Source organism: Azospirillum sp. OGB3 (genome assembly GCF_014192915.1).
Lineage (GTDB): Bacteria > Pseudomonadota > Alphaproteobacteria > Azospirillales > Azospirillaceae > Azospirillum.
Genome location: NZ_JACHYN010000003.1, coordinates 57,553 through 111,575 on the forward strand (window position 1 = coordinate 57,553; position 54,023 = coordinate 111,575).

At 69.6% G+C, this 54,023-nt stretch carries 60 protein-coding genes (2 of these 60 only partly in view); 24 read left to right on the top strand and 36 right to left on the bottom strand.

Going from position 1 to position 54,023, the window contains the following annotated elements:
- Together FHW79_RS07680 and FHW79_RS07685 are read left to right on the top strand one after the other, a co-directional pair.
- Positions 1–154, top strand: the final stretch of a protein-coding gene (locus FHW79_RS07680; RefSeq protein WP_183178373.1) for an ABC transporter ATP-binding protein. The gene continues 785 nt to the left of window position 1, outside the view; only the last 154 of its 939 coding nucleotides appear in the window; its start codon lies off the left edge, out of view; its stop codon occupies positions 152–154.
- Positions 151–903, top strand: a complete 753-nt coding sequence (locus FHW79_RS07685; protein ID WP_348984079.1) for an ABC transporter permease — start codon at positions 151–153, stop codon at positions 901–903. The genes FHW79_RS07680 and FHW79_RS07685 overlap by 4 nt, the downstream gene beginning before the upstream one ends.
- Positions 904–918: 15 nt before the next feature.
- Here FHW79_RS07685 and FHW79_RS07690 read toward each other — a convergent pair whose 3' ends face one another.
- Both FHW79_RS07690 and lysM read right to left on the bottom strand, forming a co-directional pair.
- Positions 919–1,800, bottom strand: coding sequence for a hypothetical protein (locus tag FHW79_RS07690; protein ID WP_183178374.1), 882 nt, complete (start codon positions 1,798–1,800; stop codon positions 919–921).
- 160 nt (positions 1,801–1,960) lie between these two features.
- Positions 1,961–2,449 (bottom strand): peptidoglycan-binding protein LysM, encoded by a 489-nt coding sequence (lysM, locus tag FHW79_RS07695; protein ID WP_282183982.1) that lies wholly within the window; start codon positions 2,447–2,449, stop codon positions 1,961–1,963.
- A gap of 191 nt (positions 2,450–2,640) precedes the next feature.
- On the opposite strand from lysM, the gene FHW79_RS07700 reads away from it, so the two are divergent.
- The 3 genes from FHW79_RS07700 to FHW79_RS07710 all read left to right on the top strand — a co-directional run bounded on the left by FHW79_RS07700 (position 2,641) and on the right by FHW79_RS07710 (position 4,902).
- Positions 2,641–3,621: a S1C family serine protease gene (locus tag FHW79_RS07700; protein ID WP_183178375.1), complete on the top strand. Its 981-nt coding sequence runs from the start codon at positions 2,641–2,643 to the stop codon at positions 3,619–3,621.
- A gap of 61 nt (positions 3,622–3,682) precedes the next feature.
- Positions 3,683–4,114, top strand: a complete 432-nt coding sequence (locus FHW79_RS07705) for a PaaI family thioesterase (protein ID WP_183178376.1) — start codon at positions 3,683–3,685, stop codon at positions 4,112–4,114.
- On the top strand, positions 4,111–4,902 hold the full coding sequence (locus FHW79_RS07710; RefSeq protein ID WP_183178377.1) for an enoyl-CoA hydratase family protein: 792 nt from the start codon (positions 4,111–4,113) through the stop codon (positions 4,900–4,902). Before FHW79_RS07705 ends, FHW79_RS07710 begins: the two co-directional genes overlap by 4 nt.
- Positions 4,903–5,012: 110 nt before the next feature.
- Here the strand turns inward: FHW79_RS07710 and gndA are convergent, their stop codons facing one another.
- Both gndA and FHW79_RS07720 read right to left on the bottom strand, forming a co-directional pair.
- Complete coding sequence (gene gndA / locus FHW79_RS07715; RefSeq protein WP_211108165.1) at positions 5,013–6,455, bottom strand: NADP-dependent phosphogluconate dehydrogenase; 1,443 nt, start codon at positions 6,453–6,455, stop codon at positions 5,013–5,015.
- A 65-nt stretch (positions 6,456–6,520) separates the two neighbouring features.
- The gene (locus FHW79_RS07720) at positions 6,521–7,597 is read right to left on the bottom strand and encodes a LacI family DNA-binding transcriptional regulator (RefSeq protein WP_247884227.1); all 1,077 of its coding nucleotides are present in this window, start codon (positions 7,595–7,597) and stop codon (positions 6,521–6,523) included.
- Positions 7,598–7,763: 166 nt separating this feature from the next.
- On the opposite strand from FHW79_RS07720, the gene FHW79_RS07725 reads away from it, so the two are divergent.
- Both FHW79_RS07725 and edd read left to right on the top strand, forming a co-directional pair.
- On the top strand, positions 7,764–8,267 hold the full coding sequence (locus FHW79_RS07725; RefSeq protein WP_348984080.1) for a gluconokinase: 504 nt from the start codon (positions 7,764–7,766) through the stop codon (positions 8,265–8,267).
- A gap of 31 nt (positions 8,268–8,298) precedes the next feature.
- Positions 8,299–10,098, top strand: a complete 1,800-nt coding sequence (gene edd, locus FHW79_RS07730; protein WP_183178824.1) for a phosphogluconate dehydratase — start codon at positions 8,299–8,301, stop codon at positions 10,096–10,098.
- 39 nt (positions 10,099–10,137) lie between these two features.
- Here edd and FHW79_RS07735 read toward each other — a convergent pair whose 3' ends face one another.
- Genes FHW79_RS07735 through FHW79_RS07765 form a run of 7 tightly spaced genes read right to left on the bottom strand, consistent with a single transcriptional unit; the run spans position 10,138 to position 15,985 of the window.
- Positions 10,138–10,890 (bottom strand): fumarylacetoacetate hydrolase family protein, encoded by a 753-nt coding sequence (locus tag FHW79_RS07735; protein ID WP_247884228.1) that lies wholly within the window; start codon positions 10,888–10,890, stop codon positions 10,138–10,140.
- A gap of 39 nt (positions 10,891–10,929) precedes the next feature.
- The gene (locus FHW79_RS07740; protein ID WP_183178381.1) at positions 10,930–11,982 is read right to left on the bottom strand and encodes a LacI family DNA-binding transcriptional regulator; all 1,053 of its coding nucleotides are present in this window, start codon (positions 11,980–11,982) and stop codon (positions 10,930–10,932) included.
- 12 nt (positions 11,983–11,994) lie between these two features.
- The gene (locus FHW79_RS07745; protein WP_183178382.1) at positions 11,995–12,933 is read right to left on the bottom strand and encodes a 2-hydroxyacid dehydrogenase; all 939 of its coding nucleotides are present in this window, start codon (positions 12,931–12,933) and stop codon (positions 11,995–11,997) included.
- 26 nt (positions 12,934–12,959) lie between these two features.
- Complete coding sequence (locus tag FHW79_RS07750; RefSeq protein ID WP_183178383.1) at positions 12,960–13,748, bottom strand: amino acid ABC transporter ATP-binding protein; 789 nt, start codon at positions 13,746–13,748, stop codon at positions 12,960–12,962.
- A gap of 57 nt (positions 13,749–13,805) precedes the next feature.
- Complete coding sequence (locus FHW79_RS07755; RefSeq protein WP_183178384.1) at positions 13,806–14,606, bottom strand: transporter substrate-binding domain-containing protein; 801 nt, start codon at positions 14,604–14,606, stop codon at positions 13,806–13,808.
- Between the two features lie 36 nt (positions 14,607–14,642).
- On the bottom strand, positions 14,643–15,296 hold the full coding sequence (locus FHW79_RS07760) for an amino acid ABC transporter permease (protein ID WP_014197338.1): 654 nt from the start codon (positions 15,294–15,296) through the stop codon (positions 14,643–14,645).
- A 14-nt stretch (positions 15,297–15,310) separates the two neighbouring features.
- Complete coding sequence (locus FHW79_RS07765; RefSeq protein ID WP_183178385.1) at positions 15,311–15,985, bottom strand: amino acid ABC transporter permease; 675 nt, start codon at positions 15,983–15,985, stop codon at positions 15,311–15,313.
- Positions 15,986–16,371: 386 nt separating this feature from the next.
- Between FHW79_RS07765 and glp the strand changes: the two genes are divergently transcribed.
- On the top strand, positions 16,372–17,622 hold the full coding sequence (gene glp, locus FHW79_RS07770; protein WP_183178386.1) for a gephyrin-like molybdotransferase Glp: 1,251 nt from the start codon (positions 16,372–16,374) through the stop codon (positions 17,620–17,622).
- Between the two features lie 63 nt (positions 17,623–17,685).
- On the opposite strand, the gene FHW79_RS07775 is transcribed toward glp, so the two are convergent.
- The 3 genes from FHW79_RS07775 to FHW79_RS07785 are packed head-to-tail and all read right to left on the bottom strand — an operon-like array spanning position 17,686 to position 19,531.
- On the bottom strand, positions 17,686–18,012 hold the full coding sequence (locus FHW79_RS07775) for a DUF1244 domain-containing protein (protein WP_014197334.1): 327 nt from the start codon (positions 18,010–18,012) through the stop codon (positions 17,686–17,688).
- Between the two features lie 11 nt (positions 18,013–18,023).
- Positions 18,024–19,262: a DUF2478 domain-containing protein gene (locus tag FHW79_RS07780; RefSeq protein ID WP_183178387.1), complete on the bottom strand. Its 1,239-nt coding sequence runs from the start codon at positions 19,260–19,262 to the stop codon at positions 18,024–18,026.
- Positions 19,263–19,294: 32 nt separating this feature from the next.
- Complete coding sequence (locus FHW79_RS07785) at positions 19,295–19,531, bottom strand: sulfurtransferase TusA family protein (RefSeq protein ID WP_183178388.1); 237 nt, start codon at positions 19,529–19,531, stop codon at positions 19,295–19,297.
- A gap of 172 nt (positions 19,532–19,703) precedes the next feature.
- Between FHW79_RS07785 and FHW79_RS07790 the strand changes: the two genes are divergently transcribed.
- Positions 19,704–20,753, top strand: a complete 1,050-nt coding sequence (locus FHW79_RS07790; RefSeq protein WP_183178389.1) for an SDR family oxidoreductase — start codon at positions 19,704–19,706, stop codon at positions 20,751–20,753.
- Here the strand turns inward: FHW79_RS07790 and FHW79_RS07795 are convergent.
- Positions 20,734–21,483, bottom strand: coding sequence for a sulfite exporter TauE/SafE family protein (locus FHW79_RS07795; RefSeq protein ID WP_183178390.1), 750 nt, complete (start codon positions 21,481–21,483; stop codon positions 20,734–20,736). The two genes, FHW79_RS07790 and FHW79_RS07795, sit on opposite strands and share 20 nt — an antisense overlap.
- Before the next feature lie 153 nt (positions 21,484–21,636).
- Here FHW79_RS07795 and FHW79_RS07800 point away from each other — a divergent pair, with 153 nt between their 5' ends.
- Positions 21,637–22,041: a four-helix bundle copper-binding protein gene (locus FHW79_RS07800; RefSeq protein ID WP_183178391.1), complete on the top strand. Its 405-nt coding sequence runs from the start codon at positions 21,637–21,639 to the stop codon at positions 22,039–22,041.
- Positions 22,042–22,054: 13 nt separating this feature from the next.
- Here the strand turns inward: FHW79_RS07800 and FHW79_RS07805 are convergent, their stop codons facing one another.
- Positions 22,055–22,945, bottom strand: coding sequence for a hypothetical protein (locus tag FHW79_RS07805; protein WP_183178392.1), 891 nt, complete (start codon positions 22,943–22,945; stop codon positions 22,055–22,057).
- Positions 22,946–23,084: 139 nt separating this feature from the next.
- Here FHW79_RS07805 and dcd point away from each other — a divergent pair, with 139 nt between their 5' ends.
- Positions 23,085–23,669 (top strand): dCTP deaminase, encoded by a 585-nt coding sequence (gene dcd, locus FHW79_RS07810; protein WP_014197327.1) that lies wholly within the window; start codon positions 23,085–23,087, stop codon positions 23,667–23,669.
- Positions 23,670–23,752: 83 nt separating this feature from the next.
- Here dcd and FHW79_RS07815 read toward each other — a convergent pair whose 3' ends face one another.
- From FHW79_RS07815 to gloB, 3 genes are all read right to left on the bottom strand, one after another.
- Positions 23,753–24,181: a cupin domain-containing protein gene (locus FHW79_RS07815; RefSeq protein WP_183178393.1), complete on the bottom strand. Its 429-nt coding sequence runs from the start codon at positions 24,179–24,181 to the stop codon at positions 23,753–23,755.
- A 26-nt stretch (positions 24,182–24,207) separates the two neighbouring features.
- Positions 24,208–24,813 (bottom strand): glutathione S-transferase N-terminal domain-containing protein, encoded by a 606-nt coding sequence (locus FHW79_RS07820; RefSeq protein ID WP_183178394.1) that lies wholly within the window; start codon positions 24,811–24,813, stop codon positions 24,208–24,210.
- Between the two features lie 70 nt (positions 24,814–24,883).
- Positions 24,884–25,645 carry a hydroxyacylglutathione hydrolase gene (gene gloB / locus FHW79_RS07825; RefSeq protein ID WP_183178395.1) on the bottom strand — a complete coding sequence of 254 codons (762 nt, stop codon included), beginning with the start codon at positions 25,643–25,645 and terminating at the stop codon, positions 24,884–24,886.
- 54 nt (positions 25,646–25,699) lie between these two features.
- Between gloB and FHW79_RS07830 the strand changes: the two genes are divergently transcribed.
- On the top strand, positions 25,700–26,482 hold the full coding sequence (locus FHW79_RS07830) for a methyltransferase domain-containing protein (RefSeq protein WP_014198390.1): 783 nt from the start codon (positions 25,700–25,702) through the stop codon (positions 26,480–26,482).
- A gap of 61 nt (positions 26,483–26,543) precedes the next feature.
- Positions 26,544–27,107: an alpha/beta hydrolase gene (locus tag FHW79_RS07835; protein ID WP_183178396.1), complete on the top strand. Its 564-nt coding sequence runs from the start codon at positions 26,544–26,546 to the stop codon at positions 27,105–27,107.
- 4 nt (positions 27,108–27,111) lie between these two features.
- Here FHW79_RS07835 and FHW79_RS07840 read toward each other — a convergent pair whose 3' ends face one another.
- The 3 genes from FHW79_RS07840 to FHW79_RS07850 all read right to left on the bottom strand — a co-directional run bounded on the left by FHW79_RS07840 (position 27,112) and on the right by FHW79_RS07850 (position 29,612).
- A complete protein-coding gene (locus FHW79_RS07840; RefSeq protein ID WP_183178397.1) occupies positions 27,112–27,681 on the bottom strand; it encodes a PRC-barrel domain-containing protein in 570 nt (189 codons plus the stop codon).
- A gap of 97 nt (positions 27,682–27,778) precedes the next feature.
- Positions 27,779–28,429, bottom strand: a complete 651-nt coding sequence (metW, locus tag FHW79_RS07845; RefSeq protein WP_183178398.1) for a methionine biosynthesis protein MetW — start codon at positions 28,427–28,429, stop codon at positions 27,779–27,781.
- Between the two features lie 10 nt (positions 28,430–28,439).
- Positions 28,440–29,612: a homoserine O-acetyltransferase gene (locus FHW79_RS07850; protein WP_183178399.1), complete on the bottom strand. Its 1,173-nt coding sequence runs from the start codon at positions 29,610–29,612 to the stop codon at positions 28,440–28,442.
- A gap of 184 nt (positions 29,613–29,796) precedes the next feature.
- Here FHW79_RS07850 and FHW79_RS07855 point away from each other — a divergent pair, with 184 nt between their 5' ends.
- From FHW79_RS07855 to FHW79_RS07875, 5 genes are all read left to right on the top strand, one after another.
- Positions 29,797–30,708, top strand: coding sequence for a chorismate mutase (locus FHW79_RS07855; protein ID WP_183178400.1), 912 nt, complete (start codon positions 29,797–29,799; stop codon positions 30,706–30,708).
- A gap of 24 nt (positions 30,709–30,732) precedes the next feature.
- Positions 30,733–31,827, top strand: coding sequence for a histidinol-phosphate transaminase (hisC, locus tag FHW79_RS07860; RefSeq protein ID WP_137140740.1), 1,095 nt, complete (start codon positions 30,733–30,735; stop codon positions 31,825–31,827).
- Positions 31,828–31,991: 164 nt separating this feature from the next.
- A complete protein-coding gene (locus tag FHW79_RS07865) occupies positions 31,992–32,885 on the top strand; it encodes a prephenate/arogenate dehydrogenase family protein (protein ID WP_183178401.1) in 894 nt (297 codons plus the stop codon).
- 193 nt (positions 32,886–33,078) lie between these two features.
- Positions 33,079–34,095 (top strand): sulfate ABC transporter substrate-binding protein, encoded by a 1,017-nt coding sequence (locus FHW79_RS07870; RefSeq protein ID WP_183178402.1) that lies wholly within the window; start codon positions 33,079–33,081, stop codon positions 34,093–34,095.
- 47 nt (positions 34,096–34,142) lie between these two features.
- Complete coding sequence (locus tag FHW79_RS07875) at positions 34,143–34,754, top strand: cupin domain-containing protein (protein WP_183178403.1); 612 nt, start codon at positions 34,143–34,145, stop codon at positions 34,752–34,754.
- 23 nt (positions 34,755–34,777) lie between these two features.
- Here the strand turns inward: FHW79_RS07875 and FHW79_RS07880 are convergent, their stop codons facing one another.
- Entirely contained in the window at positions 34,778–35,734 is a 957-nt protein-coding gene (locus tag FHW79_RS07880; protein ID WP_183178404.1) for a hydrogen peroxide-inducible genes activator, read from the bottom strand.
- A 222-nt stretch (positions 35,735–35,956) separates the two neighbouring features.
- Here FHW79_RS07880 and ahpC point away from each other — a divergent pair, with 222 nt between their 5' ends.
- On the top strand, positions 35,957–36,520 hold the full coding sequence (gene ahpC / locus FHW79_RS07885; protein WP_014198402.1) for an alkyl hydroperoxide reductase subunit C: 564 nt from the start codon (positions 35,957–35,959) through the stop codon (positions 36,518–36,520).
- A 232-nt stretch (positions 36,521–36,752) separates the two neighbouring features.
- Complete coding sequence (gene ahpF, locus FHW79_RS07890) at positions 36,753–38,333, top strand: alkyl hydroperoxide reductase subunit F (protein WP_183178405.1); 1,581 nt, start codon at positions 36,753–36,755, stop codon at positions 38,331–38,333.
- Positions 38,334–38,458: 125 nt separating this feature from the next.
- On the opposite strand, the gene FHW79_RS07895 is transcribed toward ahpF, so the two are convergent.
- From FHW79_RS07895 to FHW79_RS07925, 7 genes are all read right to left on the bottom strand, one after another.
- Positions 38,459–40,735, bottom strand: coding sequence for a xanthine dehydrogenase family protein molybdopterin-binding subunit (locus FHW79_RS07895; RefSeq protein ID WP_183178406.1), 2,277 nt, complete (start codon positions 40,733–40,735; stop codon positions 38,459–38,461).
- Positions 40,732–41,730: a xanthine dehydrogenase family protein subunit M gene (locus FHW79_RS07900; protein WP_183178407.1), complete on the bottom strand. Its 999-nt coding sequence runs from the start codon at positions 41,728–41,730 to the stop codon at positions 40,732–40,734. Before FHW79_RS07900 ends, FHW79_RS07895 begins: the two co-directional genes overlap by 4 nt.
- Positions 41,727–42,263, bottom strand: a complete 537-nt coding sequence (locus tag FHW79_RS07905; protein ID WP_183178408.1) for a (2Fe-2S)-binding protein — start codon at positions 42,261–42,263, stop codon at positions 41,727–41,729. The genes FHW79_RS07900 and FHW79_RS07905 overlap by 4 nt, the downstream gene beginning before the upstream one ends.
- Positions 42,264–42,442: 179 nt before the next feature.
- Positions 42,443–44,056 carry a hypothetical protein gene (locus FHW79_RS07910; protein WP_183178409.1) on the bottom strand — a complete coding sequence of 538 codons (1,614 nt, stop codon included), beginning with the start codon at positions 44,054–44,056 and terminating at the stop codon, positions 42,443–42,445.
- A 216-nt stretch (positions 44,057–44,272) separates the two neighbouring features.
- Positions 44,273–44,926 (bottom strand): metal-dependent hydrolase, encoded by a 654-nt coding sequence (locus tag FHW79_RS07915; RefSeq protein WP_183178410.1) that lies wholly within the window; start codon positions 44,924–44,926, stop codon positions 44,273–44,275.
- A 215-nt stretch (positions 44,927–45,141) separates the two neighbouring features.
- Positions 45,142–45,561: a hypothetical protein gene (locus FHW79_RS07920; protein ID WP_114857400.1), complete on the bottom strand. Its 420-nt coding sequence runs from the start codon at positions 45,559–45,561 to the stop codon at positions 45,142–45,144.
- A gap of 53 nt (positions 45,562–45,614) precedes the next feature.
- Positions 45,615–45,914, bottom strand: coding sequence for a cupin domain-containing protein (locus FHW79_RS07925; protein ID WP_183178411.1), 300 nt, complete (start codon positions 45,912–45,914; stop codon positions 45,615–45,617).
- 244 nt (positions 45,915–46,158) lie between these two features.
- Between FHW79_RS07925 and FHW79_RS07930 the strand changes: the two genes are divergently transcribed.
- Together FHW79_RS07930 and FHW79_RS07935 are read left to right on the top strand one after the other, a co-directional pair.
- Positions 46,159–48,042 carry a DEAD/DEAH box helicase family protein gene (locus tag FHW79_RS07930; protein WP_183178412.1) on the top strand — a complete coding sequence of 628 codons (1,884 nt, stop codon included), beginning with the start codon at positions 46,159–46,161 and terminating at the stop codon, positions 48,040–48,042.
- Positions 48,043–48,132: 90 nt separating this feature from the next.
- Positions 48,133–48,516 carry a response regulator gene (locus FHW79_RS07935; protein ID WP_183178413.1) on the top strand — a complete coding sequence of 128 codons (384 nt, stop codon included), beginning with the start codon at positions 48,133–48,135 and terminating at the stop codon, positions 48,514–48,516.
- Positions 48,517–48,527: 11 nt separating this feature from the next.
- On the opposite strand, the gene plsY is transcribed toward FHW79_RS07935, so the two are convergent.
- From plsY to FHW79_RS07965, 6 genes are read right to left on the bottom strand one after another with little or no spacing between them, the layout of a single operon-like run.
- On the bottom strand, positions 48,528–49,121 hold the full coding sequence (plsY, locus tag FHW79_RS07940) for a glycerol-3-phosphate 1-O-acyltransferase PlsY (RefSeq protein ID WP_183178414.1): 594 nt from the start codon (positions 49,119–49,121) through the stop codon (positions 48,528–48,530).
- A gap of 4 nt (positions 49,122–49,125) precedes the next feature.
- Positions 49,126–50,433 carry a dihydroorotase gene (gene pyrC, locus FHW79_RS07945; RefSeq protein ID WP_183178415.1) on the bottom strand — a complete coding sequence of 436 codons (1,308 nt, stop codon included), beginning with the start codon at positions 50,431–50,433 and terminating at the stop codon, positions 49,126–49,128.
- Positions 50,426–51,388: an aspartate carbamoyltransferase catalytic subunit gene (locus FHW79_RS07950; protein ID WP_183178416.1), complete on the bottom strand. Its 963-nt coding sequence runs from the start codon at positions 51,386–51,388 to the stop codon at positions 50,426–50,428. Before FHW79_RS07950 ends, pyrC begins: the two co-directional genes overlap by 8 nt.
- Positions 51,389–51,443: 55 nt before the next feature.
- On the bottom strand, positions 51,444–51,977 hold the full coding sequence (locus tag FHW79_RS07955) for a hypothetical protein (protein ID WP_247884229.1): 534 nt from the start codon (positions 51,975–51,977) through the stop codon (positions 51,444–51,446).
- The gene (locus FHW79_RS07960) at positions 51,977–52,333 is read right to left on the bottom strand and encodes a DUF6152 family protein (RefSeq protein WP_183178417.1); all 357 of its coding nucleotides are present in this window, start codon (positions 52,331–52,333) and stop codon (positions 51,977–51,979) included. The genes FHW79_RS07955 and FHW79_RS07960 overlap by 1 nt, the downstream gene beginning before the upstream one ends.
- Before the next feature lie 30 nt (positions 52,334–52,363).
- Positions 52,364–53,329, bottom strand: a complete 966-nt coding sequence (locus FHW79_RS07965; RefSeq protein WP_183178418.1) for a transcriptional regulator GcvA — start codon at positions 53,327–53,329, stop codon at positions 52,364–52,366.
- A gap of 167 nt (positions 53,330–53,496) precedes the next feature.
- Here FHW79_RS07965 and FHW79_RS07970 point away from each other — a divergent pair, with 167 nt between their 5' ends.
- Together FHW79_RS07970 and FHW79_RS07975 are read left to right on the top strand one after the other, a co-directional pair.
- On the top strand, positions 53,497–53,739 hold the full coding sequence (locus FHW79_RS07970) for a DUF1127 domain-containing protein (protein ID WP_183178419.1): 243 nt from the start codon (positions 53,497–53,499) through the stop codon (positions 53,737–53,739).
- Positions 53,740–53,875: 136 nt separating this feature from the next.
- Positions 53,876–54,023, top strand: partial view of a GFA family protein gene (locus FHW79_RS07975; protein ID WP_183178420.1) — the beginning only. It continues 269 nt past the right edge of the window; the window shows 148 of its 417 coding nt (coding positions 1–148); its start codon is at positions 53,876–53,878; its stop codon lies off the right edge, out of view.

Genomic DNA, 54,023 nt, shown 5'->3' on the forward strand with positions numbered 1-54,023 from the left:
GGGCGAGCCGCTGGCGGCGGGGGCGTCGCTGCGTCAGGCGCTGGCCGCGATGGTGGCGCGCGGCACCGACCGGCTTCCCGTGGCGGACGGGCAGGGGCGCCCGGTGGGTACGCTGCACCTTGCCGACCTGCTGCGCGGGCCGGACCGGTCGTGAGCCGCCTGCGGAGTCTGCTGACCGACCGGCTGGTCCTGGGCCTGCTCGTCCTGGCGGCCCTGGTGTTGGGGATGCCGGCGCTGAAACCGCTGTTCGCCGCCGCCTTCCCGGCGCTCGACCGGCCTTTGTACGAGGCGGACGGCTTCCTGGCGCTGACGCTGGACCATCTGGCGCTGGCCGGCGGGGCGAGCCTGATCGCGGTGCTGCTCGGCGGGGCGGCGGGCATCGCGGTGACCCGGCCCTTCGGACGGGAGTTCCGTGGCATCCTCGACGCGGTGGCGGCGATGGGCCAGACCTTCCCACCGGTGGCGGTGCTGGCCGTCTCGGTCCCCGTTCTCGGCTTCGGCCCGGCCCCGGCGCTGATCGCGCTGACGCTCTATGGGCTGTTGCCCATCGTCGAGAACACCGTGGCCGGCCTGGAATCGGTGCCGGAGCCGGTGCGCGAGGCGGCGCGCGGCATGGGCATGGGGCCGGGCGCGCTGCTGTGGCGGGTGGAGCTGCCGCTGGCCGCTCCGGTGATCCTGGCCGGGGTGCGGACGGCGGCGGTCGTCAACCTCGGCACGGCGGCCATCGCCTCCACAGTCGGGGCGAAGACGCTCGGCCTGCCGATCATCGTCGGGCTGAACGGCTCCAACCCCGCCTACGTCATCCAGGGCGCTGTGATCGTGGCCGCCCTGGCGGTGGTGCTGGACGCCGGCTTCGACCGGCTGGCGGCGCGCCTGACCCGCTGGCGGCCCGGCACCGATTGAGGCGCGGCCTGACGGTCACTTGTAGCCGAGCTTGCGCAAGGCCGTCTCGTCGAGCTTTCTGGCGCGCGGCAGCGTGTCCTCGTTCACGACTTTCAGCACATGCGTCCGGATGCTCTTCAGAGCGTCCGTGTAGGCGCCGCTGTCGATCCCGTTGAGAAAATCATTCCGCAGATGGTCGTCGATGTTCAGGCCCTTGGCGCTGTTCTGGTTGATGAACACCTTGTAGAGCTTGGGAGCGTTCTTCTGATCAACGCCCTTGCGGGTGATCGAGAGGAACTCGATGTTCTCGCCGGTTTTCCCCTGCTCGGCGACGGCGTGCAACAGCAGCGTCAGCTTGTTGCTTTTCAGGATTTCCTCGATTCCCTTCCTTTCGAAGGGATTCACGAACGGACTGTCCTTGGTCTGCGCCTTCTGGTCCGCCTTCCGTTGCTTTTCATAGGCCGCTTCATCCTTCGCCAGCCGGGCGCTGATGTCCTTGCGGTCCTTGGCGATGGCCTCCTCGAAGACCTTGACGAGCTTGGTCGTGAAGCCCGGCACCGATTTGGCGAAGGTCAGGGCCTTCTTCGCCACCGTGGCCTTCGGGTGAGCCTTCGTCAGAACGTCCAGATCCTTCGCGGCCTCCGCGGCCAGCGTGCCGGCGCTCTTCAGCTTCCGGAACATGGGGGTGATGACCTTGGCCACCTCGGCTTCGTAGGTGCTGATGACGTCGTCGTCCAGCGGCTCCGGCTTGGCGAGGGCGTGCAGCATCACCCGGTTCCAGGTGATCGACTCGAACGCCTTTTCCGCGGCGGCAAGCCCTTCCAGGAGCTTCACACAGGCCGGGCGGTCCTGGCAGGTGCCAAGGCTGGCCGCCGCGACGCGCGGAATGAGGTCGTCCGGGTATCCGATGATCTTCATGGCCTGCTCCTCCCTGCCGGTTGTGGGGAGAGCCTGCCGAACGGGCTTGGCCGGAGCAATTCGAGATCGGTCGGATTGACGGGAGACCCCGGCGCGATCTGCACCTTTGCGGACCGATCCCGCGGCGGGGCTCCTTGCCGCGCCGCGGGACGGTGCCGCATCACTGCGGTGGGATGCGCAGAACCTGTCCGGGATAGATCTTGTTGGGGTCCTTCAGCATCGGCTTGTTCGCCTCGAAGATGGCGTTGTAGCGGTTGGGGTCGCCATAGACCTGTTTGGCGATGGCGGACAGGGTGTCGCCCTTCTCAACCGTGTGGAAGCGCGTCTGGCTGGCCGGTTGCTCCGTCGGCGGCACGGTCGGCTGGTCGGGGCCGCCCGCGCCTTGATCCTTGGCGATGACGGCGGTCTGGTCGTCCACCCGCGACACGCCCTTCACGTTGCCGAGCGCCACCGCGATCTTCTCCTTCTCCTCCTGCGAGGCAGTGCTGCCGCGGACCGTCACCGTGTCGTCGGCGACCTGGATGTCCAGACCGTTGGTCGGCAGGCCCACCTGCGACAGGTGGGATTTCAGCTCGTCGGCGGTCGGGGCGTCCGAGTCGCTGACTTTTTCGCCATGATCGCGGCGGAAGAAATCGAACAGGCCCATCATGTCCTCCCTCGGTTGGTCGCCATGGTGAAGCGATCCCGAACAACATCGCTGAGGCTCGCTGGTTTCACGCGCGGAGGAGGGGGTGCGGAACGCCGGGCTTAGCAGCGGCGTTCGACTTCCCAAATAAGACCATGGAGAGTAACGCTGAAAGGGGAGGGGATCACACCACCCCCCTGCGAAAGGAGCCGCCGATGAACCCGTCCGACGACTGGCGGATTCCGCCGCAATTCCAGCCCGACCCGGATGATCTGGCCTATGATCTGGACCGGGCGCTGTCCGCCGTGGTCGGGCTGCGCGCCAGCGTTCCCGAAGACGCCTACACCGCCGGCGTTCTGGGGACGGAGCGCGCCGGGCAGGGCGCCGTCATCCGCGAGGACGGGCTGGTCCTGACCATCGGCTACCTGATCGCGGAGGCCGAGGAGGTCTGGCTGACCACCAACGACGGGCGGGCGGTGCAGGCGCATGTGGTCGCCTACGACCACACCAGCGGGTTCGGGCTGGTGCAGGCGCTGTCGCCGCTGGGCGTGCCGGCGCTGATGCTCGGCTCGTCGCGCCATGTGCAGTTGGGCGACCCGGTGGTGGTGGCCGGGGCGGGCGGGCGCGGGCGCTCCATCACCGCGCGGGTGGTCGCGCGGCAGGAGTTCGCCGGCTATTGGGAATACATGATCGACGACGCCCTGTTCACCCTGCCGGCCCATCCCAACTGGGGTGGCACGGCGATGCTGGGGGCGGGGGGAGAACTGCTGGGCATCGGCTCCCTCCAGCTCCAGTACCGGGCTGAGGAGGAGCGCGTCCTGCCGCTGAACATGAACGTGCCGATCGACCTGCTGAAGCCGATCCTCGATGACCTGATGACCCAAGGGAAGGTCAGCGGCCCGCCGCGCCCCTGGCTTGGACTCTACGCCACGCAGGACGAGCGGGAGCGGGTGGTGCTGGTCGGGCTGGCCGGTGACGGGCCGGCCCAGCGGGCGGAACTGCGGGCCGGCGACGTGGTGCGCGCGGTGGCCGGGCAGCCGGTGGGTTCGCTGGCCGACTTCTACCGCGCCCTGTGGAATCTCGGCCCGGCGGGGGTCGACGTGCCGCTGACCATGGAGCGGGAGGGCGACGTCTTCGACATGCGCGTCGGCTCCAGCGACCGCGAGCGCTTTTTGAAGGCGGCACGGCGGCACTGACAAGCGGAACTGTGCGACACTGGCGCTCCAGAACCAAGAAGACGGGTTGGAGAGCGCTTTTATGGACGACTTGATGAAGGGGGAACCGGCCTCCGGCTTCCAGACCCTGCTCGGCTACACGCTGGTGCGCTGGGAGGAGGGCGTGGCGGAGGTGGAGCTGACCATCGCGCCGCAGCACCGCAACCGGGGCGGCGTCCTGCACGGCGGCGCGCTGATGACCCTGCTCGACACCGTCATGGGCTTCGCGGCGACCCACTGCGCGGTGCCCGGCCATTCGCGCCGGGTGGTCACGCTGTCGCTGTCCTCCAGCTTCCTGGGCGCGGTGGCGGAGGGCACGGTGGTGGCCCGCGGCACGCTGCTGGGCGGCGGGCGCAAGATCGTCGGCTGCCGGGGCGAGGTGCGGCGCAAGGAGGACGGCGCGCTTCTGGCGTCCGCCGAGGGAATGTTCAAGTATGCTCCGGGAAGTGAAAATCCGGAGGGAACGCCCAGATGAACGATAAGAAGACCGGCCTGGACATCGCGCAGGACGGCCGTGTCCTGCGCCTGACCATCAACGACCCGACCACCCGCAACTCCATCGGCCCGGCTCTGATGGAGGCGGCCCGTGCTGCCTTCGACGCGGCGGCGGCCGACGCGGGCGTCGGGGCGGTGGTGCTGACCGGCGCCGAGGGGGCCTTCTGCTCCGGCGGGAACCTGAAATGGCTGAAGGAGGCGCGCAACGGCGACCGCGAGGCGGTGCGGGCGGGGGTGGAGAGCTTCCACGCCATGATCCGCAGCCTGCGCGCCTGCCCGAAGCCGGTGATCGCCGCGGTCGAGGGGCCGGCGGGCGGTGCGGGCTTTCCGCTGGCGCTGGCCTGCGACCTGATCGTCGCGGCGGAGGACGCGGTGTTCACCCTGTCCTACATCAAGGTCGCGCTGACGTCCGATGGTGGCGGCACGGCGTCGCTGGCCCGCGCGCTGCCGCCGCAGCTCGCCGCGGAGATCCTGTTCGAGGGCGGGCGCGTCGGGGCGCCGCGTCTGGCACAGCTCGGCATGATCAACCGGCTGACCGCCCCCGGCGGCGCTCTGGCCGAGGCGACCGCCTGGGCGGAGCGGCTGGCCGCCGGCCCGACCGCCGCGCTGGGCCGCGCCAAGGGGCTGCTGGAGGTCGCCTATGGCGGGCTGGCGGATCAGCTCGACCGCGAGCGCGACGCCTTCGTGGAGTCGCTGTTCCACGACGAGGCCGGGGAGGGCGTGACCGCCTTCTTCGAGAAGCGGGCGCCGGTGTTTCCGAAGGGGTGAGTGCGGGCGTGAGCCCCCACCCCAGCCCTCCCCCGCTATCGCAGGGGAGGGAGCTTAATCCCCTCCCCGGCCCAGCGGGGGAGGGTTAGGGTGGGGGCTCGTGCGGGATGTCACCCCACCTTCCACTCCGTGTGCACCATGCCCGGACGGTCGGTGCGCTCATAGCCGTGGGCGCCGAAATAGTCGCGCTGGGCCTGGATCATGTTGGCCCACAGCCGGCCGCTGCGGTAACCGTCCCAGTAGGACAGGGCCGAGGCCATCGCCGGCACCGGCACCGCGGTCAGCGTCGCGGCGGCCACCACGCGGCGGAAGCCGGCGTCGCCGCAGGTCATCAGGCCGGCAATGTCGGGGTCCAGCATCAGGTTCGGCAGTTCCGGCGCGCGGTTCAGCGCGGTCAGGATGCGGTCGAGCAGGCGGGCGCGGATGATGCAGCCGCCGCGCCAGATGCGCGCCACCGCCGCCAGATCGACGTCCCAGCCGAATTGCCGGCTGCCCGCGGCGATCACCGCGAAGCCCTGGGCGTAGACGGCGATCCGTCCGCTGAGCAACGCGTCGCCGACCGACGCGACCAGATCCTCGCCGGACGGGGCGTGGGGGATGGCCAGCGCCTCGGCGGCGCGCACGCGCTCGTCCTTCAGGGCGGACAGGCAGCGGGCATGCACCGCCTCGGCGATGGTCGGGGCGGGCATGCCCAGCTCCAGCGCGGTGGTCGCCGCCCAATGGCCGGTGCCCTTCTGGCCGGCGGCGTCGCGGATGACCTCGAGGATCGGTGCGCCGGTCTCGCCGTCCTTGGTGCGCAGGATGTCGGTGGTGATCTCCATCAGGTAGGAGGCCAGTTCCCCGCCGTTCCATTCGGCGAAGATGTCCGCCAGACGCTCGTAGGAGCAGCTGCCGATCCCGCGCAGAAGATGATACGCCTCGGCGATCAGCTGCATGTCGGCGTATTCGATGCCGTTGTGGATCATCTTCACGAAATGGCCCGCCCCCTCCGGCCCGACGCGGGCGAAGCAGGACTCGCCGTCCGGGGCGCGGGCGGCGATGGCGGCCAGCAGCGGGGCGACGGGGGCCAACGCTTCGGCGTCGCCGCCGGCCATCAGGGCGGGACCGCGCCGCGCCCCCTCCTCGCCGCCCGACACGCCCAGCCCGACGAAGCGCACGCCCGCGGCGGCGGCGAGTGCCGCGCGGCGGTTGGTATCGCGGAAATGGGAGTTGCCGCCGTCGATCAGCACGTCGCCCGGCGACAGGCGGGGCAGCAGGGCCGCCGTCAGCTCGTCCACCGGGGCGCCGGCGGGCACCATCATCAGGATCGTCCGCGGCGCCTTGAGCGCGCCCAACAAGTCCTCCACCGACGCGCAGGGGACGGCGTTGCCCACCTGGGCGGCGAAGGCGCCGCGGCGCCCCTCGTCCAGGTCGTAGCCCGCCACCACGGCCCCGTGGTCGGCCAGATTGGCGGCGAGGTTGCGTCCCATCACACCCAGGCCGAGGACGGCGATGTCGGCCGAGCCGACGGCGGTGGTTTCCGCCCCGGTCCTGGTCGAGTTGCCCTGCACCATCACAACGAACTCCCGTACATTCTCTTTAATGACAACCCCGCGGCGCGGGGGCCGGTTGCGGTCTCTCAAGTGGTCTCGCGGACCATCAGGCGAAAGCCCAGATCCACGCGGCGCGGATTTTCCCGGCTCTGCGGCGTCCGGTTCTCCATGCCCGCGATCAGCAGGCGGGCCGCCTCCACGCCGATCGCGCGGCGGGGGGTGGCGACGGTGGTCAGCGGCGGGACGGTCCAGGCCGCCCCGGCCAGATCATTGAAGCCGGCGATGGCCAGCCGTTCCGGCACCGGGATACCCAGCCGCGCGCACTGGAACAGCGCGCCCTGCGCCAGATCGTCGTTGCACAGGAACAGCGCGTCGGTGTCCGGATGGGTGGCCAGCGCGCGCTCCAGCAACTCCGCGCCCAGCGCGACGGAGGTGGCGTCCGGCACCATCAGCTCCAAGGCGGGGTCGTGCCGCCCGGCGTCGCGCAGCGCCTGCCGCCAGCCGTCGCAGCGCTGCCGCGTCCGCGGGTCGAGCTGCCCGGCGATCAGCCCGATCCGCCGTCGCCCGCGCGCAGCCAGATGCGCGCCGACGGCGTAGCCGGCGTCGAACTGCGAGAAGCCGACCGTCTGTACCGGACAGTCGTCCTGTGCGCCTTCGGCCATCAGGTCCCCCTCCACGCTCAGATCCATGGTGTGGACGACCGGAATCGTGAGGCTGCGCAGCAGGTCCCAGGTGCCCGGCGTGTGGTGGAGCCCGCTCAGGATCACCCCGTCCGGATCGTGGGCGAGCTGGGTGCGCAGGACGCGCTCCTCCGCCTCCGGGCCGTAGCCGGTGATGCCGACCAAAGGCTGGTAGCCCTGTGGGGTCAGTGTCTCCTGCACGCCGGCCAGCAGGTCGATGAAGACGGCGTTGGTCAGGGAGGGAATCAGCACCGCCACCGTCATCGTCCGCGCGGAGGCCAGCGCCGACGCCACGCGGCTGGGCACGAAGCCCAGGCGGCGGCTCGCCTCCTCGACGCGGGCGCGCACCTCCTCGCTGACCGTGTCGGGCCGGCGCAGGGCGCGGGAAACGGTCATGGCGCTGACCCCGGCGGCGGCGGCGACGTCGGCCATGGTGGCGCGTCCGCTGCGCGAGGATCGGGGTTTGCGGGGGGTGGCGGTCATCAGCGTTCCAATTGTCCAGCGGCCATTATCCCGCGCCGGATTGGGCTTTACAAGCCTCGTTTGTTAGCGGTAACATCCTCATCTCTCCCCACCCGTAATGTTGCAAGGACCGACCGGCATGAGCGCTCTTCCGTCTCCCGATGTTACCGCTAACATAAGCGGGGCCGTGGACGCGATCGTGGTGATGGGCGTGGCGGGCTGCGGCAAGACCTCGGTGGGGGAGGAGTTGGCGCGGCGGCTCGGCTGGCAGTTCCTGGAGGGCGACGGCTTCCACCCGCCGGAGAACATCGCGAAGATGTCCGCCGGCATTCCGCTTCAGGACGAGGACCGCTGGGGCTGGCTGGACACCATCGCCGCCCACATCGCCCTGGCGCGGGAGGCGAAGGCGCCGATCGTCGTGTCCTGCTCCGCGCTGAAGCGGCGCTACCGCGAGCGGCTGAGCGCCGGCGGGACACGCGTCCTGTTCGTTCATCTGAACGGCAGCCGGGACACCATCCACGCCCGCATGGCGCTGCGCGCCGGCCATTTCATGCCGACCACCCTGCTGGACAGCCAGTTCGCCGCTCTGGAGCCGCTGGAGGCTGGGGAACTCGGCATCGTCTGCGACATCGACGCCAGCCCGGCGGAGATCGCCGCCCGCGTCTCCTCCCGGATCGCTCCCGCCGCCTGAACAGTCTGCCGTCTGGAAGGACCGCGCCATGATGAGTCTTCATCCCGTCCTCGACGCCGTCACCCGCCGCATCCGGGAGCGCAGCCGGCCCACCCGCGCCGTCTATCTGGAGCGGCTGCGGGCCGCCGCGGCGCAGGGGCCGCGCCGTCTGGCGCTGGGCTGCGCCAACCGGGCGCACGGCTTCGCCGGCTGCACCGCGGCGGAGGACAAGGCGGCGCTGCGCGGCGGTTCCACCCCGGCCATCGGCATCGTCACCTCCTACAACGACATGCTGTCCGCCCATCAGCCCTACGGCGACTACCCGGAGCGGCTCAAGGCGGCGGTGCGGGCGGCGGGCGGCGTGGCGCAGGTGGCGGGCGGCGTGCCGGCGATGTGCGACGGCGTCACCCAGGGCGAGCCGGGGATGGAACTGTCGCTGTTCTCGCGCGAGGTCATCGCCATGGGAACGGCGGTCGCCCTGTCGCACGGCACCTTCGACGGCGTGCTGTGCCTCGGCGTCTGCGATAAGATCGTTCCGGGGCTGCTGATCGGCGCGCTATCCTTCGGCCATCTGCCCACCGTCTTCGTGCCCGCCGGGCCGATGCCCTCCGGCCTGCCAAACAAGGAGAAGGGCCGCATCCGCCAGCAATACGCGGAAGGCAAGCTGGACAAGGACGCCCTGCTGGAGGCGGAGGCCGCGTCCTACCACGCACCGGGAACCTGCACCTTCTACGGCACCGCCAACTCGAACCAGATGCTGGTCGAAATGATGGGGCTGCACTTGCCGGGGGCGAGCTTCGCCAACCCCGGCACGGTATTGCGCGACGCGCTGACCGACGCGGCGGCGCGGCGGGTCGTGTCCCTGCACACGCCCATCGGGGAGATCGTGGACGAGCGCGCCATCGTCAACGCGGTGGTCGGGCTGCTGGCGACCGGCGGCTCGACCAACCACACGCTGCATCTGCCGGCCATCGCGGCGGCGGCGGGGATCAGCCTGACCTGGGAGGATTTCGCCGAACTGTCGGCGGTGGTGCCGCTGCTCGCCCGCGTCTACCCGAATGGCAGCGCCGACGTGAACCATTTCGAGGCGGCGGGCGGCATGGCCTTCCTGATCGGGGAACTGGCCGACGCCGGGCTTCTGCACGGCGACGCCGCCACCGTGTGGGAGGACGGCGGCATCGCCGCCTACCGCCGCCCGCTGCGGCTGGAGGGCGGTGATCTGGTGCGCGGCGCGGCGGTCCGGGAGAGCGCCGACCCCGCCGTGCTGGCTCCGGTGTCGTCGCCCATGGCGGCGGAGGGCGGGCTGCGCGTCCTGACCGGCCCGCTGGGGCGCGCGGTGGTGAAGGTCTCCGCCGTGAAACCCGACCACCGCGTGATCGAGGCGCCGGCCCGCGTCTTCACCGACCAGGAATCGGTGCAGGTGGCGTTCCGCAAGGGTGAGCTGCACCGCGACGTGGTGGTGGTGGTGCGGTTCCAGGGGCCGAAGGCCAACGGCATGCCGGAACTGCACAAGCTGACGCCGCCGCTGGGCGTGCTTCAGGATTTGGGCTACCGGGTGGCGCTGGTCACGGACGGGCGGATGTCGGGTGCGTCGGGCAAGGTCCCGGCGGCGATCCACGTGACGCCGGAAGCCGCGGCGGGCGGTCCGCTGGGGCGGGTGCGGGACGGCGACGTTCTGCGGCTGGACGCCGAGCGCGGCAGGCTGGAGGTGCTGGTGGACGACTCGGAGTGGCACGCTCGCCCGTTGGCGGACGCGCCGTCCGATGCCGGTGTCGGCTGCGGGCGGGAGCTGTTCGGTGTGTTCCGCCGGGCGGTCGGCAGCGCCGAGGCCGGGGCGTCGGTGTTCGGGTGAGGGGCGATCCCCTCGCCCCGAAGGGCGAGGGGAGGCCGATCACTTCACCGTCAGCTCGTAGGTGCCCATCGTCCCGTACACGGCGACCGACGTGCTGCCCGCCGGGACCATGACGGTGCCGACGTGCGAGCCGGTGGTCACCACGTCGCCGGCCTTCAGGCCGCCCAGGCTGACCGCGCCGGTGTTGGCCATCCACACCAGAAGCCGCACCGGCTCGCCCGCCGAGTTGCCGGCCACCGTATCGGCCTTCGTCTCGCCGTCGACGACCAGGGCCACCCGCTCCTTCAGCGGCTCCAGCGAGCACCAGTCGGGGATGGCCGGGCCGACGACCAGGGCGCCGTGGTTGAACTGGTCGGCCATGTGGCTGAGCCCGTCCTGCGAGCCGAAGCCGGCGAAGCGCGTGTCGACGATCTCGAAGGCCGGGTGGACGGACCCGACGGCGTCGAGAACCTCCTCGCGGCTGTAGGGCTCGGCGCGGGGCGGCAGATCCTTGGCGAATGTGTAGGCGATCTCCGCCTCCATGCCGATGACCTGATAGTCCGCGGCGGGAAGCACCGTGGTGTCGAAGAACAGCGTGTCGGCGTGGATGGGGGCGCGGAACGGCTCGGTGTCCGGCGTGCGGGCGCCGACCTTCCAGGCGACCACCGGGCCGAGGCGGCGGGCCACGGCGTCCTGGATGGCGTAGGCCTCGGCCTCGCTGGTCGGGCGGGTGGGCAGGGCGGACAGCCAGTCGCGGCTCTTGCGCGCCAGGATCAGGGCATCGACGGAATCGCGGAATGCGGACTCGTTCATCTCTTCGGACATCGTCTTCGGGCCTTCGCTTTTCTTCGGTTATTGGTGCTTGTCGGGTTGGACTCTCATGGCGCCGCAGGACTCGCGGATGACCAGCCGGGCGGGCAGGATCACGCGCTCCGGAGCCCCCTGCGGGTCGGCGATGCGGCGCAGCAGCAGGCGGGCGGCCTCCTGCCCGATCTGGCGGGCGGAGGTGGCGACGGTGGTCAGGGCGGGGCGGCTTATCGCCGCTTCCGTCAGGTCGTCGAAACCGGTCACGGCGATGTCCCGTCCTGCCCGCAGACCACGGGCCTCCAGCCCCAGCATCACGCCGAACGCGACGAGGTCGTTGTAACAAAGCATCGCGGTGGGCGGGTCGGCAAGATCCATCAGCGGCCCCACCGCGTCCAGTCCGTCGCGGCGGGTGGCTGGGCAGCGTACGACGAGGTCCGGGGTCAGGCCGTGGCGGCGCAGCGCCGCGGCAAAGCCGACGCGGCGCCCGGCGAAGGCGGAGTGGGACAGGTTGCCGCCGACGAAGGCGATGCGGCGATGGCCGATCCGCAGCAGATGCTCGGTCACCATCTCCATGCCGAATTCGTAATCCACGCCGGCGTAATCGCCTTCGCGGGCGGAGATGAAGCGCAGCGCCTGGACGACGGGAAGCTGCCACTGGCGCAGCCGGTCCAGCAGGGCCGGCGACGTGCCGGCGGCGGGGCAGATGATCACCCCGTCCACATTCTGCTCGCGCATGCGCTGGAGATAGCGGTCCTGCCGCTCCCCCGACTCCGCGGTGTTGGCGAGGAAGGCGACGACCCCCTGCTCACCCAGGACGTCGTCCACCCCGGCGGTCAGCTCGCCGTAGAAGGAGTTGTTGATCTCGCAGACGAGCAGCCCGACCGTGTCGGTGCGGGCGGCGCGCAGGGTCGCGGCGCCGCGGTTGTAGACGTAGCCCAAAGCTTCGATGGCGGCCTGCACGCGCTCCCGCGTCTCGGCGGCGACCAGCGGGCTGCCGCGCAGGACGAGCGAGACGGTGGACCGCGACACCCCGGCGTGGTGCGCCACCTCCGTCAGGGTGATGCGGGCCGGTCCGCCGCGCTCGTCGAGGATGGTCATTCACGCCGCCATTCAGACGACGGCGGTCGGCAGCGGCTGGCCGGCGAAGAAGGCGGACAGGTTCGCCAGAACCAGATTGCCCATGGCCATCCGCGTCTCGATGGTGGCGCTCGCCTGATGGGGCTGGAGCACGACGTTGTCCAGGCCGAACAGGGCCTCCGGCGCGTGCGGCTCGTTGGCGAAGACGTCCAGAGCGGCCCCGCCGAGACGCCCGTCGGTCAGGGCGGCGACCAGCTCCGGCTCGTCCACCACGGCGCCGCGGGCGACGTTGACCAGCAGCCCCTCCGGCCCCAGGGCCTCGATCACCGCGCGGTTGACCATGTTGCGGGCGTCCGGGCCGGCCGAGGCGGCGACGATCAGGATATCGCTCTCCCGCGCCAGATCGACCGGGGAGGCGACGAAGCGGTAAGGCACGTCGCTGCGCGGCTTGCGGTTGGTGTAGGCGATGTCCATGCCGAAGCCGGCGGCGCGCTGGGCGATGGCCATCCCGATGCGGCCCAGCCCCAGGATGCCCAGCCGCTTGCCGGTGACCTTGCGGGCCAGCGGCAGCCCGCCGCCCGGCCAGCGCCCGGCGCGCACGAAGCGGTCGCCGACCATCATGCGGCGCGACCCGGCGATCATCAGCCCGATGGCGAGATCGGCCACGTCGTCGGTCAGCACGTCCGGCGTGTTGGTGACGCGGACGCCGCGGCCGGCCGCGTGCTTCAGGTCCACCGCGTCGGTGCCGACGCCGTTGATCGCGACGATCCCCAGGTTCGCGCAGGCGTCCATGATCGCGTTGCTGACGCCCGTGCCGCCGCCGGTGACGACGGCGCGGACACGCGGCCCCACCTCCGCCACCAGCCGGTCGCGGTCGGGCGCCCCGGCGAGGCGGTGGACGGTGTAGCCCGCGTCCAGCGCCGCCTCGATGTCCGGCATCATGGATTCGACGAGGAGGATCTCCGGCTTCATCAAACGCTGTCCTTAATGGGGAAGATTCAGTGGGTGAGAATCTGTCCGAGGAAGTTGCGGGTCCGCTCGGACTTCGGGTTCGTGAAGAACTCGGCCGGGGTGGCCTGCTCGACGATCTCGCCGCGGTCCATGAAGATGACGCGGTCGGCGACCGACTTGGCGAAGCCCATCTCGTGCGTGACGCAGAGCATGGTCATGCCGTCCTCGGCCAGCCCGATCATGGTGTCGAGGACTTCCTTGACCATCTCGGGGTCGAGCGCGGAGGTCGGCTCGTCGAACAGCATGACCTTGGGGTTCATACACAGCGACCGCGCGATGGCGACGCGCTGCTGCTGGCCGCCGGAAAGCTGGCCGGGATACTTGTCCGCCTGCTCCGGGATGCGCACGCGGGCCAGATACTTCATGGCAATGTCGCGCGCCTCCTGCTTGGAGGTGCCGCGCACCCGCATGGGCGCCAGCATGCAGTTCTCGACCACGGTCAGGTGCGGGAACAGGTTGAACTGCTGGAACACCATGCCGACGTCGCGCCGCACCTGATCGAGGTGGCGGTGGGCGGAATCGATCGTGACGCCGTTGACGGTGATCGTGCCCTTCTGGTGCTTCTCAAGCTGGTTGATGCAGCGGATCAGCGTGGACTTGCCGGAGCCCGAGGGGCCGCAGATGACGATCCGCTCGCCCTTGTGGACCTCCAGCTCGATGTCCTTCAGCACATGGAAGCTGTCGTACCATTTCTGGACGCCGGCCATCCGGATGACGACCTCGCCGCTGACCGGCCGCGGCGCGGGGACGTCCGTGGTATCGTAAGCCGAGGCCATGGGGGACTTCTCCTTTATCCAAACCCTCTCCCCAGAGGGGAGAGGGAATGTGGGACGTTACGACTTGGTCAGCGGGGGCAGGTCGGTGCCCAGCCACTTCTTGTGAACCTCGTTCAGCTCGCCGTTTGCCTTTGCGGTCTCGATGAACTCGTTGACCCACTTCAGCAGCGCGTCCTGGCCCTTGCGCATGGCGATGCCCTGGACCTGACGGTTCAGCACGAACTTCATCTCGTAGTTGGCCTGCGGGGCCAGCTTCTTGATCTCCTTGGTGACCACGTTGCTGAGGCCCAGCGCGTCCACCTGACCGGACAGCATGGCCTGCACGGCGCTGGCGTCGTCGTCGAAGCGCATGATGCGCGCGTCCTTCGGAGCGACGGCGGTCAGGGCGTTGTCCTGGGTGCTGGCGCGGGCGACGCCGACGCGCTTGCCGGACAGCTCCGCGGCTTCCTTGATCTTGGTGTTGGCCGGGGCGACCAGACCGATCTCGATGGCGGCGTAGGGCTCGGAGAACTGCACCTGCTCGGCGCGGGCCGGGGTGATCCCCAGCGAGGCGACCAGCAGGTCGACCTTGTTGGTCAGCAGGTAGGGGATGCGGTTCGGGCCGGTGACCGGAACGATTTCCACCGGGACGCCCATGTGCTTGCCCAGCAGCTGGGCGACGTCGGCGTCGTAGCCGTCCGGCTTGCCGTCGGCGGTGGTGATGCCGAAGGGCGGGAAGTCCACCAGCATGCCGATGGTCAGCTTGCCCTTGGACTTGATCTCGTCGACGGTCTGGGCGGCGGCGGGAGCGGCCAGGGCGACGGCGGCGGCCATCATGGCGCCGGCGACGGCGAGGCGGCGGGTGATCGACAGGCTCATGGGTGGTTTCCTCACGGTTCTTATGAAAAGGATGTCTTAGCGGGTGGCGAGGGCGTAGCGCCGCTCCAGGCGGGCGCTGAGCAGCGACAGCGGCCAGCACATCAGGAAGTAGAGCACCGCCACGATCCCGAACACCAGGAAGGGCTGGAAGGTGGCGTTGTTGACGATCTGCCCGGCGCGGGTCAGCTCGGTGAAGCCGATGATGGCGGCCAGCGATGTGCTCTTGATGAGCTGCACGAGGAAGCCAACGGTCGGCGGCACGGCGACCTTCACCGCCTGCGGCAGGATCACGTAGCGCATCAGCCCCGGATAGCGCAGGCCGAGCGCCGAGGCGGCCTCCCACTGGCCGCGCGGCACCGCCTGGATGCAGCCGCGCCAGATCTCGCCGAGGAAGGCGCTGGCGTTCAGCGTCAGGCCCAGCGCCGCGGCGGCCCAGGGGTTGAGGTCCAGCCCCATCACCGTGGCGCCGAAGAACACCAGGAACAGCTGCATCAGCAGCGGCGTGCCCTGGAACAGCTGGATGTAGCCGGTGGCGGCCAGACGCACCGCCTTGATGTCGGACGTGCGGGCCAGCGCGATGACCAGCCCGACCGTGGCCCCGCCGATGAAGGCGATGGCCGACAGCGCCAGCGTCCATTGCACGGCGCTGAGGAGGAAGAGGAATTCGTTGTAACTGAAGGCGCGGATCATGGTTCGGCCCTCCCTCAGCGCCGGTCGGTGTCGTAGGCGAAGGCCAGCTTGTAGATGCCGGCGAACAGCGCGGAGAACATCATCGCCAGCATCAGATAGATGCCGGTGACCACGATGTAGATCTCGAAGCTGCGGAAGGTCTGCGACTGGATGTTGTTGGCGACCGAGGTCAGTTCGTCCGCGGAGATCGCCGAGACCACGCTGGAACTGAGCATCAGCAGGATGAACTGGCTGGTCAGCGCCGGGTAGACGGTGCGCAGCGCCGGCTTGATGACGATGTAGCGGAAGACCTGCAACGGCTTCAGCCCCAGCGCCAGTCCGGCCTCGATCTGGCCCTTTTGGATCGATTCGATGCCGGCCCGGATGATCTCCGTCGCGTAGGCGCCGACGTTGACCACCATGGCGATCAGCGCGGCGAGGTCGGGCGACAGGCGGACGCCCATGGTCGGCAGGCCGAAAAAGATCAGGAAGATCTGCACCAGGAAAGGCGTGTTGCGCACCACCTCGATGTAGGCGTTGATGATCCAGCGGACGGGCTTCGGCCCGGACGTCTTGCCGAGCGCGCAGAGGATCGCGACGATCAGGCCGAGAACCATGGCGCCGATCGACAATTGCACGGTCAGCCAAGCGCCCTGGAGCAGATAGTCCCAGGAATCGATGACCGCCTTGAAATCGAAGGTGTAGTTCACGGGCTTTTCCCTCCGCAACCAGACCGGGGCGCTGCGTGCGTCCGGTGAACGGTCCCTCAGGCGGGATTCTCGTTATTGGCCTCTCGTCGTCCGGCGCCCGTGGCGATGCCTCCGGCGCCGGATGTCGGGTGGAGCCTATTTGGATCGATCCAAATGCGCAAGGCAGAAAACACAGCGCTGCGAAATTTAATTCGTGCATCCAACAATCGCCGCGCGAATCCTTGCGCTCATGCTCCACCGCGATGGTGCGTCCACGAACGGACGCTTGCGCCGCGCCGCGTCTTGACGATGATCAAGGTGGAAGAGAACCGCGCACCGGACTATCCGGGGTGATATGACGCGGTGCCGCTCCCCGGGGGCGGCCCCCAAGGGAGAAGGATTGTCGCATGGACTGCTTCGCCGGCCCCGGCCCCGCCGCCCCTCTTCCGCTGGACGAGGCGCTGGCCCGCGTGCAGCGGACCTACGGCGCGGTGACGGCGCCCGAGGAGGTGCCGCTGCGCGCCGCGCTTGGCCGCATCCTGGCGGAACCGGTGACGGCGACGGTGAACGTGCCGCCGGTCGCCGTCTCGGCGATGGACGGCTGGGGATTCGGCACGGCGGACGGTGCCGAGACAGGCGAATTCCGGCGGCTGACCGTGGTGGGGCGTGTGCCGGCAGGCTCCGTCTTCCCCGGTACGGTCGGGCCGGGCGAGGCGGTGCGCATCTTCACGGGCGCGCCGGTGCCGGCGGGGGTGGACACCGTCGCCATGCAGGAGGATTGCCGGGCCGAGGATGGGGCGGTGCTGGTGCCCGCCACCCTCAAGCGCGGCGCCAACATCCGTGACGCCGGGGAGGACATGATGGCGGGGTCCGTCGTGCTGACCCCCGGCCTGCGGCTGCGCGCCCAGGAGATCGGCTTGGCCGCCGCGGTCGGGCGGTCGAGCCTGTCGGTGCGCAAGCGTCTGCGCGTCGTCCTGTTCTCCACCGGCGACGAGCTGCGCGAGCCGGGGACGGACAAGCCTGAGGGCACCATCTACGACGCCAACCGCTACACGCTGGCGGCCCAGCTCGACGCGCTGGGGGCGGACGTGCGCGATCTCGGCATCCTGCCGGACAAGCCGGACGTGACCCGCGCCGCCCTGGCCGACGCCGCGGCGAACGCCGACCTCGTCGTCACCTCCGGCGGCGCGTCGGTGGGGGAGGAGGACCATGTGAAGCGGGTGGTCGGCGAACTGGGCTCCGTCGATCTGTGGAAGCTCGCCCTGAAGCCGGGCAAGCCGCTGGCGCTCGGGCGCATCGGGACCACCCCGTTTCTCGGCCTGCCGGGGAACCCGGTCTCGGCCATGGTGACCTTCATGCTGGTGGGGCGTCCACTGGTGCTGCGCCTGTCGGGGGCGGAGAGCGCGCCGGCCCCGCGCTGCCTTGTCGTCGCCGGCTTCGAGTTCAAGAAGAAGCCGGGGCGCCGCGAGTTCCTGCGCGCCCGTCTGGCGACCGGGGCGGACGGCCGCCCGGTCGCCCACAAGTTTCCCAGCGACAGCTCCGGCGTCCTGACCTCGATGGTCGAGGCCGACGGGCTGGTGGACATGCCGGCGGACGCCACCATGATCCATGACGGGGACATGGTGGAGTTCCTGCCCTTCACCGGCCTGTTCGCCTGAGCGTCAAGCTTGGCCGGGCGGGGCGTCGGGGTGGGACGACGCGCCCGCCCCGTGGGCCAGCCCTTACTTCTTCGGCATGTGGCCGCTGATCTCGGCGTGCAGGGGCTTGGTGTCCTCGAAGGTCTTCTGCTGCTCGGGGGTGGCTTCCTTCTGGTGCTTCGCCTTCCATTCCGAATAGGGCATGCCGTAGACGGCGATGCGGGCCTCCTCGTCGGTCAGCGGCACGTTCCGCTCCTTGGCGGCGGCGGCGTACCATTTGGACAGGCAGTTGCGGCAGAAGCCGGCCAGATTCATCAGGTCGATGTTCTGCACGTCGGTGCGCTTCTGAAGATGCGCGACCAGACCGCGGAACGCGGCGGCCTCCAGCTCGGTGCGGGTCTTCTCGTCCATTCCTATCCCTCTCACTTTTGTTCGTTGTGCAGCGTGACGAAGCGGCCATGGCGGTGGAAGCTCTGGGACGAGCCCCCGGCCAGGATCGCCTCGGCCACGGCGTCGCGATTATCCACCACAAAGCCGGCCAGCGTGGCGATGCCGTAGCGGAACAGCCGCGGGGTCAGCGGCGTCCCCGGCCCGACCAGGGCGACGCGGGTTCCCTCGGCGACCGACAGCAGGCGGGGCAGGGTGCGGTTGGTCAGGGTGGAGGCGGTGATCGCCGCGCCCTCCGCCCCCGGCAGCAGCCATTCCCCGGCGGCCTCCGGATACTCCCCGTCGCTGGGGTTCAGCTCGACCACATGGGCATTGGGCAGGCGCTTGGCAATCTGCGGGAAGGCCCCGAAGACGACCACGCGCCCCTCCATCCCGGTGAACAGATCCAGCCCGTTGGCGGCGGAGCCGGTCAGGTCGGGGCGATTGTAATGGGCGTTCAGCGCGGCCATGCCGACCGCGGCCTCCTGCGGGTCCCAGGAGCGCGCGGCGCGGGCGGCCAGCCCGGCGAGGCCGACGCCGGCCCAGCGCGCCGGGTCGGGCGGCGGCGCCGATTGCGGGCGGGCGGCCAGCCCGATGCCGGGACCCCTGGCGCCGTCCGTCTCCACCATGATCCATTTGGCGCCGATGGTGATGGCGCGGACCTCGGCGTCCTCCACCCCGTGCAGCAGGTCGTCGTAGAGCCGGTGCGCCCCCCACCAGCGCCACAGCGCGTCCTCGTGCGGCGAGATCAGGGAAGTGAAACCGCCGGTGAAGCTCTGCCACTCGTTGAGGAAGCGGCTGCCGACGCTGGTCAGCACCGGAATGCCCTCGGCGATGCCGGCCAGCAGCTCGTCCGCCAGCCCCTTGCCATGCGCCTCAAGACCCGCGAACTTGTTGACCACCAGCAGGTCGGCGCGCTCCGCGATGGCGCGGCGCAGCGCCTGGCTGGCTTCGGCCACCCCCTGGGGATCGACGCGGCAGGACTGCGACTGGCGGCCCAGATGTTGGGAGATGTCGTAGGCCTGGCCGGTGGCGACGTCCACCAGCTCCATCAGGTCGGCGCAGTCGCCGGGCGCGCCCGTGTTGCGCTGGATCACCCCGCCGACGCGGAAGCCGCGCCGCCGCAGCTCCGTCACGAAGCGGTCGATCATCGCGTCCACGGCGGCGGAGCCGGGGCCATGGACCACCGCACCGGGACGCAGCGGGGGAGGGACCGCGGGGCGCAGGGTCGGCATGGGGCGGACTCCTTCAGGGATGGCGATGAGCGTCACGCGGCGGAGGCGCCGCGGCGGATGTGGTACACGAACACCTCCCCGCGCGTCTCGTTCGCCAGCAGGACATTGTCGGTCGTGTTGCAGAAATGCTTGAAGTCGATGATCGACGCCGGGTCGGTGGCGTAGACGATCACCTCCTCCCCCTCGGCCATCTTGTCCAGCAGGGCGCGCGTCCGCAGGATGGGCAGCGGGCAATGCAGCCCCTTCACGTCAAGTTCCTTGGCCGCCACAGACACACCCTCTTCTTCTGCATGGACACCGGACGCCGCGACTGTACCGGGTTCGCGCCTCCGTCTCCACCGTTCTGGACAAAGGGGCCTTCCGGAGGGCCGGGGCACCTTTGCCGGACTGGAATGTTAGCCAGGGAAACGGATTCGAACGAACAATGCGGGAGCAACGCTTATGGCCGGTCGGCATTTCGACAAGGTGGTGGTCATCACCGGGGCGTCCAGCGGGATCGGCCGGGCGACCGCGGTGGAGTTCGCGCGCCACGGCGCCGCGGTGGTCCTGGCGGCGCGGCGCCACGCCGCCCTGCACGAGGTTGCGGAGGACTGCATCGAGGCCGGGGGACGGGCGATGGTCGTCCCCACCGACGTGCGCGACCAGGAGCAGATGAACCGGCTGGCCGAGCGCGCCATCGAGGTGTTCGGCGGGATCGACGTCTGGGTGAACAACGCCGGGGTGATCGCCTTCGGACGTTTCGAGGAGACTCCGCAAGACGTGTTCGAGGAGGTGATGCGCACCAACTTCTTCGGCACCGCAAACGGCTGCCGCGCCGTGCTGCCGCATTTCCTGGAGCGCGGGGAGGGCACGGTCATCAACGTCGCCTCGCTGGCCTCGATCGTCGGGCAGCGCTATGCCGCCGCCTACGCCGCCAGCAAATTCGCGGTGCGCGGTTTCTCCGAAACGCTGCGGCAGGAGCTGGTGGAGGATCCCGGCATCCAGGTCTGTACCGTGCTGCCCGGCCCCATCGACACGCCGTTGTGGCAGCATGGCGCGAACTACACCGGTCGCGCCGTCAAGGCGATGACCCCGCTGCGCCCGCCGGAGGAGGTCGCCGATGCCATCCTGCGCTTGGCGGAGAACCCTCGCCCGGAGCTGTTCGTCGGCGCCGCGGGGCGCTCGGCCGCCCTGCCACACGCGGTGGCGCCGGCGCTGGCCGACCGCATGCTGGCCCACCGGATGGATCGGGACATGTTCGATAACCGACCGGCCCACGACACCTCCGGCGGCGTTTTGGAGGCCATGCCGGATTACCGGGAGGCGAGCGGCGGCTGGATGGAGCGGGCCGCAGCACAGGCTCCTCAAGGCCGGGTGGACGGACGCCGCGCCGTGTGCTGGACCAACGTCGCCCTGTTCCTGCTGCCCATCGGCCTGATGAGCCGTCTGCCCGCCCAGGTCTGGGAGCGGCGGGCGTGGGAGAATTCCAGGATCAGGCCGTCAGCATCTTGAGGCCGGACAAGGCGAGGATCGCCGCCAGCAGGTAGCGCAATGTGGCGGTCGGCAGGTGGCGGCTGCCCAGCCAGGCACCGACCGCTCCGCCCATCCCGGCGGCGGCCAGCCACCAGGGCAAGGCCGCGGGCAGGGTCGTCGCGGTGGTCCAGGTCCCGGCCAGCGCCGCCGCCGAGTTCAGCAGGTTGTAGGCGGCCGACACGGCGGCGGCGCGCCGCGTCTCGACCCAGCCCATCAGCAGGATCAGCGGCGCGAGGAAGATGCCGCCGCCGGTGCCGGTCATCCCCGACAGGAAGCCCACCGCGGCCCCGGCGGCAAGCGCCGGCAGGAAGGGCGGCATGGTTGCGGCCGCCCGTTCCGGCGTTCCGCGCGCCACCCAGGTCGAGCGCGCCAGTTCAAGCGCCGCCAGGAGGAGGATCGCCCCGACCAGCGGATAGTAGAGATACGGCGGCAGGTGCAGCGTGCCGCCGAGGAACGAAAAGGGCATCCCCAGCACGCCGAACGGGTAGAAGGCCCGCCACGTGAAAAGCCCGGCGCGGACGAAGCGGACGGTGCCGATGCTCGCCACCAGGAGGTTGAGGGCGAGCGCCGTCGGCTTCATCGTCGCCGGGTCGAGCCCGACGATGCCCATGACCGCCAGATAGCCGGAGGCTCCGGCCTGCCCGACCGCAGCGTACAGCGTGGCGACGGTCAGGATCAGCGCCGTCAGTCCGACCGTCTCGTTGAACACCCGCGTTTCCCCTCAAGTCGTACCGGTCGCTTGTAAACCGGGGCGCGTGGGCGGGGCCAGGGAAAGGGCGGAGAATTTCCGAACCATGGCGGCGTGGCGCTGTTGGCGGGGGAGGGCCCCGACGCCCAAACCCCCGTCCTTTGGAGGCTGCCCATGCACGCCCGCGAAATGATCAGCACGCACCCACAGGTCCGTGGAAACACCAACGACGCGCTCATCCGCTGCATCGAGGCCTGTTACGACTGCGCGCAGACCTGCACCACCTGCGCCGACGCCTGCCTGGGCGAGGAACAGGTGGCCGAGCTGGTCCAATGCATCCGTCTGAACATGGATTGCGCCGACGTCTGCACGGCGACCGGCTCCGTCGTCACCCGGCGCAGCGGCTCCAACGAGGCGGTGATCCGCGCCATGCTCGACGCCTGCGCCACCGCCTGCCGTCTGTGCGCCGAGGAGTGCGAGCGCCACGCCGGCATGCACCAGCATTGCCGCATCTGCGCCGAGGCCTGCCGGACCTGCGAGGACGCCTGCCGCAAGGCCCTGCAGACCCTGAGCCATTGAGAGAGGCCGAGGGTCAGCCGCCGTTGCCGAGGATCACCCTGTCCAGATAGTCGGCCAGCAGCGGGCCGTCCCCCAGCCCGAGCAGCAGCTTGGACGACACGTTGCCGTTCTCCGTCCGCAGGCCGGGAACCGCGGCGTGGCGTGCGAGGAAGCCATCCAGCGCGGCGTTCCAGACGGAGTCGGCGTTGCGGCAGAAGATCTTCGACAGCGAGAAATGCGGCACCTTGCGGAACGGACTGGAGAGGCGCTTTCCCTGGAACACCGCCGGCGGGTTGCCGAGGGTGCGGTAACGGGATTCCAGCGTCTTGCGGAAGCTCTGGAAGGTCGTCCCGCCGCTCTCCATGCCGATGGTGACGACCGGAATGCCGAGCAGGGCCACCGAGTCGGCGATCAGGCGGGCGTTCTCCTCCTGGTCGCGCCGGATGGCCTCGGCGAGCGCCGGATCGCCGCGCATCGCGTCATTCAGCCCCACCGTGCGCGGCGTGTGGAAGGAGCTTTTGTTCAGCACCATCACCTTGCGGCGGAAGGAGCCGGCGCCGAAGATGCCGTCGAAGAAGCTGTGCGCCATCGCCCCGGCACGCCCCTGGACGCAGAGATAGACGGAGTGTTCGTACTCCCGGCGCCCCGGGTTGTCGCCGACCAGGATGAGTTCAGGCAGCATCCCGCCGCCGGTGGCGTAGGCGGTGAGATCGCCGTTTTCGACGAACAGCGGCGACACGGAGTCCCGAAGGGCACGGACCCGCTCCCCGTGTTCGGCGACGCGGGTCCGGAACAGCGAAACCGCATCGGGGCGGGCGTCCACGGGCGGGACATCGCCCAGGATGACGGACAGATACCGCAACGCGGCCTCGTGGTCTGATGCCTCATGCTCCGTTGCCGCCGTGTCGATCGAGGATACCGCCATTCCCATTCCCCTTTGCAAAGCGGCCCCATCTAAGGGACTGGTGATTGTGTTGTCGAGAGGCGTCGATCCGGCTATAGAGTGCGCCAGGGAAGCGACCGGAGCCGCGCCGTTTGCGGGTTCGCCAGGAGGTTCGGAAGGAATGAAGCTGTCAGACGTCGATATTCGCCGATACCTCGCCGAAGGACGCATCGAGATCGACCCGTTGCCGGCGGAGAGCCAGATCGGCGCCATGTCGGTCGATCTCCAGCTCGGGAATGCCTTCCAGGTCTTCCCGCCGGGCAAGGCGGCCTTCGTCGACCTCGCCCCGCCCGAGGGGCATCCCAGCCAGGTTCCCGACAAGCTGATGGACCGCGTCGAGGTTCCCGTCGGCGAGCCGTTCTTCCTGCATCCTGGCGAACTGGTGCTCGGCATCACCGTGCAGCGCATCGGCCTGCCCAACGACATCGCCGGCCGTCTCGACGGCCGCAGCAGCCTCGCCCGCCTGGGCCTGATGGTGCACGCCACCGCGCACACCATCGATCCGGGCTGGAACGGCCGCATCACGCTGGAATTCTTCAACTGCGGACGGCTGCCGCTGGCGCTGCGCCCAGGCATGCGGATCTGCGCGCTCAGCTTTGAGACGCTGATGTCGCCGACTTCCAAGCCCTACGCCGCGCGCCCCGACGCCAAGTACCGCGACCAGCTCGACCCGCTGCCCAGCCGGATCAACCTGGAACAGCCCTGAGGGCTGGTCTCCGAAGACCGATGTTGAAAAGGCGCCCCGCTTCCGGGGCGCCTTTTTTCATGCGGCGTGAGGCGGGCGGATCCTCACCCGGGCTCCCACCCCTCCGGCGCCATCTCGAAACCGGCGAACTCGAAGGCGGGGGAGACGGTGCAGCCGACCAGAACCCAGCCCGCCACCGGCCGCGCCGCCTGCCACGCGTGCGCCGGAACGACCCCCTGCGGGCGCTGGCCGCCCGCGAGGTCCATCCCCAGCACCAGCCGCTCCACCGACCGCCCGTCGGCGGAGATGGACAGCTCCAGCGCTCCGCCGGCGTGCCAGTGCCACATCTCGACCGCGTCCACCCGGTGCCAGTGGGAGCGCTCGCCCGCCTGAAGCAGGTAATGGATGCCGGTCTTGACCCCGCGCCCGCCGCCCGGCGGGGCGTCCCGGAAGGTCTCCACATAGTGGCCGCCTTCCGGGTGGGGCTGCATGCCCAGCGTCGCGATGATGCGCTCGGGCGTCAGGGCCTCCATGGCGTTGCCCTCCCTTGCGCCGGCCGTCACGCCGGAGGCGGCGCGGTGCGGCGGAAGCTGTCGAGGTCGGAGGCCGAGGCGAACCACGCCGCCAGCTCCGGACGGCCCGCCCGCCAGTTCTCGTGCCCGAAGCGGAAGTCGAGGTAGCCGAGCGCCACCAGGATGGACAGCGTGCCGATGGTCAGCGTGCCATCGAGGGCCGGCGCCTCCGCCTCCAGCACGTCGAGCGCGCGGGCCACGGCGCGGCGCTGGCGGTCCGCCCAGGTTTCGGAGCGCTCGCCGTCCGGCCGCTGAAGCTCCAGGCGGCGCAGGATGGCGGCGTCGCAGATGCCGTCGGCCAGGGCCTGCTGGCGCAACGCCGTCCAGCGCGCCGGGCCGGCGGCCGGGAACAGGCGCGGGCCGTCGTGCAGCGAGTCCAGATACTCGGCGATCACCGGGCTGTCGTAGAGCGCCGAGCCGTCGTCCAGGATCAGGGCCGGCACCTTGCCCAGCGGGTTGTCCGCCGGCAGGTCGGTGTCGGGCGCCCAGGCGTTGGTCGCCTGCTTCTCGACCGTCGAGTCCAGCCCGCATTCGATGAGGACCATCGCGACCTTGCGGACGTAGGGCGAGGTCGGGCTCCAGCGCAGCTTCATGAAAATCTCTCCTCCCGTTTTGTGGGCGTCAGCGTAGCGCGACGGCACGCGGTCTTAAAAGCGCTCCGTCCTAAAAGCGGTCCTTGCGGCCCCGAATCTCGGCGAAGACCGCCACCGGGTCGGCCCCGGCCATGCCGAGGGAGGCCTGGACCTCCGGCGAGTCGGCGCGCAGGAAGGGGTTGGTGGCCTTCTCGACGCCCAGCGTGGAGGGGATGGTCGGCTCCCCGCGCTCGCGCTGCGCGGCGATCTCCGCCGCGCGGGCCTTCAGGGCGGCGTTGTCCGGCTCCACCGTCACGGCGAAGCGGGCGTTGGACAGGGTGTATTCATGGCCGCAATAGATTCGCGTGTCGTCCGGCAGGCCGCGCAGCTTGATCAGAGAGGCCCACATCTGGGCCGGCGTGCCCTCGAACAGCCGCCCACAGCCGAGCGCGAACAGCGTGTCGCCGCTGAACAGCGACTTGGCCTCGGGAAACCAGAAGGCGATGTGGCCGGAGGTGTGGCCGGGGACGAAAAACACGTGCGCGGTGTACGATCCGAACGAAATGGTCTCGCCTTCGCCCAGACACGTCTCCATATCGGGAATGCGGGCGACGTCGGCGCGCGGTCCGATCACGTCGGCGCCATAGCGCGCCTTCAGCGCGTGGTTGCCGCCGATGTGGTCGTTGTGGTGGTGGGTGTTGAAGATGTGCGTCAGCGTCCAGCCGCGGCGCTCCAGCTCCGCCAGCACGGGCTGTGCGTCGCCGGGGTCGACGACGCCCACGGCGCCGCTGGCCGGGTCGCGCAGGAGGTAGATGTAGTTGTCGTTGAACGCCGGAATCAGGTGGATGTCCATGGGCTTGGGCCCTCCCGCATGAATGGACGTTTGATCGAAACGTGATAGCCTGGGATGACCATGTACACCGATATCGTCGATCTTCGTGAATTCTACGAGTCCGGGCTTGGTCAGGCGGCGCGGCGGATGATCCGCCGGCGCATCCGCACGATCTGGCCCGACCTGCGCGGCCAGATCGTTCTGGGGGTCGGCTACACGACGCCGTATCTGCAACCCTTCCGCGACGAGGCGGAGCGGGTGTTCTCGATCATGCCGGCGACCCAGGGCGTGACCTTCTGGCCGCCGGGCGGGCCGGGGCTGGTGGCGCTGGGCGACGAGGCGGACCTGCCGCTGGCCGACATGTCGGTGGACCGTGTGCTGCTCGTCCACGGGCTGGAAGGGACGGAGCAGCTCCGCCCGATGATGCGGGAGATCTGGCGTGTGCTGGCCGGCGGCGGGCGGGTGCTGGTGGTGGTGCCGAACCGCCGCGGCCTGTGGGCGCGGGCCGACTGGACGCCCTTCGGCCATGGCTTTCCCTATTCGGCCTCGCAACTGAAGCAGGTGCTTCGCGACACCATGTTCGTGCCGGAGCGCACGGGGCACGCCCTGTTCCTGCCGCCGCTGCGCTCCCGCTTCCTGATGAAGACCGCCCCGGCCTGGGAGGAGGTCGGCTGCCGCTGGTTCAAGGCCTTCGCCGGGGTCACGATGATCGAGGCGTCGAAGCAGATCTTCGCCGGGGTGTCGCGCAAGACCCAGCAGCCGGCCAAGCGCCGCCTGATCGTGCCGCTTCCCGGCGGCGCGGCCCCGGCCCGCCGCCCGGCGGGGTCCGGCGCGTGGCGGGTGTCGGAGGAACCGTAAGCCTTGCTCCGGGGCCGTTGCGGTTTGTAACCTTCCGGTTCACCGCAGCGGATCGGACCCCATGGCGAAGGCGAGCGTTCTCATCGTCCCCGGACTCGGCAATTCCGGTCCGGACCACTGGCAAAGCTGGTTGCAGCGACGCCACCCATCCTTCACGCGGGTCGAGCAGGCCGACTGGGACGCGCCGGTCCTGGAGGATTGGGTGCGGTCGCTGGAGGAGGCTGTGACCGCCGCCGCCGCGCCGGTGGTTCTGGTCGCCCACAGCCTGGGCTGCATGGCGGTGGCCCATTGGGGCGTGCGCAACGGGTCGTCGGTCGGCAAGGTCGCCGCCGCCCTGCTGGTCGCCCCGCCCGACGTCGAGTCGGCGGAGCACACGCCGCCGGAAGTCCACGGCTTCGCCCCGGTGCCCAGCGATCCGCTGCCCTTTCGCACGGTGGTACTAGCCAGCCGCAACGACCCATACGCCACGATCGCGCGCTCCTGCGGCTTCGCGGTCGGGTGGGGCGCCGACTTCATCGACGGCGGCGACCTCGACCATATCAACACCGCCGCCGGATACGGTCCCTGGCCGGACGGCGAACGGCTCGTGCTCGATCTGCTGCGCGCGGTGGGCAGCGGCGCTTGAGCCGTCACTGCGGCTGGCCGGTCACCGTCTTCACGCCCTCGCCATAGGTAAATTCCGGCGCCCGCGCGAGTTCGGAAGCCGGGAGGTCCAGCGTCGGCGGCGTCGAGCCGTCGGCACCGGCCGCCGCGCCCGCGATGTCGGTGCGCAGCATGCTGACCGGCAGGGACCGCAGCTTGCCGTCCGCCCCGCTGCCCTCTGCGGGGGCCAGCACGATCCGCTCGATCGAGGCCGCGCTGCCGTCCAGCGTGAAGTCCTTGATGGAGCCCCCGGGCTGGCCGTCGCGGGTCCGCACCTCCTTGCCGATCAGGGTCCGCGCTTCCTCCGGGGTCAGCAGATGGGGAATCGCCGCGACCGAGGGGGCAGCGCGCTTCATCTCGTCGGAAGGCGCATCGCCGCCGAGCCCCTCCTGCGAGGCCGCGGGCGGGGTGGCCGGGGTGTCGTCCGGCCGCGGCGCCGTCATCAGCGGGGGGCGCGCGGCGTCCGGTGACGCCATCGGCGTTTGCGCCGACGCGGCGCCGGACAGCAGCAGGGCGGCGGCCGATGCGGCCAGGATGGAAGAGGGGACGAGGCGCATAGTGCGAAGCTCCCGCTGACGGTTGTTGAACGGACCTTGTCTGTTCAACAGCGCCAGCGGGGCAGGGGTTGCATCGCCGGCAAGCGGCGGGGGCCGGTCAGTCCCGGCGCAGCAGGAAGACGCCCTGCTCGCCCAGCAGGTTGGCCAGCCCGGAATGGGCGTGGCCGGTGACCCGGCCGGTGCGGTTGACGATCATGCAGCGCTCGATGCGGATGCCCATCTCCTCCGCCAGGACGACGAAGTCCTTGATGGTGCAGAAATGGATGTTGGGCGTTTCCCACCACTGGTAGCCCAGCTTCTCCGTCACCGGCATGCGCCCGGTCAGCAGGAGCTGCACCCGGATGCGCCAGTAGCCGAAGTTGGGGACCGACACGATGGCCCGGCGCCCGATGCGGGTCATCGTCTCCAGCACCGTCCGCGGCTCGCGCATCGCCTGGAGGGTCTGGCTGAGGATCACGTAATCGAAGGCGCCCGGCGGGTAGTCCTTCAGGTCGGTCTCGGCGTCGCCCTGGATGACCGACAGGCCCTGCGCCACGCACTGGTGCACGCCGTCCATCGACAGCTCGATCCCGCGCCCGTCCACCCCCTTTTGACGCGACAGGAAGGCGAGCAGGGCGCCGTCGCCGCAGCCGACGTCGAGCACGCGGCTGCCCGGTTCCACCATCTCCGCGATCAGCTTGAGGTCGGAGCGGATGCCGGTGCCGGAGGCGATGCTGGCGGAGGCTTGCTTGTCGTCGAGGGGGCTCATGGCCGGCATGTCATGGTCTGGAGGGTCGTGTCAGGCCGCGGTGCTCGGCGCAGCCGTCCAGGAAGCCGCGGATCACCTGATGGAATTCCGGCTCGTCGAGCAGGAAGGAGTCGTGGCCCTTGTCGGTGCGGATTTCCACGAAGCTGACGTTGGCGGCCACCGCGTTCAGCGCGTGCACGATGGCCCGCGATTCGGAGGTCGGGAACAGCCAGTCGCTGGAGAAGCTGGCCAGGCAGAAGCGCACCGGCGTGCCCTTGCCGTCCTTGCGGAAGGCGTTGGACAGGGTGCCGCCCCCGTAATCCGCGGCGAGGTCGAAATAGTCCATCGCCCGCGTGATGTAGAGGTAGGAGTTGGCGTCGAACCGCTCGACGAAGGTGATGCCCTGGTGGCGCAGATAGCTTTCCACCTGGAAATCGGCGTCGAAGCCGTAGGTGACGGTCTGGCGGTTCTGCAGGTTGCGCCCGAACTTGCGGTGCAGCGCCGGTTCCGACAGGTAGGTGATGTGCGCGGCCATGCGGGCCACCGCCAGCCCGCGGTGGGGGCGGGTGCCTTCCAGCAGGTAATTGCCGCCGGCCCAGTCCGGGTCGGCCATGATCGCCTGCCGGCCGACCTCGTGGAAGGCGATGTTCTGCGCCGAGTGGCGGGCCGCCGTGGCGATCGGCACCGCGGCGAAGACCGACTCCGGATAGGCGACGGCCCATTGCAGCACCTGCATGCCGCCCATCGAGCCGCCGATCACGCAGAAAAGCTGGTCGATCCCGAGATGCTCCACCAGCAGCTTCTGCGCGCGCACCATGTCGCCGATGGTGATGACGGGGAAGCCGAGGCCGTAGGGCTTGCCGGTCGCCGGGTCGGTCTCCTTCGGGCCGGTGGAGCCCATGCAGCCGCCGATGACGTTGGAGCAGATGACGAAATAGCGGTCGGTGTCGACCGGCTTGCCGGGTCCGACCAGCATCTCCCACCAGCCGGGCTTGCCGGTCACCGGATGCTGGTCGAGCACGTAATGGTCGCCGGTCAGGGCGTGGCAGATCAGGACGGCGTTCGACCGGTCGGCGTTCAGCGCGCCATAGGTCTGGTAGGCGACGTCGAAGGGACCCAGCTCCGCTCCGCTGTCCAGCCGCATGGGCCGGTCCACCCCGAGCGTGACCCGGTGGCCGGGCATCGTCGCGGGCTCGGCAGGCATGGCTGCAGACACGGCGGCGGCGGGGTTCGGCGCGGACATGACGGGTCGGGAGCCTCCGAAAAACGGGAGTTCATAGCTACGGATCGGCGGTTGGGAGTGTCAACGTTTTCTTTGATTTCGCGGCGCCTGCGGACTACTACTATCCGGCTTTGGATTCGCCCTGGATTTGACGGTTTCCCGCCCCATGCCTCCGCCCAAGTCCCCGCTCGACGATCTGCGCCGCGAGATCGATCACATCGACGATACGATCCACGACCTGCTGATGCGCCGCGCGGCGGTGGTGGAGCGCGTCGGTGTCGTGAAAAGCCAGATCGAGGCCGCGGAAGGTCAGGTCAGCGGGAATCCCCAGACCCCGATCTACCTGCGCCCGGCGCGCGAGGCGGTCATCCTGCGCCGCCTGATGGCGCGCCACGCCGGCTCCTTCCCGGCGATGGCCGTCACCCGCATGTGGCGGGAGATGATCACCGCCTTCACCCGGCTCCAGGGTCCCTTCGCCGTCGCGGTCTACGCACCGGAGGACCGCCGTGGATTCTGGGACGTGGCCCGAGACCATTTCGGCAGCGTCGTCCCGATGACCGCCGTCAACACCCCCGCTGCGGCCATCCGTGCGGTGTCGGAGGGCACGGCCACCGTCGGCGTCGTTCCCTACCCGGCGGAAGACGACGCGGACCCCTGGTGGCGCTTCCTGGTGTCGTCCGATGCGCGCACGCCGCGCGTGGTGGCGCGGCTGCCCTTCGCCGGGCGCGGCAACGCCCGCGGCGAGGACCGCGACGCGCTGGCCATCGCGCTGGTCCCGCACGAACCGACCGGGGACGACCGCACCCTCCTGGGGATCGAGCTGGGGCAGGACCTCAGCCGCGGCCGGCTCAAGGATCATCTGGAGACGAGCGGCCTCGCCCCGACCTATTTTTGCACCTGGCACGCCCGCGACCCGTCCGGACCGTCGATCCATCTGGTCGAGATCGCCGACTTCGTCGACCACACCGATCCGCGCCTGACCGCCTTCGCCGGCCGGCTGGGCGACATCCCGGTGCGGATCAACATCGTGGGCGGCTACGCCGTCCCGCTCCATCTCTCCACCTCGTCTTTCCAATAATGCCCGCAAGGTCTGAGACCTGACATGACCCAGCCGAACAACGGCCCGGCGCCCCGCCCGGGGATTCTCGACATCGCCCCCTACGTCGGCGGCGAGCATGCGGGGCACATCCGCCTCGCCTCCAATGAAGGCGCGCTCGGCCCCAGCCCGCGCGCCGTGGAGGCCTACAAGGCCGCCGCGGGCGAGCTGCACCGCTACCCGGACGGCGGCTCCGCCAAGCTGCGCAAGGCCATCGCCGAGCGCTTCGGCCTGGACGCCGACCGCGTGGTCTGCGGCGCCGGTTCCGACGAGCTGATCGCCCTGCTGATCCGCGCCTATGCCGGGCCGGGCGACGAGGTGCTGTACTCGCAGCACGGCTTCCTGATGTACCCGATCGGCGCCAAGTCGGTCGGCGCCACGCCGGTCCAGGCGCCGGAGACGAACCTGACCACCGATGTGGATTCGCTGCTGGCCCACGTCACGCCGCGCACCCGGCTGGTCTTCGTCGCCAACCCGAACAACCCGACCGGCACCTACATCACCGCCGACGAGATGGCCCGCCTGCACGCCGGCCTGCCGGAGAACGCCATCCTGGTCATCGACGCGGCCTACGCCGAGTACATGAACCACAACGACTATTCGGCGGGGCAGGAGCTGGTTGACCGCTTCCCCAACGTGGTGATGACCCGCACCTTCTCGAAGATCTTCGCGCTGGGCTCGGTCCGGCTGGGCTGGGCCTATTGCCCGGCGGGGATCGCCGACGTGCTGAACCGCGTGCGCGGTCCCTTCAACGTCTCCTCCGCGGCGCAGATCGCCGGGGTGGCGGCGCTGGAGGACACCGAGTTCCTGGAGCGCTCGCGCAGCCACAACACCGAGTGGCGGGAGTGGTTCGTCCAGCAGGTTCACGGGCTCGGCCTGAAGACCCATCCCAGCGTGACGAACTTCGTCCTGGTCGACTTCGCCGGCCAGACCGCCGGCAAGGACGACGCCGAGGCGGCGCGCCTGTTCCTGAAGGGCCGCGGCATCCTGGTCCGCCAGATGCCCGCCTACGGCCTGCCGAGCTGCCTGCGCGTCACCATCGGCACGGAGGCCGAGATGCGCGAGGTGGTGCGGGCGCTGAAGGACTTCCTGGCGGCGTAACGGGGCCGTCGGATCGAGCGGAAACAGGCCGGGCCTCGCGCCCGGCCTTTTCGTTTCTGCCGTTGCAAGCGTCCGGCCGACCAAAGTTTCGCTTGGTCGGGGGGCGCCTTGGTGCTTTATAGCGGGGCGTTCTGCAACCCATCCGCAGCCGGTGCCTTGAGATCATGAGCGAGACCGCCACTCCCTTGTTCGACCGCGTCGCCATCGTCGGCGTGGGTCTGATCGGTTCGTCCCTGGCGCGGGCGCTCACGCATTACGGGGTGGCGCGTCAGGTCGTCTGCGCGGACCGCAGCCCGGAGCATTGCGCCAAGGCGATGGAACTGGGCATCGTCGAGCGGGCCACCACCGATCTGGCGGACGCGCTGGAGGGTGCGGACGTGGTGGTCCTGGCGACTCCCGTCGGGGCTTTCGCCGAGGTGGGGGAGCAGCTCGGGCCGCTGCTGCGCCCCGGCATGATCGTGACGGACGTCGGCTCGGTGAAGCAGGCGGTGCTGCGCGACGTCGGGCCGCACATCCCGGACGGCGTGCATCTGATTCCCGGACACCCGGTGGCGGGCACCGAGCATTCGGGGCCGGAGGCCGGCTTCGCTACCCTGTTCCAGGGCCGCTGGTGCATCGTCACCCCGCCGCCCGGCGCCAACGAGGGCGCGGTGGACAAGGTGGTGACGATGTGGCGCCGCATCGGTTCCACCGTGGAACTGATGGACGCCAACCATCATGACCGCGTGCTGGCGATTACCTCGCACCTGCCGCACCTGATCGCCTACACCATCGTCGGCACGGCGTCCGACCTTGAGGACGACACCAAGTCCGAGGTCATCAAGTTCTCGGCCGGCGGCTTCCGCGACTTCACCCGCATCGCTGCCAGCGACCCGGTGATGTGGCGCGACGTGTTCCTGAACAACCGGGAAGCGGTCCTGGAAATCCTCCAGCGCTTTACCGAGGACCTGACAGCTCTCCAGCGCGCCATCCGCTGGGGCGAGGGGGAGCAGTTGCAGGACCATTTCACCAAGACCCGCGCCATCCGCCGCGGCATCATCGACGCCAAGCAAGCCTGACCGGTGCGGTTGCGTCGTTCGGCCGGCGTCGCCGTCCGACGTTCTTTTTTCACATTAAAATTTTGATAAATGATAATCGTGCATATGTGAATTACACACCAATCGGCAAAAGACGACTTGCCTGATAGGGATCGCCCGTGTTCAATAATCCCCGGGACCACGCCATCGACCGTCAGCCTGGGGAACACCGTTCATGCCGTCGCGCTTCAGCCAGAGCCTCATCGCCGTCGGGCTGGTGACCTTGGCCGCCCTGGCGACCGCCAGCGCCGCGAGCCGCAGCACGATCCTGAACGTCTCCTACGACCCGACGCGGGAGCTGTACGAGGAGTTCAATCCCGCCTTCGCCCGCACCTGGGCGGAGGCGTCGGGGGAGACGGTGGTCATCCACCAGTCGCACGGCGGATCGGGCGCACAGGCGCGCTCGGTCATCGACGGGCTGGACGCCGACGTGGTGACGCTGGCTCTGGGCTACGACGTGGACGCCATCGCCGACGCCGGGCTGATCGCGAAGGACTGGCGGACGCGTCTGCCGAACAACAGCTCCCCCTACACCTCCACCATTGTGTTCCTGGTCCGCAAGGGCAACCCGAAGCGGATCAAGGACTGGGACGATCTGGTGAAGCCGGACGTGGAGGTGGTCACCCCCAACCCGAAGACCTCGGGCGGGGCGCGCTGGAACTACCTCGCCGCCTGGGCTTACGCGCTGAAGGCGAACGGCGACGACGAGGCGAAGGCCAGGCAATTCGTCGCCGACCTTTACAAACACGTCCCGGTGCTGGACAGCGGCGCCCGCGGGGCCGCGCTGACCTTCACCCGCAAGGGCGTCGGCGACGTTCTGCTGGCCTGGGAGAACGAGGCTTTCCTGTCGCTCCAGGAGTTCGGCGCCGACCAGTTCGAGATCGTCGTGCCGTCCCTGTCCATCCTGACCGAGCCGCCGGTGGCCGTGGTGGACAGCGTGGTCGACCGCAAGGGCACCCGCAAGGTGGCCGAGGCCTATGTGCAATACCTCTACACCCGCGAGGGGCAGGAGATCGCCGCCCGGAATTTCTACCGGCCCCGCCATCCCGAGCTGGCGCGGCAGTACGCCGGGCGCTTTTCGCCGGTGGCGCTGGTGACCGTGGACGACGTCTTCGGCGGCTGGCAAAAGGCCCAGGCGACCCATTTCGCGGAGGGCGCCCTGTTCGACCAGATCCAGGCGGCGCCCCGCTGACTTTCAGGAATTGAGCACGCAGTGATGGAACGGGAGGGCCAAACACCATGAGCACGACATCGACCCCCCGGAGCACGGACTCCCGGACGGCGGACGGCGACGCCAACCCGCTGAACGGCGTGATCGCCGAGAACATCCGCAATTTCCGGCTCCGCCAGGGGTTGTCCGTCGACGCGCTCGCCAAGCTGTCGGGCAACAGCCGGGCCGAACTGACGGCGGTCGAGGCGGGGCGGGGACCGTCCAGCATCGATTTCCTGTGGACCATCGCCCGCGCGCTCGACGTGCCTTTCTCCAGCCTGCTCAGCAGCGGGGGCAGCGGCGGGACCACGGTGATCCGGCGGGCGGACAGCCGCCCGCTGGCCTCGCGCGACGGGCGGTTCAGCTCGCGGGCGCTGTTCCCCTTCCGCGGCGAACGGCAGGTGGAGTTCTACGAGCTGCGCCTCGCCCCCGGCACCGACGAGCGGGCCGACGCCCACACCATCGGCACAGTTGAGAACATCCTGGTCGGGAGCGGCGTGGTCGAGATCGAGACCGGCGACGGGGCCCACCGGCTGGAGGAGGGCGACACGATCCAGTTCGACGCCGACGCCCCCCACGCCTACCGCAATGTGGGCGATGGCGAAGCGCTGTTGTATCTCGTGATGACCTACGTGCTCTGATTCCGGCGTTCTCTGGCCCTGGATCAGGCGGCGGTCCGCACGTTGGCGTCGCCGTTGGCGGGGGCCTGCGGCCCGCTGTCGCGGGACATCTCCGTCTTCAGGGCGGCGGCGAGCTGCCGGAAGGTTTCCTTGCGGCCGGAGGTGCGGCGCCAGACCAGCCCGATCCGGCGAAAGGGACGCTCCCCGCCCAGCGGGCGGACCACCACATCCAAACCGCGCAGAATCCCCGAGTCGAGCGCCATCTGCGGCAGCAGCGTCACTCCCAGCCCGTTGGCGACCATCTGGACCAGCGTGTGCAGGCTGGTGCCCTGGAACGTGGCGCTTTGCCGCGCCCCCTCCATGGAGCAGGCGGCCAGCGCGTGGTCGCGCAGGCAGTGTCCGTCCTCCAGCAGCAGCAGATCGTCCAGCGCTACGTCGGACGGGCGAGGCGTCGTGACGTCGCTCAGCCGATGCTCGGGCGTGCAGACCACGGAAAAGCGGTCTTCGGCAATGTCGATCGATTCCACGTCGCCGGAGGGGTAGGGCAGGGCCAGGATGGCCGCGTCCAGCTCTCCCGACTCCAGTCGGTCGAGCAGCCGGGCGGTCTGGTCCTCGCGCAGGAACAGCTTCAGCTTGGGGAAGCTGTCGCGCAGCGCCGGCATCACGCGGGGGATCAGGAAGGGACCGATGGTCGGGATCACGCCCAGATGGAGCGGCCCGGACATCGGGTCCTCCACCGAGCGGGCCATGTCCACCAGCTCCTCCGCCCCCTTCAGGACGATCCGGGCACGGTCGGCGATCTCGCGGCCCAGCGGGGTGGGCAGGACGGTGCGCCGCGTGCGTTCCAGCAACGGCGCGCCCAGCAGATTCTCCAATTCCTGGATGCCGGCGCTGAGCGTGGACTGGCTGACGAGGCACGCCTCCGCCGCCTTGCCGAAATGGCAGCGATCGACGACGGCGACGAGGTAGTGGAGCTGGCGCAAGGTGGGGAGGGGCTTCATGCACTGCACAATAATCGGTTTTATCGATCAAAGCGATTGGTATTTTTCGCTTCCATCGCTGACCCATTGCCCCTAACTTCCCTGGTGTCAAGCGACCAACGAGGGGGGAGCAGACTTCCGGCAGGGATGCCGCGGCACCGGTGGCCCATATGGGAAACGGTGCCAGGCTGGCAGGACACCGGAGTGACGCTTGCTCCAATCATTCAGACTGATGGAGAAATCATGTCCTTGATCAACACCGAGATTAAGCCGTTCAAGGCGACCGCTTTCAAGGGCGGCAAGTTCATCGACGTCAGCGACGCCGACCTGAAGGGCAAGTGGTCGGTCGTCTTCTTCTACCCGGCGGACTTCACCTTCGTGTGCCCGACCGAGCTGGAAGACCTGGCCGATAACTACAGCGAGTTCCAGAAGCTCGGCGTTGAGATCTACAGCGTTTCGACCGACACCCACTTCTGCCACAAGGCCTGGCACGACACCTCGCCGGCCATCGGCAAGATCGCCTACACCATGGTCGGCGACCCGACCGGCACGATCTGCCGCAACTTCGAGATCCTGATCGAGGAGAAGGGCCTCGCCGACCGCGGCACCTTCGTCGTCGACCCGGACGGCAAGATCCAGATCATCGAGATCACCGCCGGCGGCATCGGCCGCGACGCCCGCGAGCTGCTCCGCAAGGTGAAGGCCGCCCAGTACGTCGCCTCGCACCCGGGCGAGGTCTGCCCGGCCAAGTGGGAAGAGGGTGAGAAGACGCTCGCCCCGTCGCTCGACCTCGTCGGCAAGATCTAAGCCTCCCCGGCTTGATCCTCTGGGATCCGTCCGGCCGCAACCGCGGCCGGACGGATCGGCCGCGGCCACGCCGGCCGCGGCGCCACGGCTTCGGGCCCGGATCGATTCCGGGCCCGGATCACGAGTGGCCTTCATCCGTTCAAAAAAAGTCTGTTCAAAGACACTCTGCTGCCCGGACCCGCCCTGGCGCCACCGGGCTCGCTTCGAAAAACCACTTTCGGGAGCCCTCGCCGTGTTGGATAGCAACGTCAAAGGCCAGCTCAAGGCCTATTTCGACAAGATCACGCAGCCCATCGAACTGGCCGCCTCCCTGGACGACGGCGCCAAATCGCAAGAGATGCTGGCTCTGCTGCAGGATATCGCGTCCCTGTCGGACAAGATCACCTTCGTCCGCACCGACGACGACGCGCGCAAGCCCTCCTTCGCGATCAAGCGCACCGGCACCGACATCGGCGTCCGCTTTGCCGGCCTGCCGATGGGTCACGAATTCAATTCCCTCATCCTCGCCCTGCTGCAGGTCGGCGGCCACCCCTCCAAGGAGTCGGCGGAGGTCATCGAGCAGGTGAAGGCGCTGGAGGGTGAGTACAGCTTCGAGACCTACTTCTCGCTGTCCTGCCAGAACTGCCCCGACGTGGTGCAGGCCCTGAACCTGATGAGCGTTCTGAACCCGCGGATCAAGCATGTCGCCATCGACGGCGCGCTGTTCCAGCAGGAGGTCGAATCGCGCAAGATCATGGCCGTCCCGTCCATCTTCCTGAACGGCGAGCCGTTCGGCCAGGGCCGCATGGGGCTGGAGCAGATTCTCGCCAAGATCGACACCGGCGCCTCGCAGCGCGACGCGGAGAAGATCAAGGCCAAGGACGCCTTCGACGTTCTGGTGATCGGCGGCGGCCCGGCCGGCGCCGCGGCGGCGATCTACGCGGCCCGCAAGGGCATCCGCACCGGCGTCGCGGCGGAGCGCTTCGGCGGTCAGGTCCTCGACACTATGGCCATCGAGAACTTCATCTCCGTCTCCCACACCGAGGGGCCGAAGCTGGCCACCGCGCTGGAGCAGCACGTCAAGGAGTATGAGGTCGACGTGATGAACCTGCAGCGGGCGGAGAAGCTGATCCCCGCCGAAGGTCCGGGCGGCCTGATCGAGGTCCAGCTCGCCAATGGCGCCTCGCTGAAGTCGAAGACGGTGATCCTGTCGACCGGCGCCCGCTGGCGCCAGATGGGCGTCCCCGGCGAGGACGAGTACCGCAACAAGGGCGTGGCCTACTGCCCGCACTGCGACGGCCCGCTGTTCAAGGGCAAGCGCGTGGCGGTGATCGGCGGCGGCAACTCCGGCGTCGAGGCGGCCATCGATCTGGCCGGCATCGTCGCCGAGGTGACGCTGATCGAGTTCGACAGCCAGCTCCGCGCCGACGAGGTGCTCCAGCGCAAGCTGCGCAGCCTGCCCAACGTGCGCGTCATCACCTCGGGCCTGACCACCGAGGTGCATGGCGACGGCACCAAGGTGACCGGCCTCAGCTACAAGAACCGCAACACCGGCGAGGTGCACCGCATCGACCTGGAAGGCATCTTCGTGCAGATCGGCCTCGTGCCCAACACCGAGTGGCTGAAGGGCTCGGTGGCGCTGAGCCCGCGCGGCGAGATCGAGGTGGACGCCCGCGGCCAGACCTCCATCCCCGGCGTGTTCGCCGCGGGTGACGCGACCACGGTGCCCTACAAGCAGATCGTCATCGCCATGGGCGAGGGCTCGAAGGCCGCCCTGTCGGCCTTCGACTATCTGATCCGCATGGCGCCGGTCGAGGCCGTCGCGGCGGCGTAAGGGGGCGTAGTCGTGTTGGGCCCCCACCCAACCCTCCCCCGCTCTCGCAGGGGAGGGCTTTTCTCCTCCCCCTGCGCAGCGGGGGGAGGCCGGGAGGGGGGCCCGTCGCGACCCACCCACCCTCGTCAGCGAAGCCCCGCCAGCACCTTGTCCAGCGTGATCGGGAAATCGCGCACGCGCACGCCGGTCGCGTGATGGATCGCGTTGGCGATGGCGGCGGGAACGCCGACGATGCCGATCTCACCGACCCCCTTGGCGCCCAGGGCGTTGACCATGTCGTCATGCTCGTCGACGAACAGCACGTCGATCTCCGGCACGTCGGCGTTCACCGGGACATGGTATTCCGCGTAATCGTGGTTCATCACGCGACCCAGCCGGTGGTCGGTGAAGGCCTCCTCCTCCAGCCCCATGCCGATGCCCCAGACCACGGCGCCCTGAATCTGGCTGCGCGCCGTCTTCGGGTTGATGATGCGTCCGGCGGCGATGGCGCTGACCACGCGCGATACCCGGATGGTGCCGAGATCCTCGTCCACCCGGACCTCCACGAAGACCGCGGAATGGGTGGCGAAGGTGTGCCGCGCCCGCGCCAGCAGATAGGGCAGGGCGCGCGCCTCCTCCTCGATGCTCAAGGTGCCGGAGCCGCGCATCGCGTCGGTGATGGACAGCCGCCGCGACCGGTCGTCCCGGACGATCAGATGGCCGTCGGCAAAGAGAACGTCTTCCTCCGCCACGCCCGTCAGCGGGCTGTCGTCCAGCTTGCGGGCCAGCGTGACGAGCTGTGAGCGCACCCGGTCGCACACCGCCTTCACCGCCGACCCGACGGTGGAGACGGTCCAGGACCCGCCCTCGATGGGCGCGGTGGGAAGCGAGGAATCGCCGAGGCAGAAGGTCACGTCGTCGATCGGCAGGCCCAGCACGTCGGCGGCGATCTGCGTCATGACGGTGTAGGTGCCGGTGCCGATGTCGGCGGTGGCGCTCGACACCACCAGCTTGCCGTCCACCCCCAGCACCGCCTTGGCGGCGGCCTGACCCTGCATGGCGTCCCACACGCCCGCCGCCATGCCCCAGCCGATCAGTTCGCGCCCGTCGCGCATGGAGCGCGGCGCAGGGCTGCGCTTGGCCCAGCCGAAGCGCTCCGCCCCCTGCTGGAAGCAGCCCCGCAGCTCCTTGCTGGAAAAGGGATTGCCGGTGTTCGGATCGGTCTCGGCGTAGTTCTTCAGGCGAAGCTCCAGCGGGTCCATGCCGAGCTTGCAGGCCAGCTCGTCCATGGCGATCTCCAGCGCCGGGACGCCGGTCGCGGCCCCCGGCGCACGCTGGTCCAGCGGCGTGTGCACGTCCAGCCGCGTCAGCTTGTAGTCCAGCCGGACGTTGTCGCACTTGTACTGCTGGCCCGACCAGTTGACGACGATCTCCACATAGTTTTCGTTCCGCGAGCTTTCCTGCACCGCCTCGTGGATCAGCGCCCGCAGCGTGCCGTCGCGGTCGGCACCCAGCGCCACCCGCTGGATGGTTTCGGGCCGGTGGCCGAAGCTGAACATCTGCGGGCGCGACAGCTCCACCCGGATCGAGCGTTTCAACTGCGTCGCCGCCAGCATGGCCATGAAGAGCTGATGCTGTGGCCGCAAGCCGGAGCCGAAGGCGCCGCCGACGAAGGGCGACATCACCCGCACCGCGGATTTGGCCAAGCCGAAGACGTTGCAGACGTAGGTGTGGCAGTTCTGCGCGCCCTGGGTCTTGTCGTGCACGGTCAGCGTGCCGTCGTCGTGGTGCAGGACGGTGGTGGCGTGCATCTCCATGGGGTTGTGGTATTCCGCCGCCTGGGTGAACTCCGCGTCCACCTGGACGGGCGACTCCAGGAAGGCCTGTTCCGGGTTGCCGCGCGGCTTCGGCGGGGGCTGGAAACCGCCCTTGTCCTTGCCGGGGGTGAAGCTGTTCGCGCGGTTGGCGCGCAGGTCGGTCTGGTGGGGGGCCGCCTCATACTCGATGTGGACGAGGCGGGCGGCGTAGCGGGCCAGTTCGAAGCTCTCGGCGATCACCAGCGCCACCGGCTGGAGCGCGTGGTGGATCTCCGCGTCGTAGAGCGGGCGGAAGGGTGCCCCCTTAGGCGCGTCGTCGTCCTTCCATTTGCGGTCGAACCAGGCGAGGCTCGGCCGGTTCTCGTGGGTGAAGACGTGGATGACGCCGGGCAGGGCCAACGCCGCCGCCGTGTCGATGCGGGTGATCCGCCCGCGCGTGATGGCGCTGGAGACGATGTAGCCGTGGGCGAGGTCCGGCAAGGTGAACTCGGCGGCGTAATGGGCGTTGCCGGTCACCTTCTTGCGCCCGTCCACCCGGCTGACGGGCTTGCCGATGGGGCCGTTGGGCGCCGTCAGGAAGCCGGGGATGCTGGGAATGGCGATCATGGGCGGGGCGCTCCCTTGCGCTCTGCGGCTTCGGTCAGGGCGCGGACGATGGCGCGCTCGGCCAGTTCGATCTTGAAGCTGTTGTGCTCGTGCCCCTTGGCGTCGCGCAGCAGCACGCGCGCGGCGGCGCGGAACCGGTCGGGCGTGGCGGGCTTCCCGACGAGGGCGGCTTCCGCCTCCGGGTCGCGCCAGGGCTTGTGGGCGACGCCGCCCAGCGCCAGACGGGCGTCGCGGACGGTGCCGCCATCCAGTTCCAGCCCTGCCGCCACCGACACCAGCGCGAAGGCGTAGGAGGCGCGGTCGCGGATTTTCAGGTAGGTGGAGTGCTCGGCGAAGCCCTTGGCCGGCAGGTCGATGGCCGTGACGAGGTCGCCCGGCCGCAGAACCGTGTCGATCTCCGGCCGGTCGCCGGGCAGGCGGTGGAAGTCGGCGAAGGGAATGCTGCGCTCGCCGTCCGGTCCGGTCACCTGGACCACCGCGTCGAGCGCCGCCAACGCGACGCAGAGGTCGGAGGGGTGGACGGCGATGCACCGGTCGCTGGCGCCCAGGATGGCGTGGATGCGGTTCACCCCGCCGATCGCGCCGCAGCCCGACCCCGGCTCCCGCTTGTTGCAGGGAGTCGCCGTGTCGTAGAAATAGTAGCAGCGGGTCCGCTGCAGCAGGTTGCCGCCGTTGGTCGCCATGTTGCGGAGCTGAGCCGAGGCTCCCGCGAGAATCGCCTTGGACAGCATGGGGTAGCGGGTCTGCACGCGCTCGTCGTAGGCGGTGTCGGCGTTGCGGGCCAGCGCGCCCAGCCGCAGTCCGCCCTCCGCCGTCTCCTCAATCCGGTCCAGCGGCAGGCGCGAGATGTCGACCAGCCCTTCGGGACGCAGCACGTCGGCCTTCATCAGGTCGAGCAGGTTGGTCCCCCCGGCGACGAAGGCGGTTCCGGAGGCGCCGGCCCGCCCGACCGCGTCCGCCGCGCTGGCGGCGCGGGCATAGGTGAAGGATCTCATGGCGCGCCCTCCGCCTTCGGGGCGGCGGTGGCCATCGCCTGCCGGATCGCCGCGACGATGTTGGGATAGGCCCCGCAGCGGCAGAGGTTGCCGCTCATCAGCTCGCGGATCTCGTCGTCTGTGCTGGCCTTGCCCTCGGCGATCAGCCCGGCGGCGGAACAGATCTGGCCCGGCGTGCAATAGCCGCACTGGAAGGCGTCATGCTCGATAAAGGCCTCCTGGAGCGGGTGGAGCGCGTCGCCGGTGGTCAGCCCCTCGATGGTGGTGACCTTGCGGCCGTCCTGCATCGCCGCCAGCGTCAGGCAGGAATTGATGCGCCGCCCGTCCACAAGCACGGTGCAGGCCCCGCACTGCCCATGGTCGCAGCCCTTCTTGGTGCCGGTCAGGTCGAGATGCAGGCGCAGCGCGTCCAGCAGCGTCGTCCAGGGGGCGAGGTGGAGCGTCCGCTCGACCCCGTTGACGTTCAGCGTGACGGGAATCGGTGTGGGGGGAGGGGCGGGGGCCGGGCGCAGGCTGGCCTTGAGCTGTGCCATGGAGACTCCGGATCTGCGGGGGAGCGCCGGCCGCCGCCATCACAAAAGGCTGCGCCGACTTCACATGTCCGGACAACAGGAGGCTGGCACCGCCGTTCCGCTGTCGAAATGAACACGCCGGGAACGCGGAATCCCGCATCCCGGTCACAGGCTGGAAATTGGGTTTCGGCGGCCCGCCGCTACTTCTTCGCGGTCCCGGCGATGCCGGACTTCTCCGCGGCGTCCAGCAGGGTGACGACCTCCGGGGCGACCCACCAGCGGCAGCGCTTGCGCTCGTCGCTGGACACGGCGATGACGCGGTCGATCAGGCGGGTTTCGGCAGCGCCGAACGTCTTCTGCTGCCGCAGCGCCGCCTCGATCACCCCGGCCAGCGCGATGTCGAGCGCGGTGATCTCGATGGGGTAGCTCAGCATGTTCGCCAGATCGGCGAGTTGGCCGAGCGTCCGCAGCCCTTCCGCGGCGCCGGTGGAGGACAGGCGGCGGAAGACCGTGGCGACGTGGTTGCCGTCCTCGGCCCGCCACGGCTTGCCCGACGACACGATGCCACGCCGCGCCAGCTGCGCCTGGAACTCGTTGACGAAGCGCACGCGCTCCATCAGCGGGTCGAGCACGCTGTGCATGGTCAGCGCCTCGATCCGCCGCGCCAGGACGGGGGCGAGATCCTCGTGAACGGCGTTGCTCAGCTCGCGGAACGCCTGATGGACCATGTTGCGTTCGCGGTCGGTGGTGTCCAGTTCCAGCGCGTGGACGGCGTCGTACCAAGCCAGGAAATGCTGGAGCTGGGCGGAGGGATGGTCGCGGTCGTCCACCGCATCCGCCACCAGCAGCCCCGGCTTGCTGAGGAAGCTGCCGGTCAGCGTCGCCTTCAGCGCCTCCGCGGCGACCAGAAGGCGGCCGATGATGGCGTCCTTGGCCACGGCGACGGGGAAGGCTTCGAACAGGCGGGTCGCCAGGGCGGCGTCGTCGCGCCGGTGCAGGCCGGCCACCGCGAACATGGCCGCCCCCTCGCGCGTGCAGTCGCCGCGGCGCACCATCTCCCGCGCCAGACGCACCGGGTCGCCGTGCAGCATCGACGGCAGGGGCTGGTCCGCCCAGGCGGGGGCCGCCAGAAGGATGGTTTCCATCCGCTCCAGCTCCGCACGGGCGACGCCCTCGCGCTGGCGCACGCCGTGGCGTTTCAACATCTGCGCGCGGAAGCCCGACACCTCGGCCAGGAAGGCGGCCGCCTCCGCCGGCGTGGCGCGCAGGCGGGCCAGAACGGCGAGGCTGCGCTGCCGCAGCTCGTCGGCCCAGCTCTGCGCCTCGGCGGAAGCGAAGATCTCGTTCAGCGGCTGGTCCTTGGCGAGCCGGGCCACCGTTTCCTGCACGCGGCCGACCAGCGGTTCCATGCGCGGAGCCAGGGCGAACCACCAGGCGCTGACGTCCGCCAGATGCAGGGCGCCGGCCAGCCGGACCCCGCTGGTCAGCAGGGAATCGTCGCGCAGGATCAGGGCGTCGAACAGGCCGGTCCAGACGCGGCGCGCGTGCTCGGACCGCCGCCCGTTCAGCATGGTGACCAGCATCTGGGCGACGGGCTCGGCCATGTCCTCCAGATACCCGTCACGGATCATCTTGTAGAGCTGGAGCTTCTGACCATGGTCCAGCGGGGCCAGCATGTCGGACACACGCTTCAGGCTCTTGTCCTGTCCGCCGGGCAGGTCGGGAAGGGCGAAGTGGAGCGGAAGTGCCGTCGCCGCATCGGGCGGCACGCCGTCGGCCGCCTGCATCTCTTTCGACATCCGGAGCTTTGCCATGGTCGGATCCGTCCGCATCGATGCGTGTGGAAATTCAATCTAAGATCGATTGGATATGGTTGTTAGAATATGCCTAAAAAGCCTAACGAATCGCTAAGCGGTGACAAAGACAGATTTTCGCGACCTCTATGACGAAATGTAACAAGCTTGACGAAACGGAAAGCAAAGATGAGTCGTTGACCGTTACATTTAGAACACAACCCAAGCGGTCATTCGTCATCCCTTCAGCGGGCGGCTCCGTCCGGGCTCGGCGGGCTTCCGTGCCGGGATGGGCGGCGCGCTGCGCTCCCGCCCTTCCTCCCCAAGGAATCCTTGCGCCGCGACGACGGCGGAGCGCCACGGGCGGTCCATTGCCATCCAGTTTTCAAAGGGCAGGCGGTCGAGAGGCAGGCCCGGCCAGGACGCGGAAAACAGGCCGGAGATCATCCAGCCGGCCAGCAGCGTGACCGCCAATTGCTCCGAGAATCCGCCGGTCTTCAGGATGGGCAGCGCGAAGTTGCGCCGCCGCTTGATCGGCCACAGCAGCGGCAATCCCGCCGGGGTCAGCAGGTCGCCCGCCAAATGGGTCAGATAGCCGATCAGGAAGGGCAGGATCAGGTGCGAATAGTCCGCGTACTCGTGCAGAACCCACAGGCACCCCACGATGGCCAGCGTGGAATGGGTGACGCCGCGATGCCCGAAAACGGCGGAGATCACGTTCGACAGGGGCCGCATCAACTGGCCGAGCGTCGATTTGGGATGGTCGATGTCCGGCGCCAAAGACCCGATCACCGCCGCCCCGAACGCCACCACGTCGAAGGGCAGGCCGAAGCGCGCCGAGGCGTAGAACCACGCCGCCCCGCCGACGATCATGTGGGAAGAGGCCATCATGGGCGGTCACCGCGGAACGAGCGATGAGGCACAGGGCGTCAGAACGCGCGAAGGCTGTGCCTGGGTGACGGCCACTCTGTCGGATGCTCCCGGATTCCTGGTTCCTAACACTAGGACAGAAGTCGCGCCCATACAATCCCGGCCTGATCAAGAGGGATTCCGAAATGACATGGCGCCCATGCGTTCACGCCAGATTCGGTAGGGCAGGGGTGCCGTCAGCCCGCCGGGCCGCGGCTGCAGGTGGCGCCGATGGCGCGCAGGGCGTTGCGCACCCGCCCGACGCTCTCGCGGTCCGGCAGGCTGTACCAGGTGATGGTCAGGGCGACCGGTGCCGCGCGGCGCAGGCCGTGCACGTCGCCGGGCGCGGCCTCGACGACGCGGCCCTGGCTGCCGACGAACCAGCGCCAGCGCTGGCCCTCTCCATCGGCCAGTGATTGCCAGACCTCGCGGGAGTCCCGGTAATAGGCCCCGCCCCCGGCGTCCGCCGCGTCGGCGTAGAGGTAAAGCGGGTTCTCCGGCGACAGGGAGAGCAGCAAATGCTGGACGGACCGCGGCCCGCCGGTGCGGATGACGGCGTCGGGAAGCGGCTCATCGCCGTCCTGGCCATAGTCGAACATGGTGGAGCCGCGGTGCATCGGTCGATCGGATCGGGCCTGGGGGATCAGGTTTGGAGGGGCAGGTTTGGGGGTTAGCCGGGCTGAAGGAATTCGACCTCGACGAAGACGATGTCGCTGTCGCCGTCGTTGATGACGTTGTGGCTGACGCCTGCCTTGCGGAAGTAGGAGCGGCCCGGCTCCAGCGGGAATTGACGGGCGTTGCCGTCCGGATCGACGATGGTGAAGGCGCCGGCCGTCACCGGAACGATCACATAGTCGAAGCCGTGCACATGGGCGCCGGTCTCCGCCCCCGGAACAAGGCGCCATTCGGTGACGCGGGTGCGCTCGTTCTCGACATGCTGGGTGGAAACCGCCTGCGGACGCGTGCTCATGTTCTGGTACCCTCCTTGCTTTCTCGTTGGGGTCTTTTCAAAAGAACAATTCGTGTACCACGAAGCCCAAGCCGCGCACAGACCGAAGCGCATCCGACACATTCCCTTCGGACTCCTTTGGCGAACGCCCCCCTCCTTTGAGGGATGTCTACCTACGATTGAATCCGTGACCCGGCGACTCCCCGCAGCTTAGCCTTGCCGGTTCGTACCGCGCAAAACCGTCAGGGAGGGGCGTCAAGCCGGCATGCCAGCGTTGAGGAGCCACCAGACCATGGTCGCCGGCGTCGCTGCGGCCATCGCGCAGCGGCAGACGGACGTGAGGGACGTGCTGGCCGCGGTGACGCCGGGTGGGGGCAAATCGCTGCTGCCGGTGATCATGGGGGCGGCGCTGATGCGCGCCGGGCTGATCGACCGCATCTGCTGGATCGTGCCGCGCGACAGCCTGCGCCGGCAGGCGGAAGAGGCCTTCGCCGATCCGCGCTGGCGCGAGGCGCTCGGCCACGGGATCGCGCTGCGGGCTGCGGAGAACGGGCGCGATCCCTGCCGTGGCCTCCAGGGCTACGTTACCACCTATCAGGCGGTCGCCGCGGCCCCGGACCTGCATCTGCAGGAGTTCCGCCGCCACCGCTACCTGCTGGCCGTGGACGAGTTGCACCACCTGCCCGCCGTCGCCGACACCGGAACGGCGGCCACGGCGGAGGACGAGACGGCCTGGAGCCGCTCCATCCTGCCGCTGCTGGAAAGCGCCGCCGCCCGGCTGCTGATGAGCGGCACGCTGGAGCGGGCGGACGGGCGCCCCATCCTGTGGCTGCCCTACCGCGCGCCGACGGGGGTGCGGCGGATGCGCGAGATCGATTTCAAGGCGCCGGGCTGGGCCATCGTCGGCTATTCGCGGCGGCAGGCGCTGGCCGAGAAGGCGATCCTGCCGGTGACCTTCGGCGCGATGGACGGCACCGCGACATGGCTGGACGCGGAGCGCACGACGCGCAGCGTCGACGCGCTGTCCCGCGCCGGGGAGAACACCCGCGACGCCCTGTTCACCGCGCTGCGCACCGGCTTCGCCCAGGCCATGCTGCGCGAAGCCTACCGCTCCTGCCGCGAGCACCGGGCGAAGCGGCGCGCGGCGGGGACCGGTTCCGGGCATGAGGGTGCCGGGCTGGGCAAGCTTTTGGTGATCGCGCCGGACCAGGAGACCGCCCGCAACTACCTCGACACGCTGCGCGGCTGGATGCCCGGCGCCCAGGCGGCGCGGATGGCCCAGATCGCCATTTCCGAACGGCGCGACGCGCAGGAGGTGGTGGCCGCCTTCCGCCTGCGCCCCGAACCCGCCGTGCTGGTGTCCGTTGCCATGGCCTATGAGGGGCTGGACGCGCCGGCCATCTCGCACGTCGCCTGCCTGACCCACATCCGTTCCCGCCCCTGGCTGGAGCAGGCCATCGCGCGGGCCACCCGCGTCGATCCCCACGCCGGCGCCTACGAGCAGCAGCGGGCGGTGATCTACCATCCCTCCGACATGATGTTCGAGCGCTTCCGCCAGATGGTGGAGACCCAGCAGGGCACGCGGGCCATGGTGAAGACGCGGCGTCAGCACGAACTGCCCTTCGAGCGTACGGTGGAGGCGGAGCCGGAGATCATCCCGCTGGAATCCAACGCGACGGCCCTGCGCTTCGCCGTGGTCGCTCCCGGCCCCGATTTCGGCAACCCGTCGCCGGGGCGGGACGCCGCCGACCGACCGCCGGCGACCTCCCCGGCGAAGGACGGGGTGCAGGTGCCGAGCGCGGTGGAGCACCATCTGCGCCAGCGCATTGGCCAGATCGTGGCGGCCCAGGTGATCGAGGACCAGGACAACAACCTCGTCGCCGAGGGGCCGGTCAGCTACCACACCTACAACGCCGTGCTGAAGCGCTGCATGAACAAGGCGCGGTCGGAGATGACGCTGTCGGAGCTGGAGGCGGCCCTCGGCTGGCTGGAGCGCAACCGCATCTCCGATCACCTGCACCTGATCGCCGACGACCCGCAATACCGCTGGTCCAGCCGCCGCAAGGCCCGTGGGGCGGGGTCGGTTACCGCCTTCTCGAAACCGGCCCGCCGGACGCCGCCCCCTGGAACGGGAAAGCCGGTGTCCTAAATAACACACGCCGCCACACTTTTTTTCAGGAGCGAAGACGCCCGCCTTCGTAGAATGTGTCGGCCCGTTCGCCACCCGTGGAGGTTACCGGTGCGTTTTGCGAGGACGCTTAACATTCTTCTCGTGGAGGATGACTCGCTCACCGCCATGGCGCTGGGCCGCATGCTGGAGATGGCCCAGTGCACGGTCACCACCGTGACGGATGGGGAAGCCGGGTTGAGCGCCCTGGTCGAGGGCGCTTTCGACGCCGTGATCACCGATCTGGTCATGCCCCGGCTGGGCGGCGAGGCGATGATCCGGCAGGTGCGTCTGAACCGGCCTGACCTGCCCATCGTTGTCCTGTCCGCCTCGCCGCCCGAGGACGGAATCCCCGGCCTTCAGGACGGGGAAGGCGGACCGCTGGTGATCCTGAGGAAGCCCGTCCTGGCGGGGGAACTGCTGACGGCGATGGATCAGGTGTTCCTGAAGGCCTGAACGGGCGTAGATCAGGCCTTCTTCTTGCCGAAGCTGATCTTCGGTTCCTTACCCTTCAGCAGGCGCTGGATGTTCGCGGAATGGCGGATGGCGACCAGCACGGCGATGAACAGGCACAGCCCCGCCACCAGCGGGCCGCCGAAGATCCAGCCGAAGATCGGGCTGAGGCCCAGCGCGGTCAGGGCGGACAACGACGAGATCTTGAACAGGAAGGCCATGGCGAGCCACGTCGCGCAGGCGATCACGCCGACCGGCCAGGACACGGCCAGCAGCACGCCGAGCGCGGTCGCCACGCCCTTGCCGCCCTTGAAGCCGAGCCAGACCGGGAAGCTGTGGCCCAGCATGGCGCCGCCCGCCGCGAAGACCGCCGCCTCCGGCCCCGCCCAGGCCAGGGCGAGCAGGGCGGCGATGGCGCCCTTGCCGCTGTCCAGGATCAGGGTGGCGGCGGCCAGCGGCTTGTTGCCGGTGCGCAGCACGTTGGTGGCGCCGATGTTGCCGGACCCGATCTTGCGGATGTCGCCCAGACCGGCCAGCCGCGTCAGCACCAGCCCGAAGGGGATCGAGCCCAGCAGATAGCCCAGCAGGGCCGAGACAAGCAGGGTCACCGCGTCAGCCCTCGAACTGCCAGACGGTGCGCCCGTCCACCACGGTGCGCAGCGGACGGCCCTGGACGGGGCGGTCCTCGAAGGGGCTGTTCTTCGACTTCGACTTGAAGGCGGTCACGTCCACCTTCCACGGCACCTCCAGGTCGAAGGCGATCAGGTCGGCGGGCGCCCCCTTGGCGATGCGGCCGAGCGGCAGGCCGAGGAGTTCGGCCGGCTTCACGGTCACGCAGGCCAGCGCCTTCAGCAACGGCATGGCGCCCTTGTGCACCAGCTCCAGCGTCAGTGGGAACAGCGTCTCCAACCCGATCACGCCGCAGGCGGCCTGGGCGAAGGGCAGGCGCTTCTGGTCCTGGTCCTGCGGCGTGTGGTCCGACGCGATGGCGTCGATGGTGCCGTCGGCCAGACCCTCGACGATGGCGCGCCGGTCCATCTCGCCGCGCAGCGGCGGCGAGACCTTGGCGAAGGTGCGGTAGTCGCCGACGTCCGTCTCGGTCAGGGCGAAGTAATGCGGGGCGGTGTCGCAGGTGACCTTGAGCCCGCGCGCCTTGGCGCGGCGGATCAGGTCCACCGACTCGCCCGTCGTGACGTGGGCGAAGTGCAGCCGGCCGCCGGAGAGTTCGAGCAGGCGCAGGTCGCGCTCGATCATGATGATCTCGGCTTCCCGCGGGATGCCGACGAGGCCGAGGCGGGTGGCCCGCTCGCCCGAATTCATCATGCCGCCGCTGGCGAGGCTCGGCTCCTCCGGATGCTGGACGATCAGCTTGTCGAAGGTGCGGGCGTAGCTGAGCGCGCGGCGCATCGCCTTGGCGCTGGCGATCGCCTTGGTGCCGTCGGTGAAGGCCACGGCCCCGGCGCGGGACAGCAGGCCCATCTCGGTGATCTCGTTGCCTTCGGTCCCGCGGGTCGCGGCGGCGTAGGCGAAGACCTTGACCAGACGCACCTCGCGGGCGCGCCGGGCGATGAACTCCAGGCTCGCCACCTCGTCGGTCACCGGGTCGGTGTTGGGCAGCAGGACCACGGCGGTGATGCCGCCGGCCACCGCGGCGCGCGACGCGCTCTTGATGGTGTCCTTTTCCTCCTCGCCGGGCTCGCCGATGAGGACGCGCATGTCGACGAGGCCGGGGGCGAGGCACTGGCCCTGGAGGTCCACGACCTCGATCCCCTCCGGCACGCCGTCGGCGAACAGCGACGGGCCGAAGTCGGCGATCTTCGCGCCTTCGGTCAGCAGGTCGCCCCGCTGGTCCAGGCCGCTGGCGGGGTCGAGCAGGCGGGCGTTGCGGTAGGCGACACGGGGCGCGTTGGAATTAGACATCGTTCCCCCGGCGGTCGCGGGTGAGAAGGTCGAGCACGGCCATGCGGACGGCCACGCCCAGCTCCACCTGATCGAGGATCATGGAGCGCTTGAGGTCGTCGGCGACCTCCGAGTCGATCTCGACGCCGCGGTTCATCGGGCCGGGATGCATGACCACCGCGTGCGGCTTCGCCACCGCCAGCTTCTCGTAGTCGAGGCCGTAGAAGTAGAAGTATTCGCGGGTCGAGGGGACGTACTGGCCGCTCATCCGCTCCGTCTGGAGGCGCAGCATCATCACCACGTCGGCGTCCTTCAGGCCGGTCGCCATGGAGTGGTGGACCTCGACGCCCAGCCGGTCGATCTGCGAGGGGATCAGCGTCGGCGGCGCCACGACGCGGACGCGAGCGCCCATGGCGTTCAGCAGGTGGATGTTGGAGCGTGCGACGCGGCTGTGCAGGATGTCGCCGCAGATCGCCACGATCAGACCGTCCAGGCTGCCCAGGCGGCGGCGGATCGCCAGCGCGTCCAGGAGCCCCTGCGTCGGGTGCTCGTGGTGGCCGTCGCCGGCGTTGATGACCGAGCAGTTGACCTTGTCGGCCAGCAGCTTCACGGCTCCCGAATCGGCGTGGCGAACGACCAGCGCGTCGAGGTGCATGGCGTTCAACGTCATCGCCGTGTCGATCAGCGTTTCGCCCTTCTTCACCGAGCTGCCGTCCGACGACATGTTGATGACGTCGGCGCCGAGCCGCTTGCCGGCCAGCTCGAAGCTGGTGCGGGTGCGGGTCGAATTCTCGAAGAAGAGGTTGACGATCGTCCGCCCGTCGAGGAGAGACGACTTCTTCGAAGGCTGGCGGTTCTGCTCGACGTAGCCGTCGGCGAGGTCGAGGATGGTGGTGATCTCGCCTGCCGTCAGCCCCTCGATGCCAAGGAGGTGGCGGTGCGGGAAAACCGTCGTGGAATGGGGCGATCCGGTCATGGGCCGCGACTATAGGAGCGGTCCCGGACGCCCGCAAGCGCGCCCTATGTCCTTTTTAAAGGTAGGCGATGAGCCGACCGCAGGCCAGGACGCCGACCCACAGCGCGAGCGAGGCGGCGCCGGCAAAACGCGCTCCCGGCGGGGGCCGGTCCGACAGGCTCCAGTCCGCCATCCGACGCCCGGCAAGCCGGTGGAAGGCCAAAATGTTCAGCAGGGCCAGCCCGATCAGCGCCAGCTTTGCCAGGAAAGCCGGGTTGCCGGCCAGCGCCGTCGCCTCCGTGGTGAAGAGAAGGAGGCCGGTGGGGATCGCCAGAGCGAAGCCGGCCATCGACACGGGAAGCAGAAGGCGCGCCAGGGCGTCCGCCGGCAGCAGCGGCGCACGAACGCCGATCAGACGCAGGTCAAAGGCCAGGATCGCCCCGACCAGAAGCGCGAATCCGAGAATGTGCGTGATCTCGACCAGCGGATAGAGCCAGACCGACTGGCGCAGCGATTCGCCGAGCCCGGACGTTTCCAGAGCGACGAGCCAGCCGGGGCCGGTGGGGGCGAGATCGTGGTCCATGCCGCGACCGGGCGCGGGGGCCGCCATCAGCGCAGCTCGATGGTTTTGTCGGCGGCGGTGATGCGCTCCGCCCGCAGCTCCGCCGGGTCGGACTTGGCAGGGTAGCCGACCACCGTCACGGTCTGGCCGGGCTTGATCGAATCGGCGGCCAAGCCGCGCGTGCTCATGCGGCTGGGCGGGGCGAGTACGACGTGCCAGAGCTTGCCGTCAACCTGGAGGTTCAGCATGGCGTGCGGGTTGTTGAAGGCGATCTGCTGCACGGTGCCGGTCAGCGTCATCTCCTGTCCCGACTCATAGCCGCCCCAGCCATGGTGGGCGGCCGCTGGCCATGCCAGCGAAGCGGACAGGAGGGCGGCGAGGGCGAGTGGGCGTGCGGGCGTCATGGCGCAACCTTTCCCCGGTCAGGCGTCTGTTCAGGCGTCTGGGGAAGAGGTTGTGGCGGACTCCGCCGCGGACAAGGCCCGGCTGTGCCCGACGTCCGGTTTGCGGGCGGGATCGCCGGCCGCCTCCTCGAACAGCCAGTCGCGGAACGCCTTGACCTTGGGGCGCGTGAAGTAATGGGGCGGGGCGGCGACGTAGTAGGCGTAGTTGCCCGGCAGATGGACGTCGAACAGCCGGACCAGCCGCCCGGCGGCGACGTCGTCCGCCACCAGGACGCCGCGCGCCAGTGCCACGCCGCCGCCCTCCGCCGCGACCTGGAGCAGCAGCGCCGAATCGTCGAAGCGCGGGCCGCGGGCGTGGTCGAGCCCGGCAATCCCGGCGGCCTCGCCCCAGGTGCCCCAGGTAATGAAGTAGTCGTCGTGGAGCAGCGTGTGGTGGCGTAGGTCCTCCGGGCAGCGCAGAGGGCGAGGGCCGTTGAGGAGCGAGGGGCTGCACACCGGGTAGATGTCCTCGGTCATCAGCCGTTCGCAGCGCAGGCCGGGCCAGTTGCCCGCGCCGAAGCGGATGCCGATGTCGACGTCCTGCTGGCTGAAGTCGACGAGTTGCGGGGTGGTGTGCAGCCGCACCTCCAGCTCCGGGTGGCGGGCCTGGAAGCGGCCGAGCCGCATGACCAGCCACTTCGCGGCGAAGCTGGGCATGGTGGAGATGGTCAGCGCGCCGGACCCGTCCATGCGGAACAGCCGCTCCGTCGCCTGAGACAGCGTGTCGAGCGCGTCGCGCACCGGCGGCAGATAGGATTGCCCGGTCTCGGTCAGGATCAGCGCGCGGTTCATCCGGCGGAACAGCGGCATGCCCAGCCATTCCTCCAGCCCCTTTATCTGATGGCTGACCGCCGCCTGGGTGACGTGAAGCTCCTCCGCCGCCTTGGTGAAGGACAGGTGGCGGGCGGCGGATTCGAAGGCGCGCAGGGCGTTCAGCGGCGGCAGGCGACGGGCCATGGAGCGACTCCGGGACGCGGGATTCGGATTAGTTTTCCTAATCCAAACTATGAGAAAGCGTCGTTTGTGCGCAAGGACCGGGTGGCTCATCCTCCAGTCACGGAACACAGTCGGCAATGTCGGGCGACAGGCCCCGACGGAGACCGGAGACAAGAGGAGACGCGGTCATGGCCCAGAGCATGAAGAGCGGCATGAGCGGCAGCATCGACACCCGCACCGACGCGCGGGAGCGGCCCGGCCAGGGCATCGGCGGGGCGCTGGTCGCCCTGTTCGACACGGTGGCGACCTGGAACGAGCGGCGGCGCCAGCGGCGCGCGCTGGAGGCCTTGCCCGACCATCTGTTGCAGGACATCGGCCTGTCCCGTGCCGACGCGGTGACCGAAGCCGACAAGCCCTTCTGGCAGGGCTGACCCCATGACGGACGGCGGGAGCGGGAGGGAGTCTCAGGGGCGACTGTTGCAGCCTGTGTGAAGACGGCCTTGCCCGCCGGACCAGCACGGAGCCCGGCAACCAGACGCCCTTTTGCGACCCGACGGAGGACGAGACATGAGCGATGGCGCGACGTTGACCGGTGGTTGCCTGTGCGGCGCCGTCCGGTACCAGGTGGCTGAGCAGCCCATGGGGGTGGTGAACTGCCATTGCGGTCAATGCCGGCGCTTCCACGGCCATTTCGGCGCTTACATCACCATTCCGC

Coding starts and splice junctions, on each gene's coding strand:
- FHW79_RS07710 (WP_183178377.1), top strand. CDS start 4,111: ATGAACGATAAGAAGACCGGCCTGGACATCGCGCAGGACGGCCGTGTC.
- FHW79_RS07930 (WP_183178412.1), top strand. CDS start 46,159: ATGCCAGCGTTGAGGAGCCACCAGACCATGGTCGCCGGCGTCGCTGCG.
- FHW79_RS07965 (WP_183178418.1), bottom strand. CDS start 53,329: ATGGCCCGTCGCCTGCCGCCGCTGAACGCCCTGCGCGCCTTCGAATCC.
- FHW79_RS07750 (WP_183178383.1), bottom strand. CDS start 13,748: ATGGCCTCGGCTTACGATACCACGGACGTCCCCGCGCCGCGGCCGGTC.
- FHW79_RS07875 (WP_183178403.1), top strand. CDS start 34,143: ATGAGCACGACATCGACCCCCCGGAGCACGGACTCCCGGACGGCGGAC.
- FHW79_RS07800 (WP_183178391.1), top strand. CDS start 21,637: ATGCACGCCCGCGAAATGATCAGCACGCACCCACAGGTCCGTGGAAAC.
- FHW79_RS07840 (WP_183178397.1), bottom strand. CDS start 27,681: ATGCGCCTCGTCCCCTCTTCCATCCTGGCCGCATCGGCCGCCGCCCTG.
- FHW79_RS07920 (WP_114857400.1), bottom strand. CDS start 45,561: ATGCACCGCGGCTCCACCATGTTCGACTATGGCCAGGACGGCGATGAG.
- ahpC (WP_014198402.1), top strand. CDS start 35,957: ATGTCCTTGATCAACACCGAGATTAAGCCGTTCAAGGCGACCGCTTTC.
- dcd (WP_014197327.1), top strand. CDS start 23,085: ATGAAGCTGTCAGACGTCGATATTCGCCGATACCTCGCCGAAGGACGC.
- FHW79_RS07740 (WP_183178381.1), bottom strand. CDS start 11,982: ATGACCATCCTCGACGAGCGCGGCGGACCGGCCCGCATCACCCTGACG.
- FHW79_RS07720 (WP_247884227.1), bottom strand. CDS start 7,597: ATGACCGCCACCCCCCGCAAACCCCGATCCTCGCGCAGCGGACGCGCC.
- FHW79_RS07915 (WP_183178410.1), bottom strand. CDS start 44,926: ATGATGGCCTCTTCCCACATGATCGTCGGCGGGGCGGCGTGGTTCTAC.
- FHW79_RS07735 (WP_247884228.1), bottom strand. CDS start 10,890: ATGAACGAGTCCGCATTCCGCGATTCCGTCGATGCCCTGATCCTGGCG.
- FHW79_RS07700 (WP_183178375.1), top strand. CDS start 2,641: ATGAACCCGTCCGACGACTGGCGGATTCCGCCGCAATTCCAGCCCGAC.
- FHW79_RS07745 (WP_183178382.1), bottom strand. CDS start 12,933: ATGAAGCCGGAGATCCTCCTCGTCGAATCCATGATGCCGGACATCGAG.
- glp (WP_183178386.1), top strand. CDS start 16,372: ATGGACTGCTTCGCCGGCCCCGGCCCCGCCGCCCCTCTTCCGCTGGAC.
- lysM (WP_282183982.1), bottom strand. CDS start 2,449: ATGATGGGCCTGTTCGATTTCTTCCGCCGCGATCATGGCGAAAAAGTC.
- FHW79_RS07960 (WP_183178417.1), bottom strand. CDS start 52,333: ATGACGCCCGCACGCCCACTCGCCCTCGCCGCCCTCCTGTCCGCTTCG.
- hisC (WP_137140740.1), top strand. CDS start 30,733: ATGACCCAGCCGAACAACGGCCCGGCGCCCCGCCCGGGGATTCTCGAC.
- FHW79_RS07815 (WP_183178393.1), bottom strand. CDS start 24,181: ATGGAGGCCCTGACGCCCGAGCGCATCATCGCGACGCTGGGCATGCAG.
- FHW79_RS07865 (WP_183178401.1), top strand. CDS start 31,992: ATGAGCGAGACCGCCACTCCCTTGTTCGACCGCGTCGCCATCGTCGGC.
- FHW79_RS07880 (WP_183178404.1), bottom strand. CDS start 35,734: ATGAAGCCCCTCCCCACCTTGCGCCAGCTCCACTACCTCGTCGCCGTC.
- FHW79_RS07955 (WP_247884229.1), bottom strand. CDS start 51,977: ATGGCGGCCCCCGCGCCCGGTCGCGGCATGGACCACGATCTCGCCCCC.
- pyrC (WP_183178415.1), bottom strand. CDS start 50,433: ATGTCTAATTCCAACGCGCCCCGTGTCGCCTACCGCAACGCCCGCCTG.
- FHW79_RS07850 (WP_183178399.1), bottom strand. CDS start 29,612: ATGCCTGCCGAGCCCGCGACGATGCCCGGCCACCGGGTCACGCTCGGG.
- FHW79_RS07905 (WP_183178408.1), bottom strand. CDS start 42,263: ATGGCACAGCTCAAGGCCAGCCTGCGCCCGGCCCCCGCCCCTCCCCCC.
- FHW79_RS07790 (WP_183178389.1), top strand. CDS start 19,704: ATGGCCGGTCGGCATTTCGACAAGGTGGTGGTCATCACCGGGGCGTCC.
- FHW79_RS07925 (WP_183178411.1), bottom strand. CDS start 45,914: ATGAGCACGCGTCCGCAGGCGGTTTCCACCCAGCATGTCGAGAACGAG.
- FHW79_RS07705 (WP_183178376.1), top strand. CDS start 3,683: ATGGACGACTTGATGAAGGGGGAACCGGCCTCCGGCTTCCAGACCCTG.
- FHW79_RS07775 (WP_014197334.1), bottom strand. CDS start 18,012: ATGGACGAGAAGACCCGCACCGAGCTGGAGGCCGCCGCGTTCCGCGGT.
- FHW79_RS07830 (WP_014198390.1), top strand. CDS start 25,700: ATGACCATGTACACCGATATCGTCGATCTTCGTGAATTCTACGAGTCC.
- FHW79_RS07690 (WP_183178374.1), bottom strand. CDS start 1,800: ATGAAGATCATCGGATACCCGGACGACCTCATTCCGCGCGTCGCGGCG.
- FHW79_RS07970 (WP_183178419.1), top strand. CDS start 53,497: ATGGCCCAGAGCATGAAGAGCGGCATGAGCGGCAGCATCGACACCCGC.
- metW (WP_183178398.1), bottom strand. CDS start 28,429: ATGAGCCCCCTCGACGACAAGCAAGCCTCCGCCAGCATCGCCTCCGGC.
- FHW79_RS07805 (WP_183178392.1), bottom strand. CDS start 22,945: ATGGCGGTATCCTCGATCGACACGGCGGCAACGGAGCATGAGGCATCA.
- FHW79_RS07760 (WP_014197338.1), bottom strand. CDS start 15,296: ATGATCCGCGCCTTCAGTTACAACGAATTCCTCTTCCTCCTCAGCGCC.
- FHW79_RS07755 (WP_183178384.1), bottom strand. CDS start 14,606: ATGAGCCTGTCGATCACCCGCCGCCTCGCCGTCGCCGGCGCCATGATG.
- FHW79_RS07835 (WP_183178396.1), top strand. CDS start 26,544: ATGGCGAAGGCGAGCGTTCTCATCGTCCCCGGACTCGGCAATTCCGGT.
- FHW79_RS07950 (WP_183178416.1), bottom strand. CDS start 51,388: ATGACCGGATCGCCCCATTCCACGACGGTTTTCCCGCACCGCCACCTC.
- FHW79_RS07910 (WP_183178409.1), bottom strand. CDS start 44,056: ATGGCAAAGCTCCGGATGTCGAAAGAGATGCAGGCGGCCGACGGCGTG.
- FHW79_RS07820 (WP_183178394.1), bottom strand. CDS start 24,813: ATGAAGCTGCGCTGGAGCCCGACCTCGCCCTACGTCCGCAAGGTCGCG.
- gndA (WP_211108165.1), bottom strand. CDS start 6,455: ATGGTGCAGGGCAACTCGACCAGGACCGGGGCGGAAACCACCGCCGTC.
- FHW79_RS07895 (WP_183178406.1), bottom strand. CDS start 40,735: ATGATCGCCATTCCCAGCATCCCCGGCTTCCTGACGGCGCCCAACGGC.
- gloB (WP_183178395.1), bottom strand. CDS start 25,645: ATGGACATCCACCTGATTCCGGCGTTCAACGACAACTACATCTACCTC.
- edd (WP_183178824.1), top strand. CDS start 8,299: ATGAGTCTTCATCCCGTCCTCGACGCCGTCACCCGCCGCATCCGGGAG.
- FHW79_RS07855 (WP_183178400.1), top strand. CDS start 29,797: ATGCCTCCGCCCAAGTCCCCGCTCGACGATCTGCGCCGCGAGATCGAT.
- FHW79_RS07870 (WP_183178402.1), top strand. CDS start 33,079: ATGCCGTCGCGCTTCAGCCAGAGCCTCATCGCCGTCGGGCTGGTGACC.
- FHW79_RS07780 (WP_183178387.1), bottom strand. CDS start 19,262: ATGCCGACCCTGCGCCCCGCGGTCCCTCCCCCGCTGCGTCCCGGTGCG.
- FHW79_RS07900 (WP_183178407.1), bottom strand. CDS start 41,730: ATGAGATCCTTCACCTATGCCCGCGCCGCCAGCGCGGCGGACGCGGTC.